Genomic DNA, 57,671 nt, shown 5'->3' with positions numbered 1-57,671 from the left:
GTACCGAACACCGACACGGACATCACGCAGGCCAAGGCATTCCTCAAGAGCAAACTGGTGCCCACCAGCGGTGCCTTCAACGCCATGTTCGGCGTCAACACCGACTCCAACGGCTGGGCCGTCTCCGGGCTCAACGCCTGCGGCATCAACCCGCAGACCGGCGACTTCCTCACCTCCGCCGGCAAGACCCCCGTCGACTTCCTCATCTCCCAGCAGTTCAGCCCCGGCGGCGGCTTCAAATACCTGCCCAGCGACACCACGCCCTCCGCCTACGCGTCGATCGACGGCCTGCGCGCCGTAGCCGGCGGCGGCTTCACCGCCACTCCCCCGGTGCCGGCCACCAGCGGCGCCACGCAGTGGGTCGCGCAGGGAACACTCACCTCGGGCACGCCCGCGAAGCTCGCCCTGACCGTCGACGACGGCGCCGGAGGCCTGAACGTCTGCTCCGTCGCCCTCACTCCCACCGGCACCACGACGACCCTCGGAACGGTCCTGGACGCTGCCACCGGCTCGGCCACGCCGTCCGGCTGTGTGAGCGGTGTGGCCCCCTCGTCGGGCACCGGCGCGGTCACGGCGGTCAGCGGCAAGGCAAACAACGGATCCAATACCTGGAAGGTCAGCGTCGACGGATCTGCGTTCGCAGCCGCCACCCGCGGCAAGGTGATCAACGCGGGTGACACCATCGCACTGCGCTGGGGCGCCTGACCCTTCCGCATGGTGAGCTGAACCCACCTCAGTGGCTGCCGGGGCATCCCGAGAAGCTTCGGCAGCCACCGCGCGCGGTGCAGAGCCACGGCCATGCGCATCGCACCCTCCTCCCGGCAGCACCCGATGGCGTCGTCGGCCCCGACACAGAGGCTCCCGGCGGAATCGCCCTGGCCGAGGATGCCCCGTGCCAGAAACGCCCGGGTCAGCGCACTCGCCCCCTGGGCTTCAAGGGCACCGGAGGCAGCACGGGAGCGGGGAGCGGCGCGCCCTCGTAACCACGCACGGTGCCGAACCGGTCACCGCTCATCCAGTCCTCACGAGCCCGCCCGATCTCCTCGCCGTCCCTGCCGATGAAGTTCCACCACATACCACGTCTTTGCCGTTTCTTCCCAGCTCAGAGGCATGACGCACCATCCGTGGTCAGCAAAAGGTCAGCAAGCGACCCCGGAGACCGAACGATGGCGAACAAGACCCTGGCCCACGGCATGGGCACACTCTTCAAAGATTGCCAGCACAGCAGCACCAGGTGGTCCAAGTGCCCCCATGAGTACAAGATCAGGTATCGGAACGCCGCCGGAAAACAGACCGAGGAAGCCGGGTTCACCACCCAGGACAAGGCCATCGAGCGGCTGACCGAGGTCTACAGGGCCAAGAAGGCAGCCCCGCGGAGCCAGACCAAGGCGGCGCGGATCGAGAAGTATGGGCAGATGCGTTTCGAGGAGTACGCCTCTGACTGGAAGTCGGCGCAGCGTGACCTTTCCGAGAGCTCACTGCGCCACCTCAACTCCTTGCTGGAGCACCACCTGCTCCCCGCACTCGGAAGCCGTCGCATGAGCACGTTCGACCACAAGGTGGTTGACGGATTCATTCAGGCCATGGAGCGGCAAGGGGCCGGGTTGGCGACGCAGTCCAACGCCTTCGACAAGCTCAAGTCGATCATCCTCGATGCCCACCGGTTGGGCCTCTACGACGAGAACCCTCTGGAGGGCGTCAAGCCCCCGCAGTACGACCCGAAGCGCGCAGTGATCCCCTCTCCAGAGAAGCTCCAGGAAATCCGCACCGCCGGCGACGACGATTTCCTGCTGATCACCGACCTAATGAGTGGCTGCGGCATGCGCAACGGCGAAGCAGCTGCAGTCAATATCAACAACATAGTTGCCGATGACGTCTATCGAATCACCGAACAAGTAAACCAGACAACAAAGAAGTACGGCCGCCTCAAGCACCGAAGGGTAGGCGAATATCGCGACACCCCTCTCCCTGCCCGCACGAAGGAAACGATCCTCTGGTACGCGGAAAAGCATGGAACAAGCTCAAATGGGTACCTCATGCATCACCCACGCGACGCTAACCAGACATACCCAGCTCACAGTCTCTCCAACCAGTGGGCTCGAATCAAAGCTTCAGGAGACGTTGAGATTCCTGAAGGGCTGGTCATTTACAGCTTCCGGCACTACTTCGCCTCGAACTGCTTGGGCCACGGAATCCCAATCACTGATGTAGCAGAGTGGATGGGCCACAGGAGTCTGGACATCACTTTTAAGATCTACCGCCACCTCATGCCTGGCTCGATCGGCCGGGCCGCCAAGATGCTCAATATGGGCCTCGCCGCCTGAGCAAGTCGGGCCCCAGCCTTGAACAACGGCTGGGGCCCGAACCTAGAGAACCATTTCAGCTAGGGGACGACTGCTGGCGAACCCAAGCTTGCACATCTGCAATCTTGAACTGGATCTTCGCGTTGCGACCGCTCCCGAACTTGTAAGGCTTGAGCCCCACCTTCGAGGCTTCCCGATACACCCACTGCACCGACACATTCAAATATTCAGCCAACTGCTTCACATCCATAAACTGCGCAACCATACTTTCTCGGCACTTCCAGCTAGGCAATCAGGAGTGATCTCTCCATCATGCCGCACCATTCCGCGAGAACGCAGCTTGGAGTGGCCGGAATACCGTGATAGGAAATCCGATACCCGCCAACGTAAGCAGAGGCGCCGCGAGAGGGTCGCCATGGGATCGGTCGATGCCCTGGCGAACGCGGTCGAGTCCTTCACCGGCGACCCGGTTTGCTGGATCAGCCAGCAGCATTGCTTGCCAGCGGAGGCAGTCGAGCTGATTGCCCACCAGGTACGCGCGTGCCACCCCGTTTTGCCAAGCAGGGCGGGTCCCTCGGCACGCTCCTCCGTGGCACACCCCCGGTTGACCGTCCTCACCCCCACTGACGGGAGCCCGGCAACGACTGATGGCCCCCCGCGACCGCCGCCGCCTCGGCTCGGCGGTGGTGGTGTCGGCCCGCGTGACCGGGCGCACACCTGTGGTCACCTCGAATATGCGGTCTTGGGCCGCTTCATGCCCTCGCGAAGACGTGTCGTGGGGCGCTGCGCAGCCGGAACCAGAGGCGCGCCCTGAGCCGAGAACGGTCACTGAGCACGGAATAGGGGACGGGCGTGCCCCCGGCGTCCAGGACGGCCTGCTGAAGATGGTCGCGCAACTGCCACACGTCGACGGGGTCGGACACGGGGTCGACGTCGAGCGTCTGCCGCAGCCGCACGGGCGTGAAGGCCAGGTCGGCGGCGACATCGTGGGGCGCGAGCCCGGTCAGTGCGAGGTTCCGGGCGAACTCCTCACCCGTACGGAGCCGCTCGGCGGCGTTCAGCGTCAAAGAGGGCCTCCCCGTGTGGTGACGCGTGCGAAGGGGACTACGCCACCTCAATGTCGCCGGAGCGCGTCGGGACGGCGTCGAGTGCGGCGAGAGTGGCCTCATCGAGGGTGATCGCGCCTGCCTCAACGTTCGCCCGCAGGTGCTCAAGGTCGGCGGTGCCGGGGATGAGGAGGGTGTTCGGGGTGTGCTGGAGCAGCCAGGCCAGGCCGATCCGGGCGGGGGCGACACCCAGCGCCTGCGCGGCAGCGGCGACGGCGGGCTCCTCGGTGACCTTCGGCAGGCCCGCGTAGGCGCCGCCGAGCGGGAAGTACGGCACCCAGGCGATGCCCTCGGCGAGGCAGAGCTGCAGGATGTCCTCGTCGTCACGCGACACCAGACTGTAGGCGTTCTGCACACAGGCGATGCCCACGGACAGGGCTCGGCGCAGCGCGTCGAGGGGCACACTACTGAGGCCGATGGCGCCGATCTTTCCCTCGTCCCGCAGGTCGGCCATGACGGCGAGCTGATCGTCGAGGTCGACGATCTGGTCGCCTTCGGGTCGCAGACCGGGACCGTGGTCGGCGCGGCGCAGGTTGACGAGCGGGATCTGTTCGAGTCCGAGGCTCTTGAGGTTGTCCTCCACCCCCGCCCGCAGCTGTTCGGGCCGCTGGGCGAGGCGCAGTGGGATGGGGCCGCCCTGTGCGGGTTCGGCGCCTACCTTGCTGACGACCAGGACGTCGTCCTCGGGGCGGAACGCCGCGGCGATCACCTCGTTGACGAAGCCGTTGCCGTAGAACTGGGCGGTGTCGACGTGATCGATGCCGAGTTCGACGGCGCGACGCAGCAGCGCGATCGCTGCCTCGCGATCCAGCCGCCGCAGCTGCATGGCGCCGTAGCCGACGCGGGAGACGGTGCGGCCCGCGAGCACACCGGGCCCGCCGGCTCGTGCCGCTCCGGTGGCGGTGAGCTGGGGTGATCGGGCGGTGGACGTCATGGCAGTCTCGCTCTCATGAGACGATGGAAGTAAACGGAGAGACTCCGTTACTCACGACCGTAACACTAAACGGAGGGCCTCCGCTTTGACCGCGTCAGACTCGCCACTCCCCGACGGCTCAGCGAAAGCGACCGGGCGTCCAGCCCGTGCAGATGCCCGGCGCAATCGCGAGCGGCTGCTCGAAGTCGCACGGGACGCGTTCACCGCGACCGGCGGCAAGGCCCCCCTCGACGCCATCGCCCGCGAGGCCGGCGTCGGGATCGGCACGCTCTATCGCCACTTCCCCACCCGCGAAGCGCTCGTCGAGGCCATCTACGCCGCCGAGCTCGACGCCGTCGTCACCAGCGCCCCCGCACTGCTCTCCACGCTGCCGCCCGAGGCGGCGCTGCGTGCCTGGATGGATCGCTATGCGGCGTTCTTCGCAGCCAAACAGGGCATCTCCGAGACCCTTCGCGCCGGCTGGGCCTCGGGCGCCATCGCCACACCGGCCACCCGGGAACGGCTCACTGCCGCAATCGCGGTGATCCTCGACGCCGGGGCACAAGCCGGCTCACTCCGGGCGGACGTCGAGCCGGACGAGGTCACCATGATGCTCCTGGGGGTGTTCCTGTCCACGACGGCCGTCAGCAGCCCGGAGCTGACGGGCCGGTTGCTGGACCTCGTGGTGGATGCCCTGCGACCGATCGCGGAACGCCCACCGCGGGCCTGACGCCCGCCTTGACCGGCACCTGGGGGCAGCCACATCCGCACTGACCGAACTCGCTGCCGTCGGGTCCGTCACTGCATCCCGCTCGCCTGACGAGCACCCGCCTCGCCGCCGACTACGGGACAGACCCGAGCTCGGGACAACCCCACCGTGCCAAGGCATGGGTTGCACCGGGCTCCTCCCCTCCGACCCAGCTCACCCGTGGACCGCGTCGTACCGGTACGGGCCGAGGCACATGAAGAGGCCGGCGCAGATCACGCACACGACAGCCAGCGTGAGCATGGCCGGGGTGTACGAGCCATAGCTGTCCCGGCTCGCACTCACAGCGGACGATGCGACGGCCCCACCGACTTGGAAGGCCGAGAACGCGATCCCGTAGATCTTGCCGTAGGCCGCACGCCCGAAATGCCGGGGGACGAGGTAGCTGAGGACATCGAACTCCGAGCCGATCAACAGCCCGGCCAGGGCTGCAGCGATGAGTCCCGTCACTACGTTGGGGCCCGCCGCGAACAACAGCACCGAGACCAGGCCGCCGGCAAGGTTGAAGGACATGACCACGGATGCACTGAAGCGGTCCAGGAGCCAGCCCGTGGCGACTCTGGCCACGATGAGCGCAAGCCCCAGCGCGACCGGCACCAGGTTGGCAATGCCTTCCGGGACGCCGGCGTCGAGCAGCAGGGGAATCTGATAGACCGTAATGGAGGAGCCGACCAGCCCGAGCAGGAGGAACGCGCCCAGGATGAGCCAGAACGGCCTCCTCCTCGCGGAGATCTTCAGGGTGTCACCGCCTGTCTGGACATCGGTCTTGCGTGGGGTCGGTTCCGTGATGAAGAAGAATGCGACCGGGAAGGCGAGGAGCGCGACTGCCCCCAGTCCGACGAAAGCGGCCCGCCAGCCGAACGCCCCGATCAGCCAAGCTGTGAGAACGGGGACCAGAACAGTGCCTACTCCGATACCGGAGTTGGCGACCCCCAGCGCGAACCCGAGCTTGCGCTCGAACCACCCTGCTGTGAGGCGGAGATAGGACACCGGCCACAGGCCCAGACCGCAGACAGGAATGAGGGCCCAGGCCAGGTAGAACACGGACAGGTTGCCGGGCAGGAAGTACATCGCCATCAGCGAGAGACCGAAGACCGGTGAGCTCATCAGAATGAGGCGGCGACCGCCGTACCGGTCGACCAGATAGCCCTGCACAGGCGAGATGATCATGACCGTGACGCTGAGGAGAGAGGCGGCCAGGCCGATATCGGAAACGCCCCAGCCGAACTCCCGGTGGAGCGGGGCGATGAACGCCCCGAACGACATGACGGTGAGAACGCTGGGGCCAACGGTGAGCCCGAGCAGGGATGCAATGGCCGTACGCCACCCAGTCGACTCCCTGTCGGTGCCGGACGGGGCTTCGCCTGCTCTGATGGGCCTTGCGGGTTTGTCCATGGTGGTCATGCGGAATCCTCCTTGATCCCCTTGCGGCAGTTCCCCACGGGCGCCCGCCGCTGCGGGAAGCCGGTTCGGCGGAACCAGTGGCAACTGCACGTAACTTGTTCGACCGGGCCCGGTGCGGATCGTGCTTCTCGCACCGATGCGACAGCCGTCGCCGTAGAGGCGCCCTGACATGCCGAAGGCTGGTGAGGTGCGCACGTGAGCTCGGGACTGACCCCTTACACGTCATCGCGATGCTCAGACTCGGCCCGGCTTCGATGGCTACCGTTTCGCCCCGCTCAAACGGTCGAAGTGCCACCTCGGCATGCGCAAGGGCTGGTCAATGGTTCGCACCCGACGTGTTGTGGGTGAGCCGATCCCCTGCGATCAACTCCGCGCTCCGGCTGCAGGACAGGAAGTACGTCACCTCTGAGGTGCCGATATCGACACGTACGAGGTGCAGCCTCCAAGACCGGCGCCATCCCGGGTGGGCCTCTCGACTTCGCTCAGGCTGACGGCCCGGGCCGGCAGGCATCACGATCCGGCCGCCAGGTAGGTGGTGCGACGACAACGGGGAGTCCGACGCCATGACGCCCAGCGGGTTGGACGCGTTGAGCCTGAGTGAGTTTGGGGACGTCTATCGGCATGATCGTGGCACTCGATTCTGGCTGAGCAACGACTCGGCACTTGCGGCGGCGCGGACACCTGCGGGTAGGAACTGCCGACCGGGACGTCGGCGTAAGCCGCCGTGCTCCCCAGCACCCAAGGCGATCGGCCGAAGTGGACCATGCCGGCACCGAGAGGTTCGCGGTATCGGTCATGAGCCGGGGAAGCACTCGCCACCGCGGGCCCGCCCCGTGTCGCCATCTCTGGGCCGTCGGGATGGCGGCAGTGGCGGCGGTGATGCACACCGTAAGAGGACCGCCATGGAGTGTCAACATTTTTCCCGCCGGCATTGACGTACCCCTTCACCACGAGGCCGCAGGCCCTTCCCGCCGCCGACGCTGATCCGATTCACATGGAACCTTCGCCCACAGGCAGAACAGCATGCACACTCGCCCGAACGGGAGCGCAGTCAGAACCGAAAACTCACACCAGCCCTGGCGCAAAGTGTTGACACTATTGCCATCGCTCCCAATGATGGGGCCGACGCCAGCCCCGCCCACACATGAGTTGCCCAGACAACAACATGACCGCTCATGCGCTCGACCAAAGCAGAACCCTGCCCCTCCGGGGCGACATGAACCAGGAGCGCCACCATGGTTGAACGCGATGAAGCGGCCATCAACGCGGCACTGAATCTCTACGGGTTCGCGCCTGATACTCATCAACGGACCCAAGATGCAGCGAACTTGCCCGCACTGAATACCGGCGGCCGATTCAGCGGCGCATCCACCGGCTGACACCGGCCAAGGAGTCAGGCAGCAGACGACGCGCCGGGGCACCGTCACTCCTCGGGTGACTGGGGAAACCGCCCCAACTATCCCGACATTCGGATATTAAGTACATCAAGTAGAATGTCAGGAATCATCTGAATCGTCAGGAGTGCAGACTCCACAGGAGGCCGGCAGCAGACTCCCCCGGCGAGTCCGCCGGAGGCCCAACCTGGGCACGCCTACGGACCGCGCGTGGCGCGTGTCGCACCTGACCTTCGCCGTCGCCGAAGCCGCGTCGTCGAAGATGCTGCGCCGAAGCCTACGAGTGCCTCGGCGGCCACCCCTGGGCCTTCCGGCGCGCCACAGCATTCGCTGGTCAATCACAACCAGCAGATATCACACAAATACTCATACTTGGGATGTAGAAGGCATCAATGTTTGCGAGGCTGGCATGGACTCCCGCACCGGTCAGGACGATGACGGCTACGACGCTCTGGCGACCGTAGTGGCAGCCCTCATCGACGACGACGGCACTGTAAGGCAGTGGTCCCGGGGTGCCTCGGAATTGCTGGGCAGGTCCGCCGACGAGGTGTGCGGCCTACACGTGACCGAGTTGTTCACCGACTCAACGCGTACGGATGGCGTTCCTTCGGTGTGGCCCTCCCCCACCGAGGACACCTTCTTGCGTCACTCTCGCGGACACTCCGTGAGCGTGCGCTGCCGCGCTCTGCCTCTCGAGCAATCTGCGCACCAGCTGCTGCTGGCCGTTCCGGCGGACCGTGCGGCCGACTCCGAGCAGGGCGCCGTGCTCCTGCGCGCCCTGCTCGCCCAGGAGCAGATCGGGGTCATCATCCGAGACGCCGATCTCGCCGTCGTAAAGACCAACTTCACTTCGCCCGGCCTGTCACCCCCGCCCTTGGGCAGCACTCCGGCGGACGTGATGGAACCACCCCATGCCGCCATCATCGAGGCGAAGCTGCGCACCGTGCTGGCAACAGGCGTGCCATTGGTCGACCACGCCATCCGCGGCCGTTCCCGGTCCGAACCTGTTCGTGACTACTCGTTCTCGGTGACCGCTGTGCGCACCACTGACCGCCGCGGCCGAGCCACAGGCGTCATCGTGCTGGTCACGGATGCCACTGAGCAGTGGCTTGCCGGCCGTCGCCTGCAGCTGCGACACCAGGCCGCGGCCCGCATCGGCCGCTCCCTGGACGTCCGCCGCACCGCCCAGGACATTGCCGGGGTGCTCGTGCCCGACTTCGCGGACTTGGTGTCGGTCGATCTCGCCGACAAGGTTCTGGCCGGCGACGAGCCACCCAGGACGTTCGCCGGCGGCGATCTTCATCTACGCCGCATGGCGGTGCGAGCCACCGATGGCTGGCCCCAGGGGTTGCTGCGACTGGAGGAAAGATTTCCCCGGCTGCCGGACCGGCCCGCGATTCGTGACCTCCAGGAAGGACGCACAGTCCTCTTCGATCGGAACTCGATCGAACGGGCGATAGGCGATGGCCGCCTGAACCGCTTGCTCATCCCGGACAACGGTCACTCCCTGGTCATGGCCCCGTTGTTCGCCCGTGGCCTGGTTCTTGGGCTCATCGGCGCATGGCGCACCGGTGGCGACAAGCCCTTCGACCAGCAGGACGCCGATATGTTCGCGGAGATCGCCGCGCATGCGGCGCTCAGTATCGACAATGCGCGTCGGTACACCCGGGAGCACCGTGCCGCCGTATCCCTGCAACAACGCCTGCTGCCGGCCGCCGCGACGCTCACCCCGGCGGTGGAGGCAGTGGGAAAGTATGTGCCGGCCGCCGGCGGCGCGGAGATCGGAGGGGATTGGTTCGACGTGATCCCGCTGCCCTCCCTGAGGGTCGCCCTGGTCGTCGGCGACGTGTTCGGGCACGGGTTGCACGCCGCTGCCACCATGGGTCGTCTGCGTACCGCCGTCCAGACCCTGGCCGACCTGGAACTGACTCCGGACGAACTCCTCGGCCGCTTGGACGAGTTGGTCGCGCGTCTCGCTTCCGAGGCCGACCCTGCTGAGCGCGACACCGTGGGCGCGACATGCTTGGTCGCGCTCTACGATCCGGTCACGCAGCTGTGCACGGTGGCCAGCGCCGGACACCCCCCGCCCATCGTGGCCGGACCGGATGGCACCGCTCGCCCCCTCCCGGTCCGGCCAGGCCCGCCGCTGGGCGTGGGCGGCCTGCCGTTCGAGGCGACCACGGCCCGCCTCGCTCCGGGCAGCTGGCTGGCTCTCTACAGCGACGGGCTGCTCGGCCAGCCGGCCGACGGCGTCGACGCTGCCGTGAGCCGGCTCGCCGGCCGCATAGCCGACTTGCATGGTGAGCGGTGCTCTCTTCAGACAGCCGGCGAGGTACTGACCGCGGAACAGGCTGACCACCCCGCGGCCGATGACACGGCCCTGCTGCTCGCCCTGGCCCGTCCGCTGCAACGCGACGCAGTTGCCGAGTGGGAGTTTCCGGCCGATCCGGTCGCGGTCTCCGACGCCAGGGCGGCGGTCGCCGCCAAGATCAACGAGTGGGGGCTCAAGGATCTCGACTTCGCTGTCGAGCTGATCGTGAGCGAACTGATCACCAACGCCGTCCGGTATGCGGGTGGCCCGATCGGCCTTCGGCTCATTCACGACGACGTCCTCGTCTGCGAGGTCAGCGATCCCAGCAACACCCAACCCCGATTGCGCCGGGCTTCCACGAGTGATGAGGGTGGTCGCGGGCTGTTTCTCGTCGCCCAGCTGACCAGTCGCTGGGGCAGCAGGTACCGGCAGTCGGGCAAAACCATCTGGGCGGAGCTGGCGTTGCCGGATTGAGCGCGCCGGGCGTGGCAGAACAAGCACCCGATCCCCCGGACTTCCCGACCGCACTGCCACCACCGCGACGTTGGCGCTGCTCGAGACACGGATGCGACTTGCCTTGGCGTGGGTTTCGCCGGCACACCACCGCATCGCCCGTCGTCGGTTCCAGCCGCGTCGGGCGCTCTTCCCGATCGCTGCGTCCATGGCGCCAGTCGTCCCACTTCTGCCACTGCCCGGGCTGGGCCACCCGGTCGGCCGGCTGCATCTTTTGGCCCGATCAGGAGACATCATGGAGTCACCCCAGCACTCGTTCTTCGAACCGAGGCGCCACGGCGCGCAACCCTTGAGGACGGGAGGCGATGAAAACGGCCTCAACACGCTGCGCTCGGCCACCTCCCGTTCACGTCGGCGCTTCGTCATCGCCAACGGCGCCGGATGGGCAGCGATCGTGGGTCTTCCGGTACTCACCGGGATACCCGTGGGAACCCACGTGGCAGGTGAACTCACCGCAGGGATAGTGCTGTTCGCCGTACAGGGTTGCCTGCTGCTCGCGACATCGGTCCATTTCGACCGTAACCAGCAGGAGGCATACCGGAAATGGAACAGTGGCGGGGGCGTCGCCCTGAACTCCGCGAACGGAGAGGGCAGACGATGACGGACCGCACCGATCAGTTCCTCGCCGCAGCACCATCGAGCGCCGTGCCACTGGTGGCGTTTCTCCTGGTGGTGTGCTGCGTCGTCCTCCTGTACCTGATGTACGGTGCGGACTCCGACGGGCCGGCGGACGTGTACGTGGCCGGACGGACCGTCAGGCCGGTGACCAACGGACTCGCTCTGGCGGGCGATCACATCTCTCTCATCACCCTGATGGCCACCACGGGTCTGGTGGCACTCTCCGGCTACGACGGCATGGCCCTGGCGATGAGCACCGTGGGCTCTTTGGGAGTGCTCCTGATCCTCGCCCATCCACTGCGTAATGTAGGTCAGTTCACCCTCGGGGACACTTTGGGGGCCCGCTTCCCCGGTTCCGCCGCGCGCATCGCGGGCACCGTGGCGACCCTGTGCTTCTGTCTGCCGCTGATCGTGGTTCAGCTGGTCGTCGCCGGCGCCGCTGTGACCTTTCTGATGGGACTCTCCGATACCGGCGCGGCTGCACAGGTCTGCACCGCCCTCATCGGAGCCGTCATGATCTGCGCGGCTTCCCTCAGCGGGATGCGGGGCAACAGCATCCTCCAGACAATCAAGACGGTCGTCCTGCTCGTCGCCATGGCGGTGCTGGCCGGCCAGGTGCTGAACGCGTTCGGCTGGGACGTGAACCAGCTGCTCGACGCCGCAGCGCATAACAGCCCCGACCCCGCGCACTACTACGAACCGAGCCCGCTCCACGGCGTCGGTGCCGACGACGCCTGGTCCCGGCTTTCCATGCTGATCACCGTGATCCTCGGAGCCGCTGTGGGCCCCCACATGCTGATGCGCCTCAACGCCACCGATCGGGGTGAGTCCGCGCGCCGTACAGTGAAGTACGCGATCGGACCAGTTGCCCTCTTCTGTGGGCTGGCCGTCCTCCTGGGCTTCGGGGCGACCGCGGTCGTCGGTGCCGACGCCATCCGCGCAGCCGATCCCGAGGGCCTCGCGGCACTTCCGCTTCTCGCCATACAACTGGCTGCCGACGGCTCCGTCGGCGGCATGACCATTGCCCTCACCGTTTCCATGTTCTTCCTGACCAGCCTCACTGTGGTGGCTGCGCTGACCCTCTCGTCCGCGGCCTCTCTGGCGCACGACGTCTTCGCCGCCGGCGCGGGGCGAGACCGGCGGGCAAAGACCGAGATGCGTCTCCTGCGCTGGTCCGCGGTCGCTGTCGGCACGCTGGCCGTGCTGCTTGCGGTCGCGCTGGAGGGAAGAGAAGTCACCTTCCTCGCCCAGTTCGCCATCACGGCTGCGGCAGCGGCCATCCTGCCCACGGTTGTGTTCGAACTCTTCTGGTCGGGTTACACACGGGCGGGCATGATCTGGAGCGTCTACGGAGGGCTCGGCACGTGCGTGGTGCTGCAACTGTTCGGTCCAGCCGTCTCGGGTTCGCCCACCTCGATCCTGCCCGGGGCCGACTTCGCCTGGTTCCCGTTGGAGGCAACCGGCCTCGTGTCCGTACCGGTGGGCTTCCTCATGGGGTGGGCCGCGAGCCGAGTTACTGCGTCCGGGGCGATGACCCGGGCCCCGTACCAGGATCTGGAAGAGCGAGCCCTGACCGGCACGGGGTCTGCGAACCCCACCGAACGAGTGCGATGACCTCGATCATCCGTCACCGATGGGCATGAGGGACGGCGGCAGGGCGCTTCGGCGTCGCGCGCTGCCGCCGTCACCGGCCCATGTGCGGGGCCGGTCCCGCCACCGTCGCCCTCCGCGCCGATGACGGTGTCGAGCGGGTCACTCAGCTGGGGAGGACCCATTTCTGGTTGGCGCCGGTGCCGCAGGTCCACAGGTGCAGCCTGGTCCGGTCGGCAGAGGAGACACCCTCCGCGTCGAGGCACTTGCCGGACTGCGGGTTCCGCAGGGTTCCGTCAGCGCCTGCGGTCCACTTCTGCGCGCCGGAAGCGTTGCACCCGTAGAGCTGGATCTTGGTGCCGTTCGCCGAACCACCTCCGCTGACGTCCATGCACTTGCCCAGGGCCCGCAGCGTGCTGTCCGTACCCACCGTCCACTTCTGGGCGGCCGACTGGTTGCACGTGTACAGCTGGATCTGCGTCCCGTCCGCCGACGCGGCCCCGGCCACATCGACGCACTTCCCGCCGATGCCCGTGATGGCACCCTCCCTCGGGCCGGACGCGGCGCCGAGTTCCTTGATCCGGACGTTCCGGAAGGAGACGTCGTCCCCGTCCCCGTGGTTCTGCAGGCCTATATGGCCCTGTTGGAGGCCGCGGGCGGGGTCGGTGTTGGTGAAGTCGTTGATACGGCGGCCGTTGAGGAAGACCTGGAGGCGCTCGCCCTCGACCCGGATCTCGTACGTGTTCCACTCCCCCGGCGGGTTCAGGGCCGCGTCACGGGCGGCGAGGTCGGCGGACTTGAAGCCGTAGACGGAGCCCGTGGTGCGGTCGGGGGTGTCGGTGGCGTCGATCTGGATCTCGTAGCCGTTGTTGACGGCCGACCAGGGATCGTCGGAGGCAGGGAAGCCCACGAAGACACCGGAGTTGTCGTCGTCGGCCTGCCGCCAGTCGAGTTTCAAGGAGTATGACGTGTACTCCTTGGACTGATACCAGAGGAGACCGAGGCCGCCGCGGGTGGTCAGGGTGGCGTCGGACTCGGCGAACGAGCCCGGACCGGCCTGCTTCCAGCCGGTGGTGCCCGAGTTTCCGTAGAGCGTGGTGTAGCCGGTCTCCGGACGGCAGTCGGCCTCGGTCAGCTCGGCCGCCCAGCGGATGCCGCCGAGCAGATGGCGCCGGAATGCCGGGTCACTGTACGACTCCTCGGTGTGGCCGCCGCCCGTGTAGAAGGCGCGCCCGCCGGCGTAGTCCTTGCACCAGGCGATGGGATGGTCACCGCTCATGCTTCCGCCGCTGTAGCTGGACTCGTCGAGCGAGGCGAGAACATGGGCTGAAGTGCGTGGATTGGTGCGGTAGTTGTACCACTCGTCGGTACGCTGCCAGGTCGGGCCGAGATGGGCGGTGGCGTCGTGGGCGCGGTCCTCCACCTTGACGGTGGCGGGCTGGATGGCCGGGTGGGACTGGAACAGGGCGCCGGCCAGGCCCGTGTACCAGCTCCAGTCGTATTCGGTGTCGGCCGCCGCGTGGACGCCGACGTAGCCGCCGCCGGCCGCCATGTACCCCTCGAAGGCGGTCTGCTGGGTGGAGTTGAGGACATCGCCGGTAGTGGAGAGGAAGACGACGGCCTCGTATCCGGCGAGGTTCGACGGGCTGAAGGCGGCGGCGTCCTCGGTCGCGGTGACGGTGAAGTTGTTGGCCGCGCCCAGTTCGCGCAGGGCGGTGACTCCTTCATCGATGGAGGAGTGGCGGAACCCGGCGGTCTTGGAGAAGACCAGCACGTCGTACGCAGGGTCAGCGACGGCGGCCGCATCCGGGGCGGATAATGAGCGGTCGAGGGCGGCAGGTGCCGGGGCGGCGGTCGCACCCGCCGCCGGCAGGGCAGCGACACCGAGCATGCCCAATGCGGCCCAGCAGGCGAGACGTCCGAGAGGTCGGACCGGTCGTCGTCTCATGGCAGGATCCACTTCTGGTTGGCGCCGGTGCCGCAGGTCCACAGGTGCAGCCTGGTCCGGTCGGCGGAGGACACGCCCTCCGCGTCGAGGCACTTGCCGGACTGCGGATTGCGCAGCGTCCCGTCAGCCGCCGGAGTCCACTTCTGCGCCCCGGAACCATTGCATCCGTAGAGCTGGACCTTGGTGCCGTTCGCCGTTCCGCCTCCGCTGACGTCCATGCACTTACCGAGCGACCGCAGGGTGCTGTCCGTGCCGACCGTCCACTTCTGGGCGGCCGTCTGATTGCACGTGTACAACTGGATCTGCGTACCGTCCGCCGTCGCAGCGGCAGCTACATCGACGCACTTGCCACCGATACCGGTGATTGCACCCTCCCGAGGGCCGGCCGTACCGGAGGTCGTGACGGTGAATTCGTCCACGTCGAAGAGGGATCCGCTGCCGCCCTTGAAGACGAGGTGGAGGGTGGTGGTGCCGGATGGGCGGTTGCTCAGGTTCGTGGAGACGTCCTGGAACGTCTCCCAGCTTCCCGTGACGGGGACGGCCACGGAACCGAGCAGGGTGCCGGTGGGCGAGCCCGCGCGCACTTCGAGCGTGCCGCCCGCCCCGGCGGAGGAGACGCGGGCGGTCAGTTTGGTCGCGTTGTCGAGTGCGTACGGCTTGAAGGAGATCCAGTCGCCGTTCTCGATGTTGCCCACGGTCTTGCCTCCGTGAGCCGCGGTGTGGCTGACGACCGTCACCCCGGCGGAGCCTCCGTAGTGCTCGGCCTGGCGGTGGCTGGGCTGACTGATGTGCTCGTCATGACTGGTCAGGGCGGGCTGCCCGTTCGCGCCCTTGTCGGTGTACTCGGCGTCCCAGACACCGAAGATGTTGGCGTTGGGATCGTGCTCGCCGTCGGCGATGGTCTGTACGGTGCCGGAGCAGCCGGTCGCCGAGGTCTGCGGGTGGCCGTGGCTGTCGTGGCCGATGATGAAGGTGACCTTGACCTTCGAGCAGTCGATCGTGCCGTCCTCGGGATCGGTGACGGTCACCTTGAACGGCACCGCGGCGCCCGGGTCGATGATCCGGCCGTCGAGGGGCAGTTCCAGTTTCACGGTGGGTGCGGTGTTGCCCACGGTCACGGTGACGGATGCGGTCGCCGTCCGGCCGGTGCCGTCGGAGACGGTCAGCTCCGCGGTGTACTGCCCGTTCGCGGTGTAGGTGTGCGCCGGACTGGCCGCGGTCGAGGTTGCGCCGTCACCGAACTTCCAGGCGTAGCTGAGCGGGTCGCCGTCGGGGTCGGAGGTTCCCGCCGATGAGAACTGCACGGCGAGCGGGGACTCGCCTGAGGTGCGGTCGGCCGAGGCCTGGGCGAGCGGGGACCGTCCGCCGGTGACGTTCTCGATGCGGTAGACCGCGCTGTTCTCGTCCCCGTTGAAGTAGCCGGTGCCGTAGTCGAGGACGTACAGCGCACCGTCGGGGCCGAAGGCCATGTCCATGACCTGGGTGCCCTGCCAGGGGAAGGCGTTGATGGACTGCACGGTGCCGTCGCCGGTCTGTTCGATGCGCTTGATCCATTTGCGGCCGAACTCGCCCGCGAAGAAGTCCCCGTCGAAGCTCTCGGGGAACTTCACCTCGGAGGTCGAGGCCGCGTCGTAGTGGTAGACCGGGCCGCCCATGGGTGACTCGGAACCGCTGCCGAACTCCGGGACCGAACCGCCGTCGTACGGGATCCAGGCGGGCTGGACCGGGGGGAGGTCGGTCAGGCCGGTGTTGTTCGGTGAGGTGTTCTTGGGCGCCGAGCAGGAGAACGCGGAGCCGGACGTCGAGGTGGCGAAGTTGTAGTCGACGTAGGCGTCGTTCTTGCCGGTGCAGTAGGGCCAGCCGAAGTTACCGGCCTTGGTGATCCGGTTGAACTCGACCTGCCCGGCGGGCCCGCGGGTGGCGCTCGCGGTGCCGGCGTCGGGGCCGTAGTCGCCGAGGTAGACCGTGCCGGTGGGCTTGTCGACGGTCATCCGGAAGGGGTTGCGGAAGCCCATGGCGTAGATCTCGGGCCGGGTTTTGGCGGTGCCGGGGGCGAAGAGGTTGCCCGCGGGGACGGAGTAGCTTCCGTCGGCGTTGACCTTGATTCGGAGGACCTTGCCGCGCAGGTCGTTGGTGTTGCCGGCCGAGCGCTGTGCGTCGTACGCCGGGTTGCGGGTGGGCCGCTCGTCGATGGGGGTGTAGCCGTCGGAGGCGAAGGGATTGCTGTCGTCGCCGGTGGAGAGGTAGAGGTTGCCCTGGGCGTCGAAGTCGATGTCGCCGCCGACGTGGCAGCACAGCCCACGGCTCGCGGGGACGTCCAGGACCTTCTTCTCACTGGCGGTGTCCAGGGTGCCGTCCGCCTTCAGGACGAACCGGGAGAGCCGGTTGACGCCGTCGAAGGGAGTGAAGTCGGCTGCCGAGCCGTCCGCGGGGGCATCCCCGGAGGGGGTGGTGAGCTTCGGGGCGTAGTAGAGGTAGACGAAGCGGTTCGTGGTGAAGGCGGGGTCGATACCGACGCCCTGGAGGCCTTCCTCGTCGTGCGAGTAGACGTCCAGCTTGCCGGCGACCTTGGTTGCGCCGGCCGCGTCGGTGAGGCGCAGGGTGCCGTCCCTTGAGGTGTGCAGGACTGACCGGTTCGGCAGGACAGTGAGCGTCATCGGCTCGCCGGTCTCGGCCACCCCCTTGGCAAGGGTGACCTGTTGGAACACGGGCTCTGCGGCGGCCGCTTGGGCCGGGCCCTGCTGGGCGGTGAGGGCGCCTGCGGCAGCCAGCAGGGTGCCGGCGAGCGCCGCGAGGGGCCGGGTAAGTCTCCTGTGCACGCGCATCCTCCGTAAGGCAACGGGGCTGGGGGTCTCGCACAGGCGCGCGCCGTCGCGCCGGGGACACGAGCGCCCTGGGAGGGAGTCGGGCGAGCGCGTCCTTGTTATCCGGTACAGAGCAGGAAAGGTAATGGCTTTTTCGTCAACCAGAAACCCCTTTGACACTTCAGGCTCAAACTTTTATCTGTGGGGGGACAAAGTGCGGGCTACCTGATGCATGCCTCAACTCCGGCGCCAGGGACCGCGGTTCAGTTCCGCGGAGCAGGCCGGCGGGATTCGAGATTTCCGAGAGAAATGCGCCGTGACAGCCCCTCCCGCTACCCGGTCTCAGGCAGCAGGAAGGCGCGGCATCCAGTCGCCGCCTTCTATCACAACGAGGCTTGCGGGAAGAGTAGTTGCCCGCACCCCGGCCAATCCCGCCCCTCACGAAGATGCCCTTCGACCAACGAAGGGACTACCACCAGTGTGCTGTGATGTTGTTTTTTGAGTCAAGACTCAGAGAAAGAAACAGTTCAACACACGAGCCTCCAACGACAACCTGCAGGCCGGAGGCCTACCGAGGGCCGGCCACCAAGGGCGCAAATCGCGCACCGGGGAACAGAGGCACCCACCGCCACCCCGCATCATCGAGAACCCTTCCGCGTGCAGCAGGGTTGACCCTCGGGCGACTCCGGACCTACCGTCACCACCCGTAGCCATTCACATTGCAGTTCGATGTTCAAGTACATGAACTCATGATGCAGGCGGCCCGACCCCTGCATTGCATGAAGGCGCGCAATACCCGGGAGCGCATCCCCCGGGGCGGTGCGCCGTGAAACACCCCCTCTGCAACGGCGGTTGCCGCACGCAGTGAGCTGACCGACCACCGTCGCCGGCATCGACACCCTCCGACCCCCACTAGCGATCGACGACTTCGCGACGCGGCACTCGAACCGCGTCGGCCCGGGCTCCTCCCCTCACCGGCACGGCTGCGTACCTCGGCAACGGCCCACGCAGCAGAACCGCTTCCCCCACTGCATCACCCACGAGGACCTACGCCTCGCTCGCGGGCCCTGCGTGCGCAAAGCCGCAAAGCCTCTGGCTGCTACACGTATTGGAGACGCAATGAAGCGCGAACAGATCAAACGCCGGACCCTGCTCGCAACGGCTGCCGGTGCGCTCGCCGCGGGCGCCGTCACCTCCCTGCCCCACCGGGCCCTCGCGGCAGCCGGAGAAGGGGAGCAGCTCTCCGACTACGCCAAACACACCGCTGAGGGCAGCCGTCGTGTCACCGTCACCAGCGTGACCGGACAGCGGCTCCGGCTCACGGCGTACGGAAACCAGATGGTCAGGGTGAGCGCCGCCCGCGCCAAGGAGGAGTTCTTCTCCGACACCCGCTACGAGATGGTGCAGCCGGAGAGTCACACCTCTCTGGGCGGAAGCCTGAAACTCACCGTCACCAACGACACCCTCGAGTTCCGCACCGGCGCAGCCGACGGACTGCGCATCGTCCTGCACAAGAAGCCGTTGCGGCTGGAGTTCTACTCGCTGGCCACCGGCGCCCTGCTGGCGAAGGAGGACGCCACACGCGGCCTTTCCTGGAGCGGGGCGAACAGCACCATCGCCACCCAGTCGTTCGTCCCGCCGTCCTCCGGTGAGCGCTTCCTCAAGGCCGGACACGGCATGCTCGGCCGCACACCCCGGCTCGACCGCACGGGTGACACGGTCTCCCACAACTACGCGGACGCGTCGGCCAGGAACCCCGACAACCAGGCACCGGCCATCGTGCCGTTCTACCTGTCCGACAAGGGATACGGCGTCTTCTTCAACACCACGTTCGACACGACCTTCCACTTCGGCGGGGCGAGCGGGTACGGCTTCTTCGCCGACGGTCACGACGCCGGCGGTGTGAGCCCCCAGCTCGACTACTTCCTGATCAATGGCCCGCGGTTCGCCCAGCTCCTCGACCGCTACACACAGCTCACCGGCCGCCCACGGCTGCCTCAGCGATCCGTGTTCGGGCTTCAGCTCTCCGACAAGAACTTCGCCGACGTGAGCGACCAGAACTGGTGGCGGGAGAAGATCACCCAGCACCGCGCCGCTGGCTTCCCCTTCGATCACCACGTCAACGACAACCGCTGGCGTGAGGGCTCGGGCTCCTGGTCCGGTTCGTGGTTCGAGTTCAGCCACGACCGCTGGCCCGACCCCGCCGGCTACCAGAAGTGGGCCGCCGAAAACGGCGTCACCGTGACTCTGGACTACAACCGGAACAACACCAATGAGATGGCGGGATGGAAGGGCGGCCCGCCGCCCGGATACAGCTTCGCGACGGCTGACCTCCAGGACGTGAAGGAGAACAACGCCGTTCCCGACTGGACCAACCCCGACACCCGCGACTGGGTGTGGAAGGTCTTCTGGGACAAGGCGCTCAACCCGGCACTCAAGTACCCCGGTGACGCCTTGTGGATCGATGAGGTCGACGACCTCGGAGCGATCCCGTACACGGCGAAGACGGCCGACGGCCGCCGCTGGGCGGAGGGGCGCAACGCCTACTTCCTGGACGTGCACAAGGCGGTCGGCAAGGAAGGCTGGGACCCCGACAAATCCGGGCACATAGGAGCCGTCAAACGCCCCTGGACCTGGAGTCGTGGTGCCACCGCGGGCCAGCAGCGCTACGGGCACTACTGGACGGGTGACATCAGCTCGACCTACGACGAGATGCGGAACCAGATCCGGGGCATGCAGACGGCCGGTCTCGGCGGCTTCCCCTTCGCGAACATCGACGGCGGAGGCTTCGGCAACGGCAGCCTGATCTCTGACGCGTTCTACCGCAACTGGCCCGCCGGCTGGTCCAGCCTTTCGCCGATCTGGCGCCCGCACGGCACTGCCTCGACCAAGGACCGCGGCAAGCTGGCATCACGCTGGCCGCTCGACCAGAGCACCCAGGCGCGGGCGGACTTCGCGAAGTACGGTCAGCTGCGGTACGGCCTGATGCCGTACATCTACACCCTCGCCCACCAGGCCAACGCCACCGGCATGCCCATGGCCAGGGCCATGGTGATCGACTACCAGAACCGGCCGCAGGCCTACACCCACGACCTGCAGTACATGTGGGGTCCCTCGCTCCTCGTCGCCCCTGTCACCTCCGACGGGGGAAGCGTCCAGCAGATCTGGCTGCCGGCTGGAACCACCTGGTACAACTTCTGGGCGGACATCAAGCACACCGGATCCGACACCGCGGACCTCCCCTACACCACCCGCACCGGAGAAACACCACTGTTCGTCAAGGCCGGCGCCATTCTGCCCAGGTACCCCTACGCGCAGAGCACCGCCTACCTCACGAAGCGGCAGCTCGAGATGGACGTCTACGCGGGGGCCGACGGCGCCTTCGAGGTCGTCGAGGACGACGGGGTGACCGAGGCGTACCGGACCGGCAAGAAGACGAGCGTCACTCGCCTCACCTACGCCAACGCCTCCAAGCGCGTCGTCATCGCTCACCCGAAGGGGACGTACGAGGGGGCGCCGGACAAACGGCGCTACGTGATCCGCATGCACGGCCTGGAGGCGCCCGTCGGGATGCGGGTCAACGGCGGTGCCACACTGCCCGCCTTCTCCAGCGAGGCCGCGGCTCTCCTCAGCGACAAGGGCGCCGGAAGCGTATGGGACGCGAAGGCGAAGATCCTCAGCGTCGTCACAGCGGAAATTCCCGTTGTCCGGGACGGCGGCAATGCCGCCACCGTCGAGCCCAGCGGCGGCTCCTACCCCGCCGTCGGCGGCGGCACGGTCTACCAGGCCGAGACCGCCCGGCTCGACAGCACCTTCTCCATCGACACCAGCCACCCCGGCTACACCGGAACCGGCTACGCCGACTTCACCGGCACGTCCGCGGACGGCTCCACCATCGCGTGGACGGTCGCCGTGGCAGCGGCCGGCACGAAGCGGCTCCTCGTCCGCTACGCCAACGGGAGCGGCAATGACCGCCCCCTGTCCATCGATGTCAACGGCAAGAAAGCCGGCACGTTGGCCATGTCGCCCACCGGCGGCTGGGACACCTGGGCGACGGACTCCGTCACCGCGGACCTCCCGAAGGGCGATGGCATCACCGTCCGCGCGGTCCTCACCGCGCCCCAGGGCGCCAACATAGACAGCCTGACCGTGCTGTAACGACGCCGCACCGGCAGGTGCGGCGTCACCCGCGCGGTGGCCGTCAGGGCCGGCGGTCCTGGCGGTCACCGCGCGGGCCGCGGCGGGACGCGGACGGCAGGGACCTTGCCGGCTGGGCCGGGCCCCGAGCGCAGGCCGCTTGAGTCATCGTCATCCACTCACGTGACATCACACCCCCGATTCCCAGAGGTACGGCATGTTCGCACGCACCCTCAATTCTGTTCGGCGCCTGTCCTGGGGCGCCCTCTCACTCCTCGCCGCCCTGGCCGTCGTGCTGGTGGCGGTGCCCCCCGCACGTGCCGACCCGACGAGCACGTTCACACCTGGAAAGTCCTGGACCGACACCTCCGGCCGCGCCCTCCAGATGCACGGCCTCGGCATCGTCAAGGTCGGGTCCGCGTGGTACGCCTTCGGCGAGAACAAGACCGGTGAGAGTTCGGCGGACACGAGCTTCCAGTCCATCGACTGCTACCGGTCCACCGATCTTTCGCACTGGTCCTACCAGGGCGCCGCGCTGAGCCGACGGTCCAGCGGCGATCTGGGCCCCGGCCGCGTCGTGGAGCGACCCAAGGTCCTCTACAACGCCTCCACGGCCACGTATGTGATGTACCTGCACATAGACAGCCCGTCCTACGGCGAGGCGAAGGTGGGTGTGGCCACCAGCAAGACACCGTGCGGCACCTACGACTACCGGGGAAGCTCCCGCCCTCTGGGTGCCCAGAGCAAGGACATCGGTGTCTTCCAGGACACCGATGGATCCGGGTATCTGATGCGCAGGGACCCCGAGCACGGCCTGCGCATCGAAAAGCTCTCGGACGACTACCTCACCGTCACGAAGACGGTCCAGACCTTCCCCGACTACGAGTCCCCCGCGATGGTCAGGACGGGCGGCCGCTACTACCTGCTCGCATCCAACCTGACGGGCTGGAGGACCAACGACAACGTCTACGCGACCGCCACGTCGTTGTCCGGCCCCTGGACCCCGTTCCGGACCTTCGCACCACCGGGCACGAAGGCGTACGACTCCCAGACCGCCAACATCATCCCGGTACAAGGTACTTCGGCCACCACCTTCATCTACGCGGGCGACCGCTGGAACACCGACGATCTCGGCTCGTCCCCCCTCGTGTGGCTGCCCCTGACCATCAGCGGGACCACGGTGACCGTCAGCTGGCAGAACTCCTGGACGCTCGACCTCGGGGCCGGCACCTGGACGGGCACCTCCAACCCACCCGCCGCCACCCGCCGCCTCACGAGTGCCGCGAGCGGACACCTGATGGACGTGCGCGGCGGCGCCACGGCCAACGGAACAGCGGTCGTCCAATGGCCCGCCACCGGGGGCTCCAACCAGAAATGGGCGCTCCAACGAGAGCGCGGCAACGTCTACACCCTGGTCGGCGCCGACAGCGGCAAGTGCCTGGAGGTCCCCGGCAAGGCCACGGCACAGGGCACCCGCCTCGACATGTGGGCCTGTGACGACGGAACCAACCAGCAGTGGGCCCTGCAGGCCGCAGGCACGTACACCTCGTCCACCAACGTCTCCTACGTCCTGGTCAATCTGGGCAGCGGCTGGGTGGCCGACGTGGCCAAGGAGTCCACCGCGCCCGGTGCGGCGCTCCAGCAGTGGGCCTCCACCGGCGGGACGAACCAGATCTGGAAACTCAGCTGAACGACGCAGGCCGGGCCATGGCGTCCCTACCGCCCGGGCCCTGGCCGCGGTCCTGCTACTGATTCAGCCACGAGCCCCGCCTCCCTGCTCGCTGCCCTCCACCACGGAGGGCGGCGAGCGAGTGGGTCCGATCCGTTGACGTGGCCAGGCACCCTGGCTACTTTCGGAAAACGCTCTCCCCCATTCGGCAGAACATCCCCCACCGGATCAATCGTTTCGGGAGTCTCCCCCCCCCCATGAAGTCACTCCGATCCATTCCGACGGCCTTGGTCGCCACTCTGACAACGTTGTCCCCCCTCCTTCTCGGCGGGATGTCGGCGCCCCCCGCCGCCGCGGCGCCCGCCGCCGTGTGCAACACGTACTGCGACGCGCGCGATCCGGCACTGAGTCCCCAGGACAGGGCCCCCGTCACCGCCTCGGTCTCTGGCAGGTCGATCTCACTGCACTTCGACGACGCCGACGCGATGGGCTGGGCGTCCATCGACAACGGCGGCTCCGGTGACCAGGTGTGGCTGGACCGGTCCATGGACGGCGGCCGCACCTGGGCGTCCGGAAGCCGCCTCGGCGACACCGCCGTGCCGTCCGGAGGAACCGGCTGGCGTACCCAGATGTACAACGTCGACGACTGGAACACCCGGGGCGTCGGGGCCCTGCGGGCGTGCGGGCAACCGGCCGGCGGGGCCATCGCGTGCACCCCCTGGGCGCGCACCACCTGGAACGCGGGCAGCCGCAGCACCGCGGCGGCCACCGCGCTCATGATGTCGTTCGACCGGAGCAGCAAGCTGTTCGGCGGCAACGGCTGGTGGACCGCTGCCAACGCTCTGACCGCGGTCATCGACAACAGCAGGATCAGCGGCATGGGCAGTTACACCTACGCCATCGCCGAGACGTACGACAAGAACGTCAACGCGCAGGGAGGGCAGTTCCGCAACGAGTACCTCGATGACACCGGGTGGTGGGGTCTGGCCTGGATCGAAGCGTACGACGTGACCGGCGACAGCCGGTACCTCGACACAGCGCGGGCCGACGCGGACCACATGCAGGCGAACTGGAACAGCACCTGTGGCGGCGGGGTGCGGTGGAGCACGAACGGGAACTACAAGAACGCCATCACCAACGAGCTGTTCCTCCAGCTCAACTCCGCCCTGCACAACCGCATCCCCGGCGACACCGCGTACCTGGACCGGGCGAAGAGCGAATGGAACTGGTTCCGGAACAGCGGCATGATCAACGGTGACCGCATGATCAACGACGGTCTCACCGATGCCTGCGCCAACAACGGCCAGCCCACCTGGACCTACAACCAGGGCGTCGTCCTGGGCGCGCTGACTGAGTTCCACAAAGCCACCGGCGACGCCGGCCTCCTGACGACCGCACGCGAGCTGGCCGACGCCTCCACCACGCGGCTGGAGACGGACGGCGTCCTGCGCGAACCGGGCGAGGGCGACAGCTGCACGGGAGACGGCCCCAGCTTCAAGGGCGCCTATGTACGCGGCCTCGGCACCCTCAACCGCCGGCTCTCCGACCACCCCTACGCCCCTGCCCTCACCCGCTGGGCCAACAGCGCCTACGACCACGACCGCAACCCGCTCGACCAGTACGGCCCCCACTGGAACGGCGGCAACGGCACCACCGACTACGGCTGCCAGCAGAGCGTCCTCGACCTCCTCAACGCCGCCACGGGCTGAAGGAACCCGCACCAGGGCCTCCGGCGGACCACGTGGCAGTGCCCCGGCCCGTGCGCGTACCACGCGCACGGGCCGGGGCTGTTTCAGTCCGGGGCGGAAGGAATCAGCCCAGGCTCCACTGCTGGTTCGCCCCGCCGTTGCAGGACCACAGTTCCAGCGCGGCGCCGTTGACGTTTCCTGCGGGCTTGTCGCCGCCCGTGACGTCGAGGCACAGGCCCGACTGGGTGCCGGTGATGGTTCCGTCGGCGTTGAGTTTCCACTGCTGGTTGGCTCCGCCGTTGCACGTCCACAGCTGCACCGGCGTGCCCCGGGTGGTCCCCTTCTCGTAGGCGTCAAGGCACTGCGAGCCGTTGTAGAGCCGCAGCTCACCGGCAGCGGTGAGCGTCACGGCCTGGTTGGGCCGCCCGTTGCAGTCCCAGATCTCGATCTTGGTACCCGGCGCCGTCTCAGCACCTTCCGCGTCCAGGCAGCGCTTGGACGCGGCGCTGATCAGGGGGTGGGTCGTGCCGGTGCTGCTGCCGGTGCCGGCCGAGACCCGATACATGACCGTACCGTGCGCGGGCACCGACGCGCTGATCGTGCCGCTCGTGGACGACACCGCCTTGGTCCACAGGTTGGCGAGTCTGTACGAGGACGCTGCCGGCAGCCCGGCCGCGGCAGCCGTGGTGCTGACGGTGGCGGCAGAGCCGTTCTCGTTGGTGAGCGTGACCGACCGGTCGCCGTTGGCGAGTTGCTTGGACATCACGACGGATCCGCCGGAGGAGGAGACGACGGTGCCCTGCTGGCCCAGCGGGTCCTGGTCGACGGCGATGACGTCGGTGTTCTCCAGGATGGTGAACGTCGCCGGGCTCGCTGTGCGGATGTCGCTGCCGATGAGCAGCGGCGCGGCCATCTGTGACCAGAGGCTGAAGTGGGTGCGGTATTCGGTGTCGGTCATGCCGCCGTTGCCGACCTCCAGCATGTCCGGGTCGTTCCAGGCGCCGGGCTTGGCGTACTGCGCCCGTGGCTGGTTCTTGTGGGCTATCTCGATCATCTTGGACCAGGTGTCGTTGATGTCTCCGGTGGTGCGCCAGGAGTTGCCGATGTCCGGCGCCCAGTTCCAGGGTGAGTTGGAGCCCCACTCGCAGATGCTGTAGAGGATCGGACGGCCGGTGGCCTTCAGCGCGTCGCCCATGGTCTTGTACCGGGTCTTGGCGTCGGCGCCGGTGTTGTTGCAGTTGTCGTACTTCAGGTAGTCCACGCCCCAGGAGGCCCACTGATCGGCGTCCTGCTTCTCGTGTCCGAGACCGCCGGGGAAGCCGTTGTCCGCACAGGTCTTGGTGCCCGCGCTGGAGTAGAGGCCGAACTTCAGCCCCTTGGCGTGGACGTAGTCAGCTACGGCCTTGATGCCGTTCGGGAAGCGCTCCGGGTCGGCGACCAGGTTGCCGGCGGCGTTCCGCGAGGGCAGCGCCCAGCAGTCGTCGAGGTTGACGTAGGTGTATCCGGCGGCCTTGAGGCCCTTGGAGACGAAGATGTCGGCGATGCCCTTGACCATCGCCTCGTTGAACTGCGATCCGCAGCCTGTGGTGTTCCAGTTGTTGAACCCCATCTGCGGGGTCCGGGCAAGGCCGTTCTCCACCGCAGCGGCCTGCGGCGCGGCCGCGACGACGGCGGCCTGCACTCCGACGGCGACTCCGGAGGTCACTGCGGCTGCGCCTGCCAGACCGCCGGCGGTGAGCGCGAGGGAGGCGGCCGAGGCCGCGAATCGTCTTCTGAAACCTTGCCGTTCGTAGGACATGTACGGCTCCTGAGGATGGTCCCGCAAGGGTGAGCAACTACGTGGGCACGTGCGGGATGTGCGTACCCTCGTCGCAAACCGGGCACCCCTCGGCCGGGGCGCCCCGGTCAGCTGGGGGATGACGAGGTCGGGGCGGTGGCCCACCTCTGATTTGCCGCTCCGCTGCACGGCCAGATGATCACCTGAGTGCCGTTCGTCGTGCCGCGGTCGTATGCGTCCAGGCACTTGCCGGACGCCACATTGACGATCGAGCCGCCCGCCATGACACGCCACTTCTGACTCGTCGCGTTGGTGCAGTCCGTGATGACGGCGGCGCTTCCGTCGGCGCTCGCCCCGTCGCGGACGTCCAGGCACTCCGTGGGATAGACCCTGAGCTGGTTGGAAGCCGTGGAGGTCCAGGTCTGGTTGGGGCCGCCGTTGCAGTCCCACAGCGCCGGCCGGGTTCCGTTGCCCGTCTCGTTGTTGGGTACGTCCAGGCAGCGCCCGGACTCCTGGCCCTTCACCGCTCCTGTCGCGGCGCCGCGTGCCCACTTCTGCTGGGCTCCGCCGTCGCAGCCGCGGATCACGAGTGCCGTACCGGTCGCGGTGCCGTGGTCACGGGCCTCCAGGCACTTGCCCGAGGCCGGGTTGACCACGGAGCCGTCGTCCTTCACGGTCCACTGCTGGGCGCCGGTGTTGTTGCAGTCCCAGATCTGGACCGCCGTCCCGTCCGTGGTCGCCGCGCCGTCGACGTCCAGGCACTTCCCGGGAAACACGCGGAGCTGCCTGGCCGGGTTCTGCGTCCAGAGCTGGTTGCTGTCGCCGTTGCAGTCCGCGAGCCGGACGTCGGTCCCGTTGGTCTGCGTACCGTTCGGCACGCCGACGCACAGTCCGGACTCCTGGCCCTTGAGTACGCCGTCGGTGTCGGAGGAACCGCAGGTCGTCATCCCCTCCGTGTAGGGACACAGGACGGAGGCGAAGCCGCCGTTGCGCTGCATCGCCACGGACAGGGTGTCCGTGCGGGAGACCACCTTGGTTTCCCGTACGAGCGGGCCGGTGCCGTCGCGTACGGTCTCCAGGAGCCACCGGCCGTCGCCGAGGAAGCCGAGCGGTGTCTGGAACGTCTTCGCGGCCACGGACGAGATGCCGCCGACGTACCACCTGCCGCCCGCCCGGCGAGCCATGTAGGCGTCCTCACCGGGTGTGCCGGCGAGGAGCCGCGTCTCGTCCCAGGCCGTCGGGAGCTGATCGAGGATGCGCAGCGCCTCGGGCCGTGACTGGTAGCTCTCGGGGTTGTCCGCGTAGTGCTGCCAGCCCGACTCGAACACCACTGCTGTCGCCAGCTCATGGGCGTCGGTGGTGTCCCGGTTGCTCATGCTGAAGACGACGGGAGTGAAGTCCATGCTGGAGATCACGTTGCGGGTGAACGGGAGCACCGTGTTGCGGGCAGCCCGGTTGTTCTGCTGTTCCGCGCCGTAGACCGCCTCACCCGTCATGACGTGCGGCCAGGTTCGCTGCATGCCGCGCGCGGTGGCGGCGCCGTGGAAGTTGACCAGCAGCTTGAGCTGAGCGGTCTGGGCGAGCACGGTGTCGTACCACTTGAGGGTGGGCTGGGTGTACTCGTAGCTGAAGTCGATCTTCACTCCTGCCACGCCCCAACTCTTGACGAGGGGTAGCCACTTGTCACGCTGCTCGGCCGTCTGGAGGCCGGAGGAGTTGAACCAGGCGATCACTTTGACGCCCCGGGCGTCGGCGTACTTCACGAGGTCCGGCATCCAGCTGGACTGCCAGCCCTCGTCGACCAGGACGTAGTCCCAGCCGTGGTGCTGGGCGAAGTCGATGTATTTGCGCTGGCGGGCGGGATCCGACGGGCTCGAGTGCTCGGTCAGCCAGGACCAGGCGGACGCGCCCGGCTTGATCCAGGAGGTGTCGCTCACCTTGGACGGCTGGGCGAGGTCGTCGACGATCGTCGATTCGGTGACGGCCGCCAGGTCCCCGACGGCGGCGGTGCGCCACGGCGTGGCCAGCGGCAGCGTCGCGGTGACGGGAGCGTTCGTGATCGAGGTGCCGTAGTTACCGGACCCTGCCTGGTGTGTCAGACGGCTGCCGGCGTAGCGGCCGTCGAGGTCCGTCTCGGCCAGCAGCGCGTACGTCGAACCGACCCGGAACAGAGCGGGTACGGCGTAGTCGTTGGCCGGAGCGCCGCCCGCGGTCGTACGGATCCACTGTCCCTGATCCTCTCGGCTGGCCGGGACCAGCCAGGCGTTCGCCGACGCCGGTACGTCCCAGGAAGACGCCTCCCGCTCGACTGTCACACTCCCGGAGCCGGGCAGGACGTACCGGTACGCGGCGCCGGTGCTCGATACGCGCACCAGGACGTCCAGCCGCGCGCCGCCGGAGCCGGTGAAGGACAGGGTCGTCTCGGTGTAGGCGGTCTGCCGCGAGTGCTTCTTCCCGGTCGTCATCGTGTAGGACTCGGTGACCGTCCGGTCCTTGCGCCCGGTGAACGCCAGCCCCTTCGTCAGGTCGGCGGAGGTGGTCTCGATGCCGATCGGGGCGGGGTTCAGTACGGCAGTTCCCTGACGGGACACCCCGAATCGCAACCCTCCCTCATTGCTTTCGAGGCTCACCTGGGCGGAGACCGGCGCGTTGACGGACGGTCCCGCGACCGTCCACGTGGTGGCCGCGGGGGCAGGCGCTGCGGGGGCCGGGGCCGCGGGGAGGACAACGGCGGCCAGAGCGGCCGCCAGTACGTACATGGCCAAGAGGCGCGGACTTCTGAACTTGCTCCTATACATGGCGAACTCCGTCCGTGGGGGCAGTGGGGCACAGTGTGTAGACCTGTTGAATTGAGCGTCAACGGTTCGCACAAGAATGAACAGAACTCCAACTAGGCTTGTAGTGCAGGCCAATGGAGAAGCTCACAGAGCCGCCTGCGTGGTGCCGCTGCACTGAACCGGCCCACGACGCTCACCACTGGTGGCTGTCGAGGTAGGCCTCGGCGCGGTCGCGGTCCCAGGCCCCGTCGGCGACGACAACGCGGTAGCGGTAGCCGAAGCTCTCCCCGGGTGGAAGCCGGAACGCATCGAGGAAGGCCCAGGACAGCGCCACCGAGGGAATGGGCTCGGAGCTCACGTGCCAGTGCGAGGAGTGGACCGCGTCCTCGTTCTCCGGGGCGTGATGGAAGAGCAGTGTGGACTGCGCGTCGGTCTCGTCGTGTTCGGCGGTGAAGACGACCCATGGCGCCTCCGAGGCCGGCACGCCCGTCAACTGTGCGGCGCCGGTCTGCCCCTCGCCCCCCAGGACGCCGGGGCCGAACACGTCGCCTCCGGCGAAGTCGCGCGGGCCGCGCCAGTTGAGTCCGGTGCAGCCGGCAGGCTCGCCGCCGGCGGTGGTGGCTGATCCGAAACGCAACGGCTCGTCGCGCATGTTGATGAGGTGCAGGGACCAGTCCAGAGCCCAGACGCCCTCCTTCCGGTCCACCGAGTGCAGCTCGATGGTGCGACGCTCGGCAGCCCATTCCTGGCCGCCGTTCTCCACCCAGGTCAGCCGCTCCACGAACCGCAGCCGGTCCTCCGCTACTTCGAAGTGCGAGAAGCCGTCGTGCCGCATGGACCCGACCCGCTCCTCCGCCCGGCCGCTTTCGGGCTCCCGGCAGGGGTGCGCGCCCGAGAAGTTCTGCTCGGCGACGAGGCCGGCGGTCATCTGCAGGCCTTTGTGCCAGCGGTGGCCGCTGGGTCGGTAGCCGGAGACCAGGCTGCCTGCCAGGGTCCGCAGCGGGTGGATGTAGGGCTTGCGGACCTCCGCGGGGTGCGGGTCCGGCGCGTACACGTAGGTGAGCAGTTCCACGTCACCGGAGGCGACCACTATGCGCTCACCGAGGGTATGCGTGACGGTGATGATCCGGTCAGCCGTCATGTGTCACACCGGATTCAAGGGTCCAGGTGACCTTGTCGGTGTGTGCCACACCATCGATGGAGGCCGTGACGGTGACGGTGTTGACTCCCGGACGCAACTCCAGGCCGGTCCACTTGAAAATGCGGTCCGAGCTGCTCCGCTTGCCCAGCGACGTGCCGTTGAGTGCGGCGGTGACCTCCGACGCATTCGAGTAGACCTTCAGGTCGGTGGCGGGGTCGGTGCGCGACGTCCAGCGGCGACTGGTGATGTACAGGGTCGGTGCGGCGGACCAGTTGGCCTTGTACCAGTAGAAGGCGTCCTTACGGAGCAGCCGGTCGCGGGTGACCAGACCCTTGTCGTTGATTCCGGGCCGGCCGCCCTCGTTGCGCCCGTCCGAGGCGAAGTCGAACATGTTCCAGACGAATGAGCCCCAGACGAAAGGCCGCGCGGCGAGCTGCTTCCAGGACGCCTCGTGCAGCAGCGCCTGGTACTCCTCCGGATGGAACGAGCCTCCCGCGCTGGGCGCTGACGGATTGAGCGCGTGCTGCCCGGGGTTCGCCCCGGCGCCGAACTCGGAGACGGCGAAAGTGCGGTTGGGCGACGCTGCGTGCAGCTTGTCGGCCCAGCTTCCCAGGTCGTTGTACGAACCTCCGTACCAGCCGTAGTACTTGTTGTACGCCGTCGTCTCGGCGTGGCCCGCCACTCCGGCATCGTTGCCGAGGTTGTTGGCGTAGGTGCTGAGGCGCTCCGGGTCCTCGCTCTCGACGAGCGCGGCCAGTTGGGCCAGGAGCTTGTTGGTGGCGGTGTTGTCGGTCCGCTGCTCGTTGCCGATCCCCCAGAAGACGATCGACGGGTGGTTGTAGTTCTGCCGGATCAGCTCACGCAGCTGGGTCCGCGTGCTCGACGTGAACGCGGCCGAGTCCGTGATGGCGTCCACCAGGGGAATCTCCGCCCACACCACCACGCCCGCGGCGTCCGCGAGGTTGTAGCCCTTCTGGTCGTGCTGGTAGTGCGCCATCCGCACCGCGGTGGCACCGATCTCCTCGATGAGGGCGAAGTCCTGCTCGTGGTCGGCATCGCTGACGGCCCAGCCGTCGTCCGCGCGGTCCTGGTGCAGGTTGACCCCGTGCAGGTTCACGTTCTTGCCGTTGAGCTTGAAGCCGTTAATGGCGTCGAGGCTGAAACTGCGCAGGCCGAGCGGCTCCGTGACCACGTCCGTGACGGTATCGGCGACTGCGTCCCGGATCTCGACGTGGGCGTTGTAGAGGTAGGGGTCGGCGAGTCCGTTCCAGCGGCGCGGGTTGGCGATCGTGAGCGTCTGCACGATGTCCATGCCGCTGTTGGCCTTGAGAGGCTGCGCCGTTGTGCTTCGATCGGCCACGACGGTGCCGTTGGCGTGGGTGACGACGGCGCGCACCACCACGGAGCGGCTGGTGGTGTTGTTGTTGAAGAGGGTCGTCTTCACGTCGACGGTCGCCGAGGCGGCCGTGACACTGCGCTGGCGCACATAGATGCCGGGGCCGGCGTAGTCGAGCATCCGCACCGCGAGCTTGTCGACTGCGTGCAGACTGACGTTGCGGTAGATGCCGCCCTGGAAGGTGTAGTCCGCGCCGAGCGGTGCGACGTCAGGGTTGTGTGCGTTCGTCACTTTGACTGCCAGCACACCGGCCTTCCCCGGCGTGAAGGCTTCCGTGACACCGAACCGGAATCGGGAATAGCCGCCTCGGTGCTGCCCGAGGTGAACACCGTCGATCCAGACGTCCGCGACCTGATTGACCCCTGCGAACTGGAGGAAGAGCATCATTCCCGAAAGGTTCGACGGCACCGTGACGCGCTTGCGGTACCAGCCGGTTCCTCGGTAGTAGCTGCCGCCGTCGGCTCCGTCCTCGGCGTTCCAGGTGTGCGGGACGCTCAGTGAGCCCCAAGCGCTGTCGTCGAAGTCGGCCCGTTCCGCTCCGGCGACGTCGCCCTTGCGGAAGAGCCAGCCGGAGTTGAGGCCGAGCCGGACTCGCCGAGCGGGCGGGGTGTAGGTCTGCAAGGCGGCCGACCCGGCGGCGGCCGTGCCGCCGGAGGCAAACGTGGCAAGGACTCCTCCTGCCATGGTGCCCAATACCAGCCGACGGCTTGGAAGTTCATTCATGACGTACCTCCGTGGAGGGTGGGGGACTCATGGGTGGCGGCTGCCTCGCACTCAACACGGAGGCATCTCGACTCAACCCGGCGATTCGCATATCTGAACACTCATCCGCAACATGAACGGCGACAGGGGGTGACGGTAGGCCCGGCCAACTCAGCGGTCAACCCTGCCGTTCGAGACAAATGGCACCGGGCACGATCAGATCGAGTCACCTTCCGTCGTTCATGTGAATGAACGACAAGGCGCGAAGCACCCTTCAACCTGCGGCTCGCCATCGACTCCGCACATGTTGGCAACTGTTTCCTTGTCTTTCATCTTTCCCTCAAAAGAAACACAACTGCACACTGTGCAACGCGCCTTCGCTGAGTGAAGTGCACCCCACAGCGGGCGAATACGGCTGCGGTAGGACCGGCCGACGGGTTCCCAGGCCGGCTCACCGTCACGCCCTGACGGCAGTGGGCTCTGCCCTGAGCCGGCCGACGCGGCCGGACTCAGCGGCCCCCGTCTGACGCTCATGGGTCGGGCCGAGGCCGAGTGCCTGGCCGATCCCCGTTCTCCGCACCGGCTCCCGCGTAGATCACGCAGGCGCTGAGGGCAGGTTCAACTGCACCGCCCTCCTGGCTGAACAGGCTGGATCCGGCCTCAGGACCGTCTACGGTTCAGCAGCCACCACGACGTCACCAGGTCTTCGGTGCGACGCAGGTTCAGCCCGGTGAGCTCCTGGAACCGGTTCACCCGGTACCGGACGGTGTTCGGATGTACGGCGAGCCGGGCGGCGACCTCCCGCACGTCCTGGTCGCATTCGAGGTACTCGCGCACCGTCTGCTCGATCTCGCTGCTGGAACGCCCGGCGACGTCGAGTGCCGTCAGGTGGCGCACGCAGAGCCCCTCGGCTGTGTGCGGGTCGGACAGTACGAGCGGTCGCGGCCCGAGATCGGACAGACGCACGAGGCCCGACATGGCGAACCGCTGTGCGGTCGACAGGGCCAGCACTGCCTCGTCGAAGCCGGTGTTGAGTTCCTCCAGCGGGAGCGGCGGACCGGCAGCCACCAGGTGACCGGCCATGGATTCGGGCGCTCTCGGTGCGATAAAGCCGAGTACCGGCCCGACCTGGGCGAGCAGGAGCCGGTCGGCCGGAACGCTCAGGGCGGACGCGATGGCTCGGCGGACCGCGTCGGCTTCGCCGGGCGACGTGGCCTGCACGGCGAGGGCGACATGATGCGCCTGTGGGGCGAGCCCGAAGAGGTGGGCGTCGCGATTGATCCGCTCGGCAGGGGACGTCCCGCCGAGCACACCGTTCGCGAAGGCCGAGCGGCGTTCGGCGTCGAAGTGTGCGCGTTCCAGAGCGAGATCGTGCTGGACTCGGGCGAAGATCGCGGACGCCTCGTTGGAGAACTCCCAGGTGCTGTCGTGCACCGCGAGCAAGAGGTCAGGGGGCAGACCCACTTCGGCCGCGACCTCGTCCAACAGCGCGAGCATCTCCCGGGAGCCAAGCTGATAGCCGATGGTGAGCACATCGAGCGGTACACCCTGGGCTGCACGCTCGACCGCGTAGCCACGAAGCATTTCGCGCAGGGCCGCGTCGGGAACGCGCAGGGAGGAGAGCTCCGAGACAAGGATGTCCATGAACCGGCGGGCGGAGGAACGGATCTCCTCGTCCGGGAGCACCTCGTAGCCCGGAACGTGCCGACGGATCAGCGTGACGAGGCGGTCCGCGAAGACATCGCTCAGGGTGCGCAGGCGTGCCACGGCAGCGATCACCGTGCTGTGGGTCGAGGCGTCAAGGGTGGCGAGGTCCGGCATGCTCCGACGTACGGGCCAAGCTGTTGGGGTCTCGTACTCCATGTCGACACCTACCCATCAACATTGTTACCCGGACCAAAGCTCCCGCGAGGATGTTATCGGTGCTCCGTAGTCCGAACGGTACGGCGCGGCCACACTATGGCGCATCTCCCGGCGACCTTGTTCCGCATGCCATGTCGGGTGCTCTTCAACGTCGAAGGGATCTCTCCTGTGGCACGTCTCCTCACGAAGTCCCCGGCCCGTCCGTCCGCATCCCGTTCGCCGGCGGGCTACGTTCTCGGCCTGCTGTTCGCCGGCAATCTGCTCAACTTCTACGACCGGGCCCTGCCTTCCGTCGTGCTGGAGCTGATCAAGAACGAGTTCGGCTTCGACGACACCCGGGTCGGTCTGCTCGCATCGGAGTTCGCCCTCATCGCGGCCCTCGCGGCCCTCGCAGGCACCCCACTCGGACGACTGGCCGATCGAGTCGCGCGCACAGCGGTCGCGGGCTGGGGGCCGGGCCGCCACGTCCGAAGGCGCCCCGACCGCTCCACAGCGGCCGCGCCACCTGGATCTCGGTCAATAGGACCAGGACCACTTCTGGTTCGCGCTGCCGTTGCAGGTCCACAGCTGCAACTCGGTGCCGTTCGCGGTCTTGGCGCCCTTCACGTCCAGGCACAGGCCGGACTTCTGGGCGACGATGGTGCCGTCGCTCTTCACGGTCCATTTCTAGGACGTCCCGCCGTGGCAGTTCCACTGCGAGACCTTCGTGCCGGGGCTCGTCCCGTTCTCGAAGACGTCCAGGCATTCCGTGGCGCCCATGGTGCGCAGTTCACCGGTGGAGGTCGGTGAGATCAGCTGGTTGAGGCCGCCGTTGCAGTCCCAGATCTGCTCCTTGGTGCCGGGCAGGTAGACGTTGCCGTCAGTGTCGATGCACTTGCCGGACTGGGCGCTGACCAGCGCGCCGGTGCCACCTGTCCCGGAGGTGGGCACCGCCGAGATGAGGGCGACGCCGCCGGGGGCCACGCTGGTGGTGTAGGTGCTGACGGTACCCAGCGGCTTGTCGTTGTTGATCATGTCGGTGATCTTCGCCGACCCGTTGAGTCCGAGCCGGGCCAGCGGGAGGCTGAAGGTGTGGCTGGACGAGGTGTCCGTGTTGAACACACCGATGTACCAGGTGCCGTTCTTCTCACGCTTGGCGAAGACCTGCTCGTTGCCGTCCTTGATGACCCGGGCAGCGGGAATGCCGTCCTGGTCGATCGCGATGAGCCGCTTGTTGGCCAGCAGCGCCTTGTCACCCGGGTCGAGATGCGTCAGGTCGGCGCCCAGCATGTACTGGGAGCTGGCCAGCGCCCACAGTGCCATGTTCGTCTGGCGCTGCGGCGGGGTGATGCCGTCGTTCTCGCCGTTGCCGACACCGAACGAGTCCAGGTCGTTCCATCCCCCCTTCCCCGCGTACGGCTGGTACTCGGCCGCGTCGTCGAACCTCTCGGAGACCTTCTCCCAACTGGTGAGCGGGAAGCTGTAGCCCTTCGGGCTGGCGCCGATGTCACCGTCGATGCGCCAGGCGTTCGACAGCTCCGACCAGGTGGAGGAGGCGGACAGGCTGGCGGACAGGCTGAGCGCGATCGGACGGCCGGTCTGTTCCAACGCCTTGGACCAGGCCCTGACGTCGGCCGTCTTCGACGGCCCGACCCCGTCCAGCTTCAGATAGTCCACGCCCCAGTCGGCGAACTGGTCCGCCCAGGAGTCGATGAACTCCTGCGCCCCGGGCTTGCTGAAGTCGATGTTCCGCATGCCCTTGCAGTTGAAGTTGCTCGCACTGCCCGATGTGGCGATCTGGTCCGCGGTGTACGACGTGCCCTTGATCTTCGTCTTCTTCGCCACCGCCTGCGCGGAGATGCCGGGCGTCACGTACAGGCCGAACTTCAGCCCCTTGCCGTGCACGTAGTCCGCGAGGACCTCCATGCCGTCCTTGGAATCACTGCCCGGGAACAGTGATCCGTCGGTCACCCAGCGACCATTGGAGTCCACATCAGGGCCCTGGCTGCCCGGGCACTTATACCAGAAGTCGTCCATGTTGGCGTAGTTGTAGCCGAGGTCCTTCAGCCCACTGGATACGAGGGCGTCGATCTGCGCCTTGAACTTCCCCGCCGTGGGGTCCCGCTGCAGGAACCCCCAGCCGCTCCAGCCCATCAGCGGCGCGTCGACGGCCAGACCGTTGTCCAGCATCGGTGCCGCGTCCGCCACCGGCACCGCAGCCGGCGATCCCAACGCCTGCGGCGCCGCCAGTCCGGTGCCGACAGTGAGGGCGAGCGCCACCACCATCCATCGAGATTTCATGTGTCCTCATCCTCGTTCCTGTGAGCGTGTGGCCGGCGACGGCGTGCAGGACCGCGGAAGGAGCTCTCCTTCTCGCCGTGGTCCCCGGCGCCGAACCTTGTTCATGCCTTGTCCACGACAGCGCGAAATGGGGTGATCAGTGTTTTTCCAGGCTGCTGCTTGCCTCCTTTCGGGGACGCTGCCCGTACATCGTTCGGGCAGGATCTTCAGCCCGCGCCCAGTCGGCGTCGTCGCGCCCGTCCACATCCCTCCGGGGCGGCCCCCCCCCCCCCCCCGGGCCCCCCCCCCCCCCCCCCCCCCCCCCCCCCGGACTCCCCTCAGCCCTTGTTGGCTCCGAGGGAGAGTCCCGAGATGAACTGCTTCTGCAGAAGGACGTAGACCACCAGGGTCGGGACCGCGGCGATCAGGGCGCCGGCCGCGATGAGGTTCTGGTTGCTCACGAACTGCCCCTGGAGGTTGGCCAGCGCCGAGGTGACGGGGCGCTTGTCTCCCGATGACATCAGCGTGATGGCCCAGAAGAAGTCGTTGTAGATCCAGGTCGTCAGCAGAGTGGCCAGCGCGGCCAGGGCCGGACGGCACAACGGGATCGTGAGCCGCCAGAAGCGGGTCCACAGGCTCGTTCCGTCGACCAGCGCGGCCTCGTACATCTCCCCCGGGATCGACTTCATGTAGTTGCTGAGCACGAAGACGCAGAATCCCAGCTGGAAGGCCACGTTGATCGCGATGAGGCCGAAGGCGGAGTTGTACATCAGGCCGCTGTCGCTCAGGAACGAGGGCAGCGGGATCTTCAGGTACATCCGGAACAGCGGCGTGATGATCACCTGCTGGGGCAGCAGGTTTCCGGCGGTGAACAGGATGAGCAGGGCCACGTTCACCTTGACGTTCACCCGGGTGAGGACGAACGCAGCACCGGAAGCCAGCGCGAGCACGATGATGACCGCCGGCACCGTGATCACGATCGAGTTCCAGAAGAACCGGCCCATGTTCGCCTGGGACCACGCGTCGCCGAAGTTGCTCAGCGTCAGGCTGTGCGGCAACGACACGTATCCGTGCTTGCGGGTGTCGGCGTACGGACGGACCGCGATGTACAGCGCGAAGAAGATCGGCAGCAGCCACAGCACGGAGGCACTGACCAGAAAGATCTGGGAGAGGACCTGGCCGCGTGGTCGCGCCGGGCGAACAGTGCCCGGCGGTGTCGCGACCCCCGGCAGCGTCGTCGGACTACTCACTGTGTTTCCTCCCTGCGGAACGTCTGACGGAGGAAGAGGCAGATCGGCACCAGCGAGATCAGGAGCAGTACGACCCCGAGGGCGGAGCCGAAGCCGACACGCTGGGTCTCACCGACGATGTTGGCGGTCACCAGGACCGACAGCAGTTCCAGGCCGTTGATGCCCTTGTTGGTGATGTAGACCAGGTCGAAGGCGCGGAGCGACTCGATGACGGTGATCACCATGATGACGACGTTGATCGGTCTCATCACGGGGAAGACGACCCGCCAGAACGTCTGCCAGGCACTGGCACCGTCCATCCGGGCGGCCTCCCGAAGGGTCGGGTCGACGGCCTTCAGACCCGCCAGGTACAGCACCATCACGTACCCCGCCTGCCGCCAGGTGGCTTCCAGGAGAACGGCCCACAGGTTCAGGTCCGGGTCGCCGAGCCAGTCGATGGCGTTGTTGTCCCCGGCTCGGCCGATGACGGTGTTGATCACGCCGTAGTTCTGGGAGTACATGAACTCCCAGATGATGCCGACGAGCGCCAGCGAGAGCATGACCGGCAGGAAGAGGATGCTCTGGTACATCCGGCTGCCGCTGATGCCGCGGTCGATGACGACTGCGAACACCATCCCCAGCGGGGTGGCGATCACGACGAAGACGGCGAGCCAGATGAAGTTGTGCTGGACCGCGGGCCAGAACTCCGGGTAGTTGGTGGCGGCCTGGTGGTAGTTCTGGACGCCGTTGACACACCCGTTGTTGAGGATCGAGGGCAGGGCGGGGTCGCATGCCTTCGTGTGCAGGTCGCCCACGCCGTTCCACCTGGTGAACGACAGCAGTACGGTGCCGATTGCCGGGAACCACACGAAGGCCAGGCTGAGCAGCAGTGGGATGCCGAGCAGAAGGGCGACGACGACGCGGTCCTGGGTGTTCAGGTGCCGTAGGCGGCGGGAACGCCGCGGCTTGCGCCGGTCGGCCGTGCGACCGGGCGGCGCCGGCAACCGGTGGGTGCGGGTAGTGGTGCTCATCCGGTGTAGATCGCCTTCGCCTGGGACTCGGCGCTCTTCTGCAGAGACGCGATGCCGCTGGTGCTGGGGTCGCTGATGAACTTCTGGATGAGGGAGATCATCGCGGTGGCCATGGCGGGGTCGGCGTCCCGGTCCATGAACTGGCCAACGGCCTTGCACTTGGCGATCTCGGCCACCGACTTCTTCTGGATGGCGTTGTACGTCGGCATCTTCAGGCCCTTGGCCAGACCGACGTCCCACTGGTCGGTCTTGAGGTACTCGGCCTCCGCCTCACCCGTGCCGATGTACTCCAGGACGGCCTTCGCCGCGGCAGGGTTCTTGGCCTTGTTGCTCAGCATGAAGCCGTCGGCGGGTGCGTCCATGTAGTCCTGTCCCCACTTCGCGTTGATCGCGGGGAAGGGGAAGAAGTCCAGGTCGTCCAGGTCCGCCTTGTCGCTGACGAACTGCGCGGCCACCTGGTTGGTGCCCTGGAACATCATCCCGGCCTTCTTGGACTCCAGCGTCTTGGCCGCGTCCTGCCACGTCCGGCCGTTCGCGCCGCTCTGCACGTAGGGCATCATTTCCGCCCAGTGCTGGAAGACCGTGTTCACGCCCTGGTCGGTCCACGCGATCTCGTGCTTCATCAGCTTGACGTGGTAGTCGTAGCCGTTGATCCGCATGTTGAGGATGTCGAACGTGCCCAGGGCCGGCCAGCCGTCCTTCTCGCCGAACGCGATCGGGATGAGCCCGTCGGACTTCATCTTCTTGCACAGCTCCAGGTACGCGTCCCACGTGGTCGGCACCGTGTAGCCGTTCTTCTTGAACAGGCTCTTGCTGTAGAAGACGACCCACGGGTAGTTGTAGAGCGGCACCAGGTACTGATGACCGTCGAGACCGGTGGAGAGCTGCTTGGCGACAGGACCGAAGTTGCCGCCGATCTTCTCCCATACGTCATCGATCGGCGCGGCCAGGCCCTGGGCCGCGAAGTACTGCATGCGGTAGCCGGCGAACCAGGTGAAGAGGTCGTCCGGAGTGCCCTGCAGGTAGCTGGTGATGTTCTGCTGGAAGGAGTTGTGGTCAACGGTGTTGATCTTGACCTTCACCTTCGTCGACGCCGTCGCGGAGGTCGTCAGCGCGGCGAACGCCGCCTTGGTCGCCGGGTCGGAGTAGTTCGACCCGAAGGTGACCGTGCTTCCCGCCACGGGACCCGACGACTTATCCGTGCCTTCGGCCTCCGAGTCGTCTCCACAGGCCGCGAGCAGTCCACCCGCGGCCACGGTCAGTCCAGCGGCACCCACGCCCCTGAGCAGAGTCCTGCGCGTGTGGGTGGGAGTGACGGCGCCTCTGTCCGGGTCGACAGTCGACATGATGCCTCCATGGCGTGATGATTTGAGCCGAGGAACGGTGGTCCGGGAGTTCAGCCGGAGCGGATCGCACCCGCGCCACTCCGACTGTTTCCAACAGAAGCAACCAATTTGCAACGCAATCGATCGCAGGCGTAGTTCTACGCCCGTCTCGCAGATGCGTCTACGTTCGCGGCCACAAACAACTTTGGAACGCGACACGACCAGTCGCGCACCGCTGGAGCGACTCCTCTCGACTCGCCTCGATGCGCATCGGGCGCCAAGTCCTCACCCCAGCAGGTGATTTGATCAACTCCCCAGGTCAACCGGGGTAGGCAGCGCACGAGTCGCGCGCCACCTCGGCGAAGACCTGCACCATCTGCCTGGTTTGCGATCATCGAATGGCCGCGGCCTCAACTCGTCGGCCACGTTCACAACCCGCGCGATCAGGCCGAAAAGTCAGCACCAAACGCCCCGTCGACGCGACGACGGGGCTTCAGCACCCCCTTCAGCCATGCCCGTTGGTTCTCACGGCAGAACGGGACAGACGGCCCACTCCGGCACGCCGGACCCAGGGTCAAACATGCCGAACCAGTGCGAGAGCACGCACCGACCCGCGCCTCCTGTTAGTTCTTGTGCGGAAGGAACGAGCACTCACGGCATGACCGCCACCCGAGCCCGCCGCTACCCGTCGACATCCGAAGCGCGCACCGGCTCGGTCAGTGGCTCTCAGGAGCGGGCAGTGCGGTCACGGTCGGGCGTGACGAGGTAGGCCATCGCCATGTCGCCGAGTTCGTCCGCGTACCGGCGCAGGGCGACCTCGCCGACGATGGGGTCGGGGCGCACCGAGTTGTGGAAGCAGGCACCGAGGAGGGCTCGGGCTGCGGCGTCCAGGGCCGCCTGCGGGTCCGAGCGCCGGATCCGGTCGACGTAGGGGGTTGCGGCTTCGATCAGGAGGCGGTGGATTTCGGCGATGGCATGGGCCCCGCGGTCCAGCGCCTTGGCCCCCCGGGCGCGCAGCAGCTCGGGAAAGAGCTTGTTGCCTTCGGCGAAGGACTGCAGCAGCGCGTGCGCATAGGTGTCCATGACGCCGGAGAGCGACGCCTCGGCCGCCCGCAGCCGCTCGGCGACGTACGCCTCACGGCGTTCCAGCATCCGCTCGGCCAGGGCGGTGACCAGCTGCTCCTTGTCGTCGAAGCGGCGATAGATCGTGCCGACCGAGACACCGGCGCGTTCCGCGACACCGGAGATCGTCAATTCCTCCAGGCCGGCCGAGGAGGCGATCTCCTCAGACGCCTGCAGTACGCGAGCCAAGGTCGCCGCGCTCCTGGCCTGCTGGGGCTCTCGGTAGAGCGGTGGGCGATCTGGCTCTTCGGTCATGTCACGCATGGTATCGGCGGCAGCCTCAGCACGTTCTCTTGACAAGTCGCTCGCTCCTGCGCGAACCTAATGCGAACCTGAATTCACATTCGCATTCTACGGAGGCTCGAGAATGACCGACAACCAGACGCCGCCCGTGACCGTGACGCTTGCGTCAGGGCCCACCGATGGCAGCATCGACGACTTCGAGCTGTTCTACGCACGCCGCGCCCTCGACCGCTTCAGGGCGCGGCTGGGACGCCAGGGGCTGCTCGACCTCCTGGCCGAGGACATCGAGGAAGGCAACGCCTTCCTGCGCGAGAGCGCTCGCACGTCGGACGGAAGCTTCAAGGGCGGCACGACGGTGCTCACGACGCAGGGCCTCACCGCGGGGGCGTTCCTGGACTGGATGGACAAGGCGTTCGCGGGCGACGAGGGCCCCCTCCTCGCGGCGCACCCCGAGCACTACGTGATGGGCACCGACTCCATCGGGGCGCGCGTGGTGGAGAACATCGGTCCCCACGTCGCCGACTTCTACATGGGTGGCTGGGGAACGGAAGCCCTGGCCTGGGCCACGGACGCGGCGGAACTCCTCCCGGAGTCCGAGTTCCCGCGCAAGATGTCCTCGAACCTCTTCCTGGCCGACGGCACGGTCGTCGGGCGGGCACTGATCCAGTTCGGCGACACCGCCGAAGGCTTCACGGCGAACCTGACGGTGTACTTCCCCGTCACGTGCCCGGACGAGGTCCTGGAGCACCACCTTCGGCACTACGCCGTCGAGTTCAGGAACTGGATCGTCGCCGCTTCGGCTGCCGGCGCCTGAGGAAGGGTGCTCCGGACGCGCATCGGGACGGGGAGGACGCGACCGCGCACGTCCGGAATCCAGTCCGTCGGGCATGCCCTGATCGTATCGACCGAGCAAGGCAGCCGACTGGTGGACGGCGCCGCCGAGTCCTGATCTCCCGCCGCCGGGCAGCGAGTCGCCTGCTCAGGCATCTCAGAGTGCGGATGGCCAGATCGGTCGAGGACGAGCAGACAAGGACGCGAGGCTCCTGGCGGACACGGGTGCGGTCTGGAACCCGTCCACCAGGAGCTGCGCCCCTCCGTACAGCCCCTCGCTCGTCACCATCCAGCGATGCGGCCAGGTCGGAAAGGCTCATTGCCTCCACGATGACCGCCATGCACATGTGGTCCGCAATACGGACGGGCGCTACCTGGCGGTCGGGTCGTCAAGCCCGCCGGGCTCCGGGAGGTACCGCAAGGCGGGGGTGCCGACTTGGGTGTCGGCGACTGTCGCCAGGATTGCTCGCAGTTGGCTCAGCGTGTCCGCCAGCGTCTCGACCGGCACCGCGGTCAGTACGCGGTGGAGCGCAGTCGTCGCGGCCGCGGTGGCGAGTTGGGCGGTGTCGACTCCCGCGGGTGTCAGCCGGACGTTGTGGCTTCGCCCGTCCGAGGGGTCGGGGATGCGGGACACGAGCCCGCGGACTTCGAGCCGGCGCAGGACATTGCTCAGCCCGCCGGTGGTCAGCAGCAGACGCGCTGCCAGCTCCTTCGGCCGCAGCTGGTGCGGGGCGCCGACCGACCGCAGCGCCGCGAGCACGTCCAGTTCTGCGGGCGTGAGGCCCTGCGCTGCCAGTGCGGGAGCAATGGTCTGTTCGAAGAGGGTCTGCAGGCGCACGACGTGCTGGGAGAAGGCGAGGGCCAGGCGCTCCTCACCGGAGTCGCTCACTCGGTCGGCGGACATGCTCTCACCGTACCGGAAAAACCTTTAGTGATACCTTTCAAGAAAGGGAAAGGGATTCATCATGGCGGCTGTCACCGTGTTCGAGGGTGTCCGCGTGTTCACCGGCAAGGGCCTGACGGAACCACGGCGGGTGTATGTGCAGGGGGCGGAAATCGCCGGCGAGGCACCCTCGGACGAGGTGGTCGACGGTGCGGGCAGGGTGCTGCTGCCGGGGTTGATCGATGCGCACATGCACGTGCTCGGTCGCGCTGACCTGGAGAACCTGGCGCGTTGGGGGGTGACGACTGGGCTGGACATGGCGGCCTGGCCGCAGTCGTTCGTCGCCGAGATGCGCGACCAGAAGGGCGTGGCGCAGATCTTCAGCGCGACGACCCCGGCTGTCGGCGCCGGCGGCAACCACGCCAAAATGCCCGGCTTCCCCGCCGACGGCATCGTCACGAGCCCGCACGAGGCGCGCGTGTTCGTGGAGCGCCGTGTCGCCGACGACGCGGATTACATCAAGATCGTCACCGAGGCCGCGCCACCGGCGGGCATGGACCAGGAGAGCGTGAACGCGGTCGTCGCCGCTGCGCACGAACACGAACTGCTGGTAGTGGCGCACTCGATCACCACCGGCGCCTTCCGTGTGGCAGTCGAGGCCGGTGTCGACATCAGTACGCACGCGCCCCTCGACGCCGTCCTGGACGAGGAGACCGTCCAGCGGATGCTCAGCGACGGGATGATCTCCTCGCCGACTCTGACGATGATGCGCGGCATCGCAGAGGTGCGGGCCGCGGCGGGGCTCAGCTACGAGTACGCCCGCGACACGGTGACCCGGTTCCATCAAGCCGGTATCCGGCTGCTGGTCGGAACCGACGCGAACTCCGCTCCCGGTGTCCCTTTCGCTCCCGAGCACGGCTCGTCCCTCCACGACGAGCTGGAACTCATGGTCGAGGCCGGCCTCACGCCCCTCGAAGTGCTCCGCGCGGCCACCAGCCTCACGGCGGAGACGTTCGGTCTCGGGGACCGTGGCGTCATCGAGCCGGGCAGGCGCGCTGACCTGCTCCTGGTGGACGGCGACCCGACGCAGGACATCACCGCGACCCGCAACATCGCTGGGGTATGGATCGCAGGGGAGCGCGTGCGATGAGCACCGGCAGCCGTACCCCGCCTCGGCTTCGCGCCCTGCTCGACTCGATCCCCGTCTACGTGCCCGGAAAACCGGCAGCGTCCGCGGGGGGGGCGCGGGCTGGAAGCTGTCCTCCAATGAGAACCCGTATCCCCCGCTGCCCGGTGTGTTGGAGGCCGTGGTCACTGCTGCCGGGAAGATGAACCGGTACCCGGACCTGCACGGGACGGAAGTCACCGCCAGGCTGGCGGAACACCTCGCGGTGCCCGCCTCCCGCATCGCTCTGGGCACCGGATCCAGCGCATTGCTGCAGCAGCTCTGCAGGATCGCTGTCGATCCCGGCGACGAGGTGGTGTATGCCTGGCGGTCCTTCGAGTCCTACCCCCTCGTCACCCGCTTGTCCGGGGCGCGTCCGGTGCAGGTGCCGCTCACCGGTGACGAGGCGCACGACCTCGACGCCATGGCGCGGGCGGTCACCGACCGCACGCGGCTGGTGTTCGTGTGCACGCCGAACAATCCGACCGGCCGGGCCCTGCGACGAGACGTCCTGGAACCGTTCCTCGACCGCCTACCGGCCGATGTGCTGATCGTCCTGGATGAGGCGTATGCGGAGTTCACCACGGACCCGTACTGCGCCGACGGCGTCGAGCTCTCGCGCGACCGGCCGAACGTCGTGACATTGCGGACCTTCTCCAAGGCCTACGGGCTCGCCGGGATGCGGATCGGCTATGCGGTGGCCCACGAACCGGTCGCCGAAGCGCTGGGGAAGACCGCCGTCCCCTTCGGCGTCTCCGTGGTCGCGCAGAGTGCCGCCATCGCCTCTCTCGACCGGCGGACCGAGCTGATGGAACGGGTCGGCGAACTGGTCGCCGAACGGGAACGGGTCCGCGAGGCGCTGCTGAGCCAGGGCTGGACCCCGCCAGACAGCCAGGCCAACTTCCTCTGGCTCCGTCTCGGCGAGCAGACCAGTCCCTTCGCCGAACACTGTCTGGGCTCCGGCGTTGCCGTGCGGCCCTACGGCCAGGACGGAGTCAGGGTCACCATCGGGGAACGAGAGGCGAACGACGTGTTCCTGACGGCGGCAGGATCATGGCGGGGGGACGTCGCCGAGATAGGCGCGGACCGCTCCTGACGTTTCGTCCTGCCGACCGAGGACCAACAGGTCCGGTCCCGGCGGTGCGCCTCGCAGGGGCCGGTAGGTGAGGCCTGGCAGGACGATGCGCTCCGTGGCGGTGGGGACGAGAGCCACGCCGGTGCCGGCCAGGGCAAGGGCGAGAGCTCCGAGGGTGCTGCCGACCAGGCGGACCCGGGAACGGTCCTCCTCGGCGCCCGGCCAGAGCCGGGAGAGGATGGTCTCGTCCTCCTGGCTGCTCGCGAAGACGATGAGCTCGTGGGCGCCCAGGGTGGAGGTGGTCACCGAGGGCGCGGACGCCAGCTCATGGTCGGAGCGCAGGGCGACGGACAGCGGAGTGGGCGCGCGACGTGTGACAGACAGACCGTCGGTGTCGCCGAGACCCAGGTCGGGGCAGTAGCCGAGATCGAGCGCCCCGTCGCGCACCGCCTGGATCTGGGCCGCCGGCGGAAGCTCGGTCAGGGCGAGGCCGACCCGTGGGTGCGCCTGGGCGAATTCGCGCAGGTCGTCGGAGAGGACGCCCTGGAGGACGGCGACGCCGGCGAAGCCGATCCGGACCGTTCCCGTCTCGCCGTGAACCGATTCCCGGGCCACCTGAAGGGCGCGGTCGGCCTGTGCCAGGGCTCTGCGGGCCTCGGGCAGCAGCAGTTCACCGGCCTCGGTCAGCTCGACGCGTCGGCTGGTCCGGGAGAACAGGCGTCCGCCCACCTCCCGCTCCAGAGCCTGGACCTGGGCGCTGAGGGTGGACTGGGTGACGTGCAGCAGGGCGGAGGCCCGGCCGAAGTGCCGTTCGTCGGCGACGGCGACGAAATAGCGCAAGTGCCGCAGCTCCACCGTCCACTCCTGTTCATCGTTCCAGACGATGGGTTGATCGTATCTTTCGGTTGGACCTATCGCTCAGGCGGACGCACGCTGGACGCATGAACGTGACATCTCAGGATCGACAGGACATTGCTGATCTCATGACCGGGTGGATCCACCGCGACCTGGGCGAGTGGGACCGGCTGAAGAGCCTCTTCCACCCCGACGGCCGGATCGAGATCACCTGGTTCGAGGGGTTGGCGTACGAGTCCGTGGACGCCTCCGCCCGGATGGGGGACTCTGCCTTCCGGACCAAGCACCTGATCACCGCACCTGTGGTGGCCTTCTCCGCTGACGGTACCCGTGCCGTCAGCGAGACCAACGCCGTCATCATCGGCGAGAACGTCGACCTGCGCCTCGGCTGCAACGGCCACAACCGGTTCATCGACCGTCTGGAGAAGCGGGACGGGGTGTGGCGCATCAGCGACCGCAAGAGCGTCTACGACTTCGGCACCTTCACCTTCCCCGCCGGGATCGTCGACATCGACGCGGAGATTGTGGCCCGGTACCCGCGGGAGTACGCCGCCCTCGCCTACCTGCTGGAGGCCAGCGGATTCCCGGTGAGCCGGGTTTTCGCGACCAAGGGCAGCGACCTGGAACGCGACATCAAGGACTCCGCCTTCGCCTGGCTCGGCGAGCAGACCGACAAGTGACGGCCACAGCGGCGAACGAGAAGTACAGAGGAACACCATGAAACTGATCACGATCGAGGAGCACACGCTGCACGCCGGTGTGGCCAAGGCGTCCGCCGCCCGGACGGCAGGGGTCAGCCCTGGCTTCGGCGCGTCCTACGCCCCGGCGAGCGGCCTGCCCTACAGCCCGACGGCCGAGGTGCTGGAAGACCTGGACGAGGGCAGGCTCGCCGCCATGGATGCCGACGACATCGACATGCAGGTGCTCTCCAACCTCACCACCCAGTACCTGCCGGCCGACGTGGCACCGGAGTTGGTCCGCGACGTCAACGACCGCCTCGCGGCAGCCTGCGGGCGGCACCCCGACCGGTTCGCCGCCTTCGCGTCCCTGCCCACCACCACCGCCGACCGCGCTCCGGACGAACTCCGGCGCGCGGTGGAGGAGCTGGGCTTCGTCGGCACCCTCATCCACGGTCGCACCGACGACGAGTACCTGTCCGCCGAGCGGTTCGACCCGATCCTGCGCACCGCCGCCGATCTGCGCGTTCCCGTGTACCTCCACCCCGCTCCGCCAACCCGCGTCACCGCTGCCGACAACTACGAGGCCGGACTGGACCAGGTCGTCGCCACCAGGTTCGCGACCGCGGCGTGGGGCTGGCACAACGAGTCCGGCGTCCACTTCATCCACCTGGTGCTCAGCGGCGTGTTCGATCGCTACCCCGAACTGCAGTTCATCCTCGGTCACTGGGGCGAGGGCGTCCCCTGGTATCTGGACCGTCTCGACGAAGCTTTGCCGCGCAAGGCCACCGGCCTCGACCGCACCATTGGCGAGTACGTCCGGCAGAACACCTATTACACCCCCAGCGGTATGTTCACCGCCCCCCACCTGCGCTTCTGCACCGACCTCCTCGGTACCGACCGTATGATCCACTCGGTCGACTACCCCTTCGTCGGCAATGCCGGATCCCGCACCTTCCTGGCCGACTCCGGACTCTCCGAGGACGCCCAGCACGACATCGCCCACCGCAACGCCGAACGCCTCCTCCGCCTCTGACTGCCCGGCGTGCGCGGGCACGGGGGCAGGTACCGACGTGGCGGGCGGCGGCAGCGTCCTGCCGTCAGGGGTGAGTGCGCGGGAGAGCCGGTTGAAGGAGCCGTCGAGTGCGGCGGGCAGGTCCACGGACCGGCGGTCCAGCGCCCATTGCATCTAAAGGCCCGCGTAGCGGCACTGGAAAGGATCGTGCGCCGGGGCTGTCGAGCCGCCCCGCCGTTCCTCAGGTGCGGGCCGCTGACGAGGCGACGATCCAGTTCCTGAACTCGACGGCGAAGTGCCGGAGATGATGCTCCAGAACACTCTCCGGGCACGCGGTGGGAAGGTAGACCGTCAGACTCGACGTGAAGCCCTCATCGGTGTCGCCGAACTGAATTAGCACACGTCCCACGACCGTGCCGTCGGCAAGGTACAGATTCGTGGCCTTCTTGTACGGGAACTCTGCTTCCGGGAGACGCTCGCTCGCGTCCGCGGCCCATGCCATTGCCTCAGCGGACCAACTCCCCAGGTAGAAGGAGCAGACATGGGGGCCCACGTTCTCAACGATGTGGACCGCTCCGTCCGGCTGCCCGACCATGACGTAATGCTCGGGCTGCGCGTCCAGGAGCACGTTCTCATCAGCGAAGGCCTTGTCCATCCAGGCCACGAACTCGCCGGCTGAAGTGCCTCGCGTCGCAAGTACCGTCGTACCGCAGTTGAAGGTGCCGTCGGAGAGGCGAGCGCTCTCCCGCAAAAAGGCCTCTCCCTTGTCGATGTCCTCGGCCAACAGATCGAGCAGTCCCTGACGTCCCAGCCGTTCCCTGAAGCGCCTCAGCGCACGGCGGGCGTAGAACAACTCGAAGTCGTCGATGTTCCCCCCACCGGCCGGTCCTGATGCGAGCGTCACGACTGCGGGCGGCGAAGTCTGGCTTTCAGTCATTCTCGAGGCTCCATTGGTGAAACGAGAGCGAGCTGTCGCTCGCAACGGGCGCACGTCGAGGCACACGACGTAGTGAAGGGCCGACACGACGGTCAGGAGAAACGACCTGACGCCGACTCAGATCTTAGGTGGTGCACGGCGATCGCCTCAGGGCCGCACGCCGCGCACCACGGCGGCCTACTTGGCCTGGACAGCCTTGTGGAACCCGACCCGGCCCGCCTCGATGTGCTGGCGCAGGACGTTCGTCTTCATGTCAGGGTGGTGTTCGGCGTTCGGCTCAGGCACCAAGGGGTTGCCGGCCCAGGACATCAGCCGGCAGACACGGTGACGGATCCGCCATCCCTGCTCGGTCCGGACCAGTTCGTCGTCGTACCAACCGGTCCCCTGCCACGTCGGGCCGCCTTCGGCCGCCTCGCGCACAAGCAGCCAATTGCCATAACTGAAGGCGTGCGCCTTGTCACCGTCGACATGTACGAGATGACCCATCATCGTGTGCTGATGACCGTCCAGGCCCGCGTGGAACTCGGCAAACGAGCGCTTGAAAGTGGCGAGTCCCTCCCAGGCGTTTCCGGCCGGACCGAACTCAGCGGTCACATCCTCCGCGAAGACACGGTCGAACAGGTCCCACTCATGGGCATCAAGCGCGAAGCCGTAGAGATTCAGGACTTCGATAATGGCGGCCTTGTCGTGTTCAACCATTGTTGCGCTCCTCATCCTTCAAGTCGCCAGTGGGACACTCCCGATGCCCGCTGTGAAACACGCACTCAGTGGCGGTCCGACTGTTACTCGACAGCCGCCGGAGTATGGAACGCGGTGCGAGGAGTGCGCTCCGCCGCCCCTTGCCGGCGAGGTGCAGTCCCGGCCGTCCGCCCTCAAGCGCAATGCCACGCAAGTGCGTGCGATGCGGGTCGCGAGTCGATCACCGAGCGACGGCCCAGCGGCCCGTTGGCCTCGCCGGTTCGGCATCCGAATTGCCGTCCACCACATCCGAGGACGGCTCAAGGCCGACGAAAGGGTGGCGGACGTGGGCACCATCATCAAGAGCCATGGAGAAACTGTCAACACTTCATGTCCTACGAGTTACATCGTCCTACCACCCCCGCGGAACCGACCGGGAGGACTGGCGGCACGCAGGAGCCACAGACCTCAACTCCTCACGCACTCACACACGACGTCACCACGCTCGGAGTCGACTCCAAGGCTGCATCACACATGAGGTCAACGCGCTGGTCACTATCGGCGAACAACACACGACCGAGAATAAGCCTGGTCAAAATGTTGACACTTTGAAGTGTGCCTTCTACGGTGCGATCAGGGGCACCGTTATATCCACCGGGCGGTGGGAGGCCGGGAGCTGCCATCAAACGATCACGATTCGCTGCGGCCCCAGCCGCCGCCTGTCCTTCGGGGTTCATCACCACCGCACCAACAGCGGCACACCCGGGGCCCCTGCTCCGCACCGGACCGCTGCCCGGCGACTGGGCGACCGCCTCGGGGGCCGCTCTGGACGACGATCGCCATGAACGGCATCCGGCCCCCGGATGCCGCAGGCCAGAGCCTCAACTGCACGAAGGCTGCGAGTTCGAGCCGGCAAGAGCGCGGTCGAACCCTCATCCGCAAGAACCGACCACAGGAGATATCGACGATGGTTGCGACTCACCCCACGTCCGAGAGGCTGACGACGGTCCTCGAGAAAGTCCGGGCGCTCGGGCCGGACCTGACGAAACGCGCGCTCGCTGCGGAACGCGCCGGCAGGCTTCCCGACGAGACCATCACGGATCTGGATGCCACCGGCGCGTTCAACATCGGCAGTCCCGCGGAGTTCGGCGGCTACGAGCTGACCGTTCGGGAACAGTTGGACGTCGTTTCCGAGGTGTCCAAGTGGGACGGCTCCTGCGGATGGAGCGTATGGGTGGGGGCCTCGACCAACTGGATTCCCGCCGGTTCCGGGGCCCGCGTCGTCGAGGAGGTCTACGGTCCGTCGTGGATCGGTCCGCGGGTCGCCGCCTCAAGCCACTTCCCGGCCTCCAAGGGGCGCGCACAGCGCGTCGAGGGCGGCTGGACCATCTCCGGCGGCCCCTGGACGTTCGGCAGTGACGCGCTCTGGGCCCCGTTCACCAACCTCGGCTGCATCGCCGATGACGGCGACGGCCCGTACTTGGTGGGCGTTCAGGTTCCTCGCGACGAACTCCGCTTCCTCGATGACTGGCAGGTCGCCGGCATGCGCGCCACCGGCAGTGTGTCCATCACGCTCGCGGAGGACCAGCTCTTCGTTCCGGAGCATCGCGGTGTCGACTTCCGGCGCGTCGTCGGCGGATCTCTCGACAACGGCCTCAAGGGCGCCCTGTGGAAGGCGCCTTCCCTCGGCTGGGCGTTCAGCCTCATGGCAGGGATGTCGATCGGCCTCGCCCAAGGTGCGCTGGACAGGTTCCTCGAACGCGCCGCAGGCCGGCCCCTGCGCGGCACGACGTACAAGAATCAGCTGGAAGCGCCCCTCACACATTTGATGCTCACAGAGGTTCATTCGAAGATCCGGTCCGCGACGTTGCTGACCCGCGCCAACGCCGATGAAACCGATCGGCTCGGAGCACTCGCTGCCGCCGGGACACCGGCCGACCCGGAGTACATGCAGATGTTCAGCGCGCGCGTCCTCGCCGAGACGGCCTACGCGGCCAAATGGTGCGCGGAGGCGATCGAGCTGCTCCAGCGGAATTCCGGATCGACCGCGATCATGGAAAGTGAGCCCATTCAGCGGGCCTGGCGGGACGCTCGTGTCATCACGTTGCACGGAGCCCTCAACCTCGAAGCCCTGTCCGAGAACTACGGAAGGCTGATGGCGGGATCCCAGCCGCACAAGTTCGAGGGGATCACCACCTTGGACCGTTTCGCGCCGGTTGCTCCGAAGAAGGCCGGCTGAGTTCGCGGCAAGGACGCGGCGCCGCCCACGGGCCCGGGCCCTGCCAGGAATAGACGCCTGACTGCCACAGCGGCAGCGAAGTGTGGGAGCAGGCGGCGGTGACAGCGCCGCCTGCTCCCCGGCCGCCACGACGCCCTTCCGGTACGACCGGTCAGAGCCAGCGACGCCACTTGAAGACGCTCCAGAGACCGACCCCGAAGCCGATCATGAGCGCGACGGCAAACGGATACCCCCAGGTCCAGTGGAGCTCCGGCATGTGGTCGAAGTTCATGCCGTAGACAGAGGCGATCAGGGTCGGGGTGAACAGGATCGCCGCCCAGGACGAGATCTTCTTCACCTGCTCGCCCTGTTCGATGGTCTCCTCCGCAAGGCGGCGGCTCTCCTCGCCCTGGGCGAGGCTCGCACTCGACATGCTCCGCATGGCCTCGTTCTGCTCCATCGTCACCAGCGTGGAGTGGACGGTCAGCGCGTTCTCGAGCAGAGACCTGGAGCCGTCCACGCGTTCCGACACGCGGATGGTGTGGTCGAGCACGTTGCGCAGCCGGTTCTGCACCTCGTCGCCGGTGCCGTACCTGCCGGCACCGCGGAGCAGGCCTCGCACCATGTCCGGCAGCGCTCCGATCGCGCGCTGGAGCGCGATCACCTGCGAGAGCAGTCGGTAGATCCGTTCCGACAAGGCAGGATCCGCGCTTCCCTCCCCGAAAAGGCTGTCCTCGACCTGGTCGATATCGTTCATCAGCCCGGCGACGACAGGAGCGTAACCATCGACGATGACGTCGAGGAAAGCAGTGAGCATCGCCTCGGGCCCTGTACCGAGGAACTGCGGCTCCGCCTCGAGAGCGTCCCGGGCCGCCGTCAGGTCAGGCACAGCGCCGTGCCTGACCGTGATGACGAATTGCCGCCCGACGAACAGGTGGACTTCACCGAAGTCGACGCGCTCGTTCCGGTCGTCGTAGGAGGCGGGCCGCAGCACGACGAACATCGTCTCGCCGTACCGCTCGAGCTTCGCGCGCTGATGACCCTTCTGCGCGTCCTCGACGGCCAGGGGGTGCAGTCCGAACCGGGCCGCGGCGGTCTCCAGCTCGTCCGGGCCGGGGTCCATCAGGCCGATCCAGGCAACGCCGCCCGACTGCTCCAAGTCGTCGGCCGCGTCCTCCAGATCCGACGGGCACGGGATGGGGCGCCCGTCGACATAGAGGCGACCGTCGATCGCCGTCACCGGACCGCCCCCTTGTCGTGGACGGCCGGCGACGCCGGCACGAGCACGCTCTGCACGGCGGGCCCGACGAGCGCGATCAGCTGCTCGCGCTCCGCCCCGGTGAGCGTGGGGACACCGACGACGCGTCGCCCCACCACGAGCCCGACGAGCATCGACGACACGACCCCCACCCGGAGCGTCAAGTCGTCGTCGGCGGAGCGCGACGCGAGAGCGCCGACCAGCAGTCGTTCCTGAAGGAAGCCGCGCAGCTGCTCGTTCGCCTGGTCGTTGGCGATGGCGCCCCGGAGCATCGCCATGAGCGGCTCCGAGCTCCGGACGTCCTCCTCCCACACCTCGAGGAAGGCGCGGACGACGCGTTCTCCGAGGCCGTCGTCCGCGCCCTCGAAAGCGGCGCTGAAGCGTGCCAGCGCGTCAGCGGGAACGGACATGACGGCGGCGAACAGCTCGTTCTTCGACCGGAAGAACTGCATCACCAACGACGCGTCCACCCCGGCGTCGGCTGCGACCCGCCGGATCGTGGTCGCCGTGAAGCCATCGGCTGCGAACCGGGCGCGGGCCGCGGCGAGGATCGCCTGCCGCGTCGTGTTCGTTCCCGGCCGGCGTCCGAGACGGCCGGTCGTGGCGGGAGTCGTGTGCGCGGTCATGTGCCAAAACTACCCCCGCGCCATGATCTCAACAGCTGTTGAGATCATGCCGCGGCGGACGTACGCTCGCATGGTGGACAGAGCCGGTCCACGGACGCAGAGATGCGAGGAGTTCACCATGAGTGATGTCCAGAAGGTATTCACGCCCTCTCAGCCGCTGGAGCCAGGTGCCCGGTACGGAGTACTGAGCGGCTACGAGCCCGGTACCCGAACGCTGGAGGCGGGCTTTCAGATCGCCCCGCCGTTCAAACCGCTCCCCCTCGACATCGTGCTCGACAAGGACGTGCCGGTCACACTGCGCGACGGCGTCACGATCTACGTCGACGTCTTCCGTCCCGCCGGCGCGGAACGGGTGCCGGTCATCGTGGCGTGGAGCCCGTACGGGAAGGGCCAGGGCTCGTCCGCCAGCGTGATGGGCATCTTCGGCATGGTCGGTCTGGACAACGGGATCGTCTCGGGTCTGGAGAAGTTCGAAGGCCCCGACCCCTCGTACTGGTGTGCGCAGGGCTATGCGATCTGCAACCCGGACATCCGGGGCGTGGCCAACTGCGAGGGCGACAGTGTCGTCTGGGACCGGCAGGAGGGCCGCGACTGCTACGACCTGATCGAGTGGCTCGGCGTCCAGGACTGGTGCACGGGCAAGGTCGCCATGAGCGGCACGTCCTACCTTGCGGTCTCGCAGTGGTTCACCGCGGCCGAGCAGCCTCCGCACCTTGCGGCGATCAATCCGTGGGAGGGCGTCAGCGACGTCTACCGCGACCTGGTGATGCGCGGCGGCATTCCCGACACCGGATTCGCCCGGCAGCTTCAGGACAACAGCTACTACGGCAACGGCCAGAAGGAGGACATCCTCACGGAGGCCGACCGCTACCCGCTGGTGAACGACCTGTGGGAGAACAAGATCCCGCTCTTCGACCGGATCAACGTGCCCGCGTACGTCGTCGCGAGCTACTCCAACACGCTGCACACCGCAGGCACCTTCCGGGCCTGGCGGCGCATGGAGTCCGAGCAGAAGTGGCTGCGCGTCCACAACAGCCAGGAGTGGCCGGACTACTACGAAGAGGCGAACGTGGAGGACCTGCGCCGGTTCTTCGACCGTTTCCTCAAGGACGAGCAGAACGGCTGGGAGCAGACGCCACGCGTGCGCTACTCACTCCTCGATCTCCAGGGCGGCGACCGGGTCAACATCCCGGCGGACCAGTTCCCGCCAGCGGACGTCACACCGGTGAAGTACTACCTCGACGGCCGCTCAAGGACGCTGGGGACCGCGGCACCGGACACCGGGGCAACGGCGGGTTACGCGGTCGGCGCCAACCCGGACACGGTGTCCTTCGTGACGCGCTTCGACCAGGAGACCGTTCTGGTCGGCTACCCGAAGGCGCACCTGTGGGTCGAGGCCGAAGGTGCGGACGACATGGACCTGTTCCTGCTCGTCCAGAAGCTCGACGCGTACGGCACACCCCTGCAGCAGTTCACCGTGCTCAACCAGGGGGCGATGGTCCAGGACGTGACGGAGCGGGGCGCTTCGATCCTTCGGTACAAGGGGGCCGACGGGCGTCTGCGCGTCTCGATGCGCCATCTGGACGAGAAGCTGTCGACCGAGGACATTCCCGCTCACAGCTTCGACCAGGTCGAGAAGCTCTCACCCGGCGAGGTCGTCGAAGTCGAGATCGACCTGCTGCCGCTCGGGCTCACCTTCTACCCGGGCGAACAGCTCCGCTTCGTCATCAGCAGCCGGTCGCTCCTGGGCACGATGATGCCCGGCATCCGCGAATACACCACCGAATTCGGCGGACGGCACGTCATCCACACCGGGGGCGACCGCGCGTCGTACGTGCAGCTTCCGGTCAAGCCTGCGTGACCGGTGCTGGGTCTGCCCCACCTGTCAGGTCGGGCAGACCCAGCCGGTGGCAACCGGCCCGCATCAGACCGGCTCGCCGGATGGTTGCGGTGACGCGTCCGCAGGTGTGAGCGACGAACCGGCGCCACCCGCCGTGGCCCTATGGGTAAGTCTTCAACTCTCGCTGAACGAACTGCTTGAAACTCGTCGGATTTCGACCGAGCAGCCACGTGAGAACATTCGGGTTTCCCACGAAATCGTGACTGCTGTAGCGCTTACTGATCGCTCGCGCAGCGCTGGTGTGATACGGAAAGTTGATTTCATGGTCCGCACCATGTGATGCCGCCGTGAATTGATCGGCATCGATTCGCTTGGCGGACACCTTGCGCCCCAGCACTTCGGAGATTGTCTCCGCGATGTCGTACGCCGTGTAGCGCCCGGGCGCTACCAGCTCGTAGGTCGCCCCTACATGGCGATCACTGTCAGTGAGGACTGCGGCGGCCACCTCGGCCACGTCGCCCAGATCGACCATCGACTGGTGTCGATCGAGCGCCCACGAGAGAAGGAAGACACCTTGCTCCATCACAGGATTGAGCCTGTGGCGCAACATGTAGTTGGCGGGCTGGAGAATCGTGAACTCGAGCCCGGAGGAGAGTAGATACTCCTCGAGATCGCGCTTGATTTCATGCTGAGTGAGATCGGTAAGAATCGCGTGCAGCACTGAGCTGAAAACGAAATGCTGCACGCCGGATTCGCGAGCAGCATCAATAGCCGCAAACCCCATCTCCCGCTCCCTGGGATGGAGGGTCGGGCCGACGTAGTAGACCTTTTCCACCCCCTTCATGGCACGCACCATCATCCCGGGCTCCGTGATATCGCCAACGACGACATCAGCCACTCCAGCAGAACGAAGAGACCGCGCCGATTCCTCGGAACGAACGCAGACCCGAATCTCCTGACCCGCGGCCAGGAGATTCGGGACCAGGAGCTTCCCCTGATTGCCATTGGCTGCGGTGACCAGTATCACGAATACATCTCCTTATACACATTCACTAGGTGGCTCACCCGAGGATCAAGGGGATTTCGATGACGCAAGCCATCGCGCCGGCAGTCCCACCGGAATCGGAATGGGAGCCGTCCCCTACGTGCCGCACGCGGCCCGCTCATCGATCGGGGCCTGCCCTGGCGGTTACGGCATGAGTGCTGCGCATCGCCCCTCGGCACCGGGCCCTTCCCCGCCACTTCTGCGACGGCAGACGCGAAGGCGCTACTACCATCATCAAGCACTCAAGATAAATGTCAACACTTTACGTCGGGTAGGTAACGCCTGCACCTCGACGCCAAGAGGCACGTGCGGGATCTCGCGCAACATGAAATCTGCACCCAGACTTCACTCTCGGAGACGCTGACACACATCAGACGTCCCGGCATCGCCACTGACTCTCTGACGCCGATGCACGCACTCGCATCATCCATCGACGCATCCGCTCGGATAATGTTCACACTTTGTGTCAGCGTGGGGCGCCCACGACAGGTTCACCATGTCCCCGGAGCCGCCCACGATCCGGCTCCGGCACAGGACCT

Annotated in this window: 38 protein-coding genes and 4 pseudogenes (1 of these 42 only partly in view); 17 read left to right on the top strand and 25 right to left on the bottom strand. The window is 67.3% G+C overall.

Annotation, left to right across the window (positions count from 1 at the left end):
- Positions 1-705, top strand: the final stretch of a protein-coding gene (locus tag ACGFU6_RS07350) for a hypothetical protein (protein WP_393608707.1). It extends 708 nt beyond the left edge of the window; only the last 705 of its 1,413 coding nucleotides appear in the window; the start codon falls outside the window, past its left edge; its stop codon occupies positions 703-705.
- Positions 706-910: 205 nt separating this feature from the next.
- Here the strand turns inward: ACGFU6_RS07350 and ACGFU6_RS07345 are convergent.
- Positions 911-1,075 (bottom strand): annotated as a pseudogene (locus ACGFU6_RS07345) (pirin family protein); the annotation flags it as partial.
- A 91-nt stretch (positions 1,076-1,166) separates the two neighbouring features.
- Between ACGFU6_RS07345 and ACGFU6_RS07340 the strand changes: the two are divergent.
- The gene (locus tag ACGFU6_RS07340; protein ID WP_393608705.1) at positions 1,167-2,324 is read left to right on the top strand and encodes a tyrosine-type recombinase/integrase; all 1,158 of its coding nucleotides are present in this window, start codon (positions 1,167-1,169) and stop codon (positions 2,322-2,324) included.
- Positions 2,325-2,379: 55 nt separating this feature from the next.
- Here ACGFU6_RS07340 and ACGFU6_RS07335 read toward each other — a convergent pair whose 3' ends face one another.
- From ACGFU6_RS07335 to ACGFU6_RS07325, 3 genes are all read right to left on the bottom strand, one after another.
- Positions 2,380-2,553 carry a helix-turn-helix domain-containing protein gene (locus ACGFU6_RS07335; protein ID WP_393608703.1) on the bottom strand — a complete coding sequence of 58 codons (174 nt, stop codon included), beginning with the start codon at positions 2,551-2,553 and terminating at the stop codon, positions 2,380-2,382.
- Positions 2,554-3,055: 502 nt separating this feature from the next.
- A complete protein-coding gene (locus ACGFU6_RS07330; protein WP_393608702.1) occupies positions 3,056-3,370 on the bottom strand; it encodes a DUF2316 family protein in 315 nt (104 codons plus the stop codon).
- 37 nt (positions 3,371-3,407) lie between these two features.
- Positions 3,408-4,343: an aldo/keto reductase gene (locus ACGFU6_RS07325; RefSeq protein ID WP_393608700.1), complete on the bottom strand. Its 936-nt coding sequence runs from the start codon at positions 4,341-4,343 to the stop codon at positions 3,408-3,410.
- 85 nt (positions 4,344-4,428) lie between these two features.
- Here ACGFU6_RS07325 and ACGFU6_RS07320 point away from each other — a divergent pair, with 85 nt between their 5' ends.
- The gene (locus ACGFU6_RS07320) at positions 4,429-5,052 is read left to right on the top strand and encodes a TetR/AcrR family transcriptional regulator (RefSeq protein ID WP_393608699.1); all 624 of its coding nucleotides are present in this window, start codon (positions 4,429-4,431) and stop codon (positions 5,050-5,052) included.
- A gap of 192 nt (positions 5,053-5,244) precedes the next feature.
- On the opposite strand, the gene ACGFU6_RS07315 is transcribed toward ACGFU6_RS07320, so the two are convergent.
- A complete protein-coding gene (locus ACGFU6_RS07315; protein WP_393608697.1) occupies positions 5,245-6,492 on the bottom strand; it encodes an MFS transporter in 1,248 nt (415 codons plus the stop codon).
- Positions 6,493-7,727: 1,235 nt separating this feature from the next.
- Here ACGFU6_RS07315 and ACGFU6_RS07310 point away from each other — a divergent pair.
- From ACGFU6_RS07310 to ACGFU6_RS07295, 4 genes are all read left to right on the top strand, one after another.
- A complete protein-coding gene (locus ACGFU6_RS07310; protein WP_393608695.1) occupies positions 7,728-7,871 on the top strand; it encodes a hypothetical protein in 144 nt (47 codons plus the stop codon).
- A gap of 424 nt (positions 7,872-8,295) precedes the next feature.
- Complete coding sequence (locus ACGFU6_RS07305) at positions 8,296-10,671, top strand: SpoIIE family protein phosphatase (protein ID WP_393608694.1); 2,376 nt, start codon at positions 8,296-8,298, stop codon at positions 10,669-10,671.
- Between the two features lie 274 nt (positions 10,672-10,945).
- A complete protein-coding gene (locus ACGFU6_RS07300; protein WP_393608692.1) occupies positions 10,946-11,311 on the top strand; it encodes a hypothetical protein in 366 nt (121 codons plus the stop codon).
- Positions 11,254-12,942 carry a cation acetate symporter gene (locus ACGFU6_RS07295; RefSeq protein ID WP_393608691.1) on the top strand — a complete coding sequence of 563 codons (1,689 nt, stop codon included), beginning with the start codon at positions 11,254-11,256 and terminating at the stop codon, positions 12,940-12,942. Before ACGFU6_RS07300 ends, ACGFU6_RS07295 begins: the two co-directional genes overlap by 58 nt.
- Positions 12,943-13,084: 142 nt before the next feature.
- Here the strand turns inward: ACGFU6_RS07295 and ACGFU6_RS07290 are convergent, their stop codons facing one another.
- On the bottom strand, positions 13,085-14,866 hold the full coding sequence (locus ACGFU6_RS07290; protein WP_393608690.1) for a ThuA domain-containing protein: 1,782 nt from the start codon (positions 14,864-14,866) through the stop codon (positions 13,085-13,087).
- On the bottom strand, positions 14,863-17,691 hold the full coding sequence (locus ACGFU6_RS07285; protein ID WP_393608689.1) for a PQQ-dependent sugar dehydrogenase: 2,829 nt from the start codon (positions 17,689-17,691) through the stop codon (positions 14,863-14,865). Before ACGFU6_RS07285 ends, ACGFU6_RS07290 begins: the two co-directional genes overlap by 4 nt.
- Positions 17,692-18,789: 1,098 nt before the next feature.
- On the opposite strand from ACGFU6_RS07285, the gene ACGFU6_RS07280 reads away from it, so the two are divergent.
- The 3 genes from ACGFU6_RS07280 to ACGFU6_RS07270 all read left to right on the top strand — a co-directional run bounded on the left by ACGFU6_RS07280 (position 18,790) and on the right by ACGFU6_RS07270 (position 25,185).
- Complete coding sequence (locus ACGFU6_RS07280; RefSeq protein WP_393608687.1) at positions 18,790-21,828, top strand: TIM-barrel domain-containing protein; 3,039 nt, start codon at positions 18,790-18,792, stop codon at positions 21,826-21,828.
- A 196-nt stretch (positions 21,829-22,024) separates the two neighbouring features.
- Positions 22,025-23,497 carry an RICIN domain-containing protein gene (locus tag ACGFU6_RS07275; protein WP_393608685.1) on the top strand — a complete coding sequence of 491 codons (1,473 nt, stop codon included), beginning with the start codon at positions 22,025-22,027 and terminating at the stop codon, positions 23,495-23,497.
- A 311-nt stretch (positions 23,498-23,808) separates the two neighbouring features.
- Entirely contained in the window at positions 23,809-25,185 is a 1,377-nt protein-coding gene (locus ACGFU6_RS07270) for a glycoside hydrolase family 76 protein (RefSeq protein ID WP_393609063.1), read from the top strand.
- A gap of 103 nt (positions 25,186-25,288) precedes the next feature.
- On the opposite strand, the gene ACGFU6_RS07265 is transcribed toward ACGFU6_RS07270, so the two are convergent.
- The 11 genes and pseudogenes from ACGFU6_RS07265 to ACGFU6_RS07215 all read right to left on the bottom strand — a co-directional run bounded on the left by ACGFU6_RS07265 (position 25,289) and on the right by ACGFU6_RS07215 (position 42,041).
- The gene (locus ACGFU6_RS07265) at positions 25,289-26,962 is read right to left on the bottom strand and encodes a glycoside hydrolase family 27 protein (protein ID WP_393608684.1); all 1,674 of its coding nucleotides are present in this window, start codon (positions 26,960-26,962) and stop codon (positions 25,289-25,291) included.
- A 107-nt stretch (positions 26,963-27,069) separates the two neighbouring features.
- Positions 27,070-29,700 (bottom strand): glycoside hydrolase family 97 catalytic domain-containing protein, encoded by a 2,631-nt coding sequence (locus ACGFU6_RS07260; RefSeq protein WP_393609062.1) that lies wholly within the window; start codon positions 29,698-29,700, stop codon positions 27,070-27,072.
- Positions 29,701-29,911: 211 nt separating this feature from the next.
- On the bottom strand, positions 29,912-30,859 hold the full coding sequence (locus ACGFU6_RS07255) for a PmoA family protein (protein ID WP_393608683.1): 948 nt from the start codon (positions 30,857-30,859) through the stop codon (positions 29,912-29,914).
- The gene (locus tag ACGFU6_RS07250) at positions 30,849-32,978 is read right to left on the bottom strand and encodes a glycoside hydrolase family 2 TIM barrel-domain containing protein (RefSeq protein WP_393608682.1); all 2,130 of its coding nucleotides are present in this window, start codon (positions 32,976-32,978) and stop codon (positions 30,849-30,851) included. Before ACGFU6_RS07250 ends, ACGFU6_RS07255 begins: the two co-directional genes overlap by 11 nt.
- Before the next feature lie 639 nt (positions 32,979-33,617).
- The gene (locus tag ACGFU6_RS07245) at positions 33,618-34,820 is read right to left on the bottom strand and encodes a PucR family transcriptional regulator (RefSeq protein WP_393608681.1); all 1,203 of its coding nucleotides are present in this window, start codon (positions 34,818-34,820) and stop codon (positions 33,618-33,620) included.
- Positions 34,821-35,336: 516 nt separating this feature from the next.
- Positions 35,337-35,750, bottom strand: a pseudogene (locus tag ACGFU6_RS07240) (RICIN domain-containing protein).
- 18 nt (positions 35,751-35,768) lie between these two features.
- A pseudogene (locus tag ACGFU6_RS07235) lies at positions 35,769-36,953 on the bottom strand (glycoside hydrolase family 27 protein); the annotation flags it as partial.
- Between the two features lie 464 nt (positions 36,954-37,417).
- On the bottom strand, positions 37,418-38,329 hold the full coding sequence (locus ACGFU6_RS07230) for a carbohydrate ABC transporter permease (RefSeq protein WP_393608680.1): 912 nt from the start codon (positions 38,327-38,329) through the stop codon (positions 37,418-37,420).
- Entirely contained in the window at positions 38,326-39,339 is a 1,014-nt protein-coding gene (locus ACGFU6_RS07225) for a carbohydrate ABC transporter permease (RefSeq protein WP_393608679.1), read from the bottom strand. The genes ACGFU6_RS07230 and ACGFU6_RS07225 overlap by 4 nt, the downstream gene beginning before the upstream one ends.
- Complete coding sequence (locus tag ACGFU6_RS07220; RefSeq protein WP_393609060.1) at positions 39,336-40,595, bottom strand: ABC transporter substrate-binding protein; 1,260 nt, start codon at positions 40,593-40,595, stop codon at positions 39,336-39,338. Before ACGFU6_RS07220 ends, ACGFU6_RS07225 begins: the two co-directional genes overlap by 4 nt.
- 795 nt (positions 40,596-41,390) lie before the next feature.
- Positions 41,391-42,041 carry a TetR/AcrR family transcriptional regulator gene (locus ACGFU6_RS07215; RefSeq protein ID WP_393608678.1) on the bottom strand — a complete coding sequence of 217 codons (651 nt, stop codon included), beginning with the start codon at positions 42,039-42,041 and terminating at the stop codon, positions 41,391-41,393.
- A 112-nt stretch (positions 42,042-42,153) separates the two neighbouring features.
- On the opposite strand from ACGFU6_RS07215, the gene ACGFU6_RS07210 reads away from it, so the two are divergent.
- A complete protein-coding gene (locus ACGFU6_RS07210) occupies positions 42,154-42,843 on the top strand; it encodes a hypothetical protein (RefSeq protein ID WP_393608676.1) in 690 nt (229 codons plus the stop codon).
- A gap of 387 nt (positions 42,844-43,230) precedes the next feature.
- Here ACGFU6_RS07210 and ACGFU6_RS07205 read toward each other — a convergent pair whose 3' ends face one another.
- Positions 43,231-43,764 (bottom strand): MarR family winged helix-turn-helix transcriptional regulator, encoded by a 534-nt coding sequence (locus tag ACGFU6_RS07205; RefSeq protein WP_393608674.1) that lies wholly within the window; start codon positions 43,762-43,764, stop codon positions 43,231-43,233.
- 61 nt (positions 43,765-43,825) lie between these two features.
- Here ACGFU6_RS07205 and ACGFU6_RS07200 point away from each other — a divergent pair, with 61 nt between their 5' ends.
- A complete protein-coding gene (locus ACGFU6_RS07200) occupies positions 43,826-44,893 on the top strand; it encodes an amidohydrolase family protein (protein ID WP_393608672.1) in 1,068 nt (355 codons plus the stop codon).
- A pseudogene (gene hisC, locus ACGFU6_RS07195) lies at positions 44,890-46,004 on the top strand (histidinol-phosphate transaminase). The gene ACGFU6_RS07200 and the pseudogene hisC overlap by 4 nt, the downstream one beginning before the upstream one ends.
- On the opposite strand, the gene ACGFU6_RS07190 reads toward hisC, so the two are convergent.
- Positions 45,960-46,838: a LysR family transcriptional regulator gene (locus ACGFU6_RS07190; protein WP_393608671.1), complete on the bottom strand. Its 879-nt coding sequence runs from the start codon at positions 46,836-46,838 to the stop codon at positions 45,960-45,962. The pseudogene hisC and the gene ACGFU6_RS07190 sit on opposite strands and share 45 nt — an antisense overlap.
- An 86-nt stretch (positions 46,839-46,924) precedes the next feature.
- Between ACGFU6_RS07190 and ACGFU6_RS07185 the strand changes: the two genes are divergently transcribed.
- Both ACGFU6_RS07185 and ACGFU6_RS07180 read left to right on the top strand, forming a co-directional pair.
- Positions 46,925-47,518 carry a nuclear transport factor 2 family protein gene (locus tag ACGFU6_RS07185; RefSeq protein WP_393608670.1) on the top strand — a complete coding sequence of 198 codons (594 nt, stop codon included), beginning with the start codon at positions 46,925-46,927 and terminating at the stop codon, positions 47,516-47,518.
- Between the two features lie 37 nt (positions 47,519-47,555).
- Entirely contained in the window at positions 47,556-48,551 is a 996-nt protein-coding gene (locus tag ACGFU6_RS07180; RefSeq protein ID WP_393608669.1) for an amidohydrolase family protein, read from the top strand.
- Between the two features lie 220 nt (positions 48,552-48,771).
- Here ACGFU6_RS07180 and ACGFU6_RS07175 read toward each other — a convergent pair whose 3' ends face one another.
- Complete coding sequence (locus ACGFU6_RS07175) at positions 48,772-49,467, bottom strand: hypothetical protein (RefSeq protein WP_393608668.1); 696 nt, start codon at positions 49,465-49,467, stop codon at positions 48,772-48,774.
- A gap of 177 nt (positions 49,468-49,644) precedes the next feature.
- Entirely contained in the window at positions 49,645-50,166 is a 522-nt protein-coding gene (locus ACGFU6_RS07170) for a nuclear transport factor 2 family protein (RefSeq protein ID WP_327173258.1), read from the bottom strand.
- An 820-nt stretch (positions 50,167-50,986) separates the two neighbouring features.
- Between ACGFU6_RS07170 and ACGFU6_RS07165 the strand changes: the two genes are divergently transcribed.
- The gene (locus ACGFU6_RS07165) at positions 50,987-52,384 is read left to right on the top strand and encodes an acyl-CoA dehydrogenase family protein (RefSeq protein WP_393608666.1); all 1,398 of its coding nucleotides are present in this window, start codon (positions 50,987-50,989) and stop codon (positions 52,382-52,384) included.
- 151 nt (positions 52,385-52,535) lie between these two features.
- On the opposite strand, the gene ACGFU6_RS07160 is transcribed toward ACGFU6_RS07165, so the two are convergent.
- Together ACGFU6_RS07160 and ACGFU6_RS07155 are read right to left on the bottom strand one after the other, a co-directional pair.
- Positions 52,536-53,603 (bottom strand): magnesium and cobalt transport protein CorA, encoded by a 1,068-nt coding sequence (locus ACGFU6_RS07160; RefSeq protein WP_393608665.1) that lies wholly within the window; start codon positions 53,601-53,603, stop codon positions 52,536-52,538.
- Positions 53,600-54,247 (bottom strand): TetR/AcrR family transcriptional regulator, encoded by a 648-nt coding sequence (locus ACGFU6_RS07155; protein WP_327173255.1) that lies wholly within the window; start codon positions 54,245-54,247, stop codon positions 53,600-53,602. The genes ACGFU6_RS07160 and ACGFU6_RS07155 overlap by 4 nt, the downstream gene beginning before the upstream one ends.
- Positions 54,248-54,365: 118 nt before the next feature.
- On the opposite strand from ACGFU6_RS07155, the gene ACGFU6_RS07150 reads away from it, so the two are divergent.
- Complete coding sequence (locus ACGFU6_RS07150; RefSeq protein WP_393608664.1) at positions 54,366-56,108, top strand: CocE/NonD family hydrolase; 1,743 nt, start codon at positions 54,366-54,368, stop codon at positions 56,106-56,108.
- 139 nt (positions 56,109-56,247) lie between these two features.
- Here ACGFU6_RS07150 and ACGFU6_RS07145 read toward each other — a convergent pair whose 3' ends face one another.
- Positions 56,248-57,114, bottom strand: coding sequence for an SDR family oxidoreductase (locus ACGFU6_RS07145; RefSeq protein ID WP_393608663.1), 867 nt, complete (start codon positions 57,112-57,114; stop codon positions 56,248-56,250).
- Positions 57,115-57,671 lie beyond the last annotated feature (557 nt).

It is taken from the genome of Streptomyces sp. NPDC048462 (genome assembly GCF_043200175.1).
In the GTDB taxonomy this organism is placed as follows: domain Bacteria; phylum Actinomycetota; class Actinomycetes; order Streptomycetales; family Streptomycetaceae; genus Streptomyces.
The sequence above is the reverse complement of the archived record's forward strand: the minus strand, read 5'-3'. Positions and strand labels throughout refer to the sequence as shown.

Coding starts and splice junctions, on each gene's coding strand:
- ACGFU6_RS07340 (WP_393608705.1), top strand. CDS start 1,167: ATGGCGAACAAGACCCTGGCCCACGGCATGGGCACACTCTTCAAAGAT.
- ACGFU6_RS07335 (WP_393608703.1), bottom strand. CDS start 2,553: ATGGATGTGAAGCAGTTGGCTGAATATTTGAATGTGTCGGTGCAGTGG.
- ACGFU6_RS07325 (WP_393608700.1), bottom strand. CDS start 4,343: ATGACGTCCACCGCCCGATCACCCCAGCTCACCGCCACCGGAGCGGCA.
- ACGFU6_RS07315 (WP_393608697.1), bottom strand. CDS start 6,492: ATGACCACCATGGACAAACCCGCAAGGCCCATCAGAGCAGGCGAAGCC.
- ACGFU6_RS07310 (WP_393608695.1), top strand. CDS start 7,728: ATGGTTGAACGCGATGAAGCGGCCATCAACGCGGCACTGAATCTCTAC.
- ACGFU6_RS07305 (WP_393608694.1), top strand. CDS start 8,296: ATGGACTCCCGCACCGGTCAGGACGATGACGGCTACGACGCTCTGGCG.
- ACGFU6_RS07300 (WP_393608692.1), top strand. CDS start 10,946: ATGGAGTCACCCCAGCACTCGTTCTTCGAACCGAGGCGCCACGGCGCG.
- ACGFU6_RS07295 (WP_393608691.1), top strand. CDS start 11,254: ATGGAACAGTGGCGGGGGCGTCGCCCTGAACTCCGCGAACGGAGAGGG.
- ACGFU6_RS07290 (WP_393608690.1), bottom strand. CDS start 14,866: ATGAGACGACGACCGGTCCGACCTCTCGGACGTCTCGCCTGCTGGGCC.
- ACGFU6_RS07285 (WP_393608689.1), bottom strand. CDS start 17,691: ATGCGCGTGCACAGGAGACTTACCCGGCCCCTCGCGGCGCTCGCCGGC.
- ACGFU6_RS07280 (WP_393608687.1), top strand. CDS start 18,790: ATGAAGCGCGAACAGATCAAACGCCGGACCCTGCTCGCAACGGCTGCC.
- ACGFU6_RS07275 (WP_393608685.1), top strand. CDS start 22,025: ATGTTCGCACGCACCCTCAATTCTGTTCGGCGCCTGTCCTGGGGCGCC.
- ACGFU6_RS07270 (WP_393609063.1), top strand. CDS start 23,809: ATGTCGGCGCCCCCCGCCGCCGCGGCGCCCGCCGCCGTGTGCAACACG.
- ACGFU6_RS07265 (WP_393608684.1), bottom strand. CDS start 26,962: ATGTCCTACGAACGGCAAGGTTTCAGAAGACGATTCGCGGCCTCGGCC.
- ACGFU6_RS07260 (WP_393609062.1), bottom strand. CDS start 29,700: ATGTACGTACTGGCGGCCGCTCTGGCCGCCGTTGTCCTCCCCGCGGCC.
- ACGFU6_RS07255 (WP_393608683.1), bottom strand. CDS start 30,859: ATGACGGCTGACCGGATCATCACCGTCACGCATACCCTCGGTGAGCGC.
- ACGFU6_RS07250 (WP_393608682.1), bottom strand. CDS start 32,978: ATGAATGAACTTCCAAGCCGTCGGCTGGTATTGGGCACCATGGCAGGA.
- ACGFU6_RS07245 (WP_393608681.1), bottom strand. CDS start 34,820: ATGGAGTACGAGACCCCAACAGCTTGGCCCGTACGTCGGAGCATGCCG.
- ACGFU6_RS07225 (WP_393608679.1), bottom strand. CDS start 39,339: ATGAGCACCACTACCCGCACCCACCGGTTGCCGGCGCCGCCCGGTCGC.
- ACGFU6_RS07215 (WP_393608678.1), bottom strand. CDS start 42,041: ATGACCGAAGAGCCAGATCGCCCACCGCTCTACCGAGAGCCCCAGCAG.
- ACGFU6_RS07210 (WP_393608676.1), top strand. CDS start 42,154: ATGACCGACAACCAGACGCCGCCCGTGACCGTGACGCTTGCGTCAGGG.
- ACGFU6_RS07205 (WP_393608674.1), bottom strand. CDS start 43,764: ATGTCCGCCGACCGAGTGAGCGACTCCGGTGAGGAGCGCCTGGCCCTC.
- ACGFU6_RS07200 (WP_393608672.1), top strand. CDS start 43,826: ATGGCGGCTGTCACCGTGTTCGAGGGTGTCCGCGTGTTCACCGGCAAG.
- ACGFU6_RS07185 (WP_393608670.1), top strand. CDS start 46,925: ATGAACGTGACATCTCAGGATCGACAGGACATTGCTGATCTCATGACC.
- ACGFU6_RS07180 (WP_393608669.1), top strand. CDS start 47,556: ATGAAACTGATCACGATCGAGGAGCACACGCTGCACGCCGGTGTGGCC.
- ACGFU6_RS07175 (WP_393608668.1), bottom strand. CDS start 49,467: ATGACTGAAAGCCAGACTTCGCCGCCCGCAGTCGTGACGCTCGCATCA.
- ACGFU6_RS07170 (WP_327173258.1), bottom strand. CDS start 50,166: ATGGTTGAACACGACAAGGCCGCCATTATCGAAGTCCTGAATCTCTAC.
- ACGFU6_RS07165 (WP_393608666.1), top strand. CDS start 50,987: ATGAACGGCATCCGGCCCCCGGATGCCGCAGGCCAGAGCCTCAACTGC.
- ACGFU6_RS07155 (WP_327173255.1), bottom strand. CDS start 54,247: ATGACCGCGCACACGACTCCCGCCACGACCGGCCGTCTCGGACGCCGG.
- ACGFU6_RS07150 (WP_393608664.1), top strand. CDS start 54,366: ATGAGTGATGTCCAGAAGGTATTCACGCCCTCTCAGCCGCTGGAGCCA.